Source organism: Nocardioides sp. NPDC006303, assembly GCF_040613175.1.
GTDB lineage: Bacteria > Actinomycetota > Actinomycetes > Propionibacteriales > Nocardioidaceae > Nocardioides.
Genome location: NZ_JBEXRR010000010.1, coordinates 1 through 56349, shown reverse-complemented (window position 1 = coordinate 56349; position 56349 = coordinate 1). Strand labels below are relative to the sequence as shown.

The 56349-nt window shown below is 68.9% G+C and carries 54 protein-coding genes (1 of these 54 only partly in view); 22 read left to right on the top strand and 32 right to left on the bottom strand.

The genetic code is table 11. The annotated features are described in order from the left end of the window. Together ABZY89_RS10500 and ABZY89_RS10495 are read left to right on the top strand one after the other, a co-directional pair. A protein-coding gene (locus tag ABZY89_RS10500) for an alkaline phosphatase D family protein (RefSeq protein WP_355226903.1) crosses the window boundary here: on the top strand, nt 1-810 show its 3' portion. Its footprint begins 861 nt before the window's first position; the window shows 810 of its 1671 coding nt (coding positions 862-1671); its start codon lies beyond the left edge, outside the window; its stop codon occupies nt 808-810. Between the two features lie 122 nt (nt 811-932). After that, on the top strand, nt 933-2441 hold the full coding sequence (locus ABZY89_RS10495) for an MXAN_6640 family putative metalloprotease (protein WP_355226902.1): 1509 nt from the start codon (nt 933-935) through the stop codon (nt 2439-2441). A 55-nt stretch (nt 2442-2496) separates the two neighbouring features. Here the strand turns inward: ABZY89_RS10495 and ABZY89_RS10490 are convergent, their stop codons facing one another. The 9 genes from ABZY89_RS10490 to miaA form a co-directional block, all read right to left on the bottom strand. Further along, the gene (locus ABZY89_RS10490; protein ID WP_355226900.1) at nt 2497-4491 is read right to left on the bottom strand and encodes an ATP-dependent DNA helicase; all 1995 of its coding nucleotides are present in this window, start codon (nt 4489-4491) and stop codon (nt 2497-2499) included. 10 nt (nt 4492-4501) lie between these two features. After that, complete coding sequence (locus ABZY89_RS10485; protein ID WP_355226898.1) at nt 4502-5254, bottom strand: SGNH/GDSL hydrolase family protein; 753 nt, start codon at nt 5252-5254, stop codon at nt 4502-4504. A 93-nt stretch (nt 5255-5347) separates the two neighbouring features. Beyond that, on the bottom strand, nt 5348-6832 hold the full coding sequence (hflX, locus tag ABZY89_RS10480; protein ID WP_355226897.1) for a GTPase HflX: 1485 nt from the start codon (nt 6830-6832) through the stop codon (nt 5348-5350). A 72-nt stretch (nt 6833-6904) separates the two neighbouring features. Further along, entirely contained in the window at nt 6905-8536 is a 1632-nt protein-coding gene (locus ABZY89_RS10475; protein WP_355226895.1) for a VWA domain-containing protein, read from the bottom strand. 101 nt (nt 8537-8637) lie between these two features. Then, nucleotides 8638-9414 carry an SDR family NAD(P)-dependent oxidoreductase gene (locus ABZY89_RS10470; protein ID WP_355226893.1) on the bottom strand — a complete coding sequence of 259 codons (777 nt, stop codon included), beginning with the start codon at nt 9412-9414 and terminating at the stop codon, nt 8638-8640. Nucleotides 9415-9474: 60 nt separating this feature from the next. Beyond that, nucleotides 9475-10326, bottom strand: coding sequence for a diaminopimelate epimerase (dapF, locus tag ABZY89_RS10465; RefSeq protein WP_355226892.1), 852 nt, complete (start codon nt 10324-10326; stop codon nt 9475-9477). After that, on the bottom strand, nt 10326-10955 hold the full coding sequence (locus ABZY89_RS10460; RefSeq protein WP_355226891.1) for a pyridoxamine 5'-phosphate oxidase family protein: 630 nt from the start codon (nt 10953-10955) through the stop codon (nt 10326-10328). Before ABZY89_RS10460 ends, dapF begins: the two co-directional genes overlap by 1 nt. Before the next feature lie 53 nt (nt 10956-11008). Then, entirely contained in the window at nt 11009-11938 is a 930-nt protein-coding gene (locus ABZY89_RS10455; protein ID WP_355226890.1) for a helix-turn-helix transcriptional regulator, read from the bottom strand. Further along, a complete protein-coding gene (gene miaA, locus ABZY89_RS10450; RefSeq protein ID WP_355226888.1) occupies nt 11935-12834 on the bottom strand; it encodes a tRNA (adenosine(37)-N6)-dimethylallyltransferase MiaA in 900 nt (299 codons plus the stop codon). Before miaA ends, ABZY89_RS10455 begins: the two co-directional genes overlap by 4 nt. A gap of 152 nt (nt 12835-12986) precedes the next feature. Here miaA and ABZY89_RS10445 point away from each other — a divergent pair, with 152 nt between their 5' ends. Both ABZY89_RS10445 and ABZY89_RS10440 read left to right on the top strand, forming a co-directional pair. Beyond that, nucleotides 12987-13181 carry an antitoxin gene (locus ABZY89_RS10445; protein ID WP_355226887.1) on the top strand — a complete coding sequence of 65 codons (195 nt, stop codon included), beginning with the start codon at nt 12987-12989 and terminating at the stop codon, nt 13179-13181. A gap of 257 nt (nt 13182-13438) precedes the next feature. Further along, nucleotides 13439-13978, top strand: a complete 540-nt coding sequence (locus ABZY89_RS10440; RefSeq protein WP_355226886.1) for a hypothetical protein — start codon at nt 13439-13441, stop codon at nt 13976-13978. A gap of 89 nt (nt 13979-14067) precedes the next feature. Here ABZY89_RS10440 and ABZY89_RS10435 read toward each other — a convergent pair whose 3' ends face one another. Next, nucleotides 14068-15000 (bottom strand): zinc metalloprotease, encoded by a 933-nt coding sequence (locus ABZY89_RS10435; protein WP_355226885.1) that lies wholly within the window; start codon nt 14998-15000, stop codon nt 14068-14070. A 107-nt stretch (nt 15001-15107) separates the two neighbouring features. Next, nucleotides 15108-16613 carry a tRNA (N6-isopentenyl adenosine(37)-C2)-methylthiotransferase MiaB gene (miaB, locus tag ABZY89_RS10430; RefSeq protein WP_355226883.1) on the bottom strand — a complete coding sequence of 502 codons (1506 nt, stop codon included), beginning with the start codon at nt 16611-16613 and terminating at the stop codon, nt 15108-15110. Nucleotides 16614-16818: 205 nt separating this feature from the next. Here miaB and ABZY89_RS10425 point away from each other — a divergent pair, with 205 nt between their 5' ends. From ABZY89_RS10425 to ABZY89_RS10410, 4 genes are all read left to right on the top strand, one after another. Beyond that, complete coding sequence (locus ABZY89_RS10425; RefSeq protein ID WP_355227046.1) at nt 16819-17547, top strand: amino acid ABC transporter ATP-binding protein; 729 nt, start codon at nt 16819-16821, stop codon at nt 17545-17547. Nucleotides 17548-17621: 74 nt separating this feature from the next. Continuing rightward, complete coding sequence (locus ABZY89_RS10420; RefSeq protein WP_355226881.1) at nt 17622-18440, top strand: glutamate ABC transporter substrate-binding protein; 819 nt, start codon at nt 17622-17624, stop codon at nt 18438-18440. Nucleotides 18441-18550: 110 nt separating this feature from the next. Continuing rightward, nucleotides 18551-19240 carry an amino acid ABC transporter permease gene (locus ABZY89_RS10415; RefSeq protein ID WP_355226879.1) on the top strand — a complete coding sequence of 230 codons (690 nt, stop codon included), beginning with the start codon at nt 18551-18553 and terminating at the stop codon, nt 19238-19240. Beyond that, nucleotides 19240-20148 carry an amino acid ABC transporter permease gene (locus ABZY89_RS10410; protein ID WP_355226878.1) on the top strand — a complete coding sequence of 303 codons (909 nt, stop codon included), beginning with the start codon at nt 19240-19242 and terminating at the stop codon, nt 20146-20148. Before ABZY89_RS10415 ends, ABZY89_RS10410 begins: the two co-directional genes overlap by 1 nt. Before the next feature lie 63 nt (nt 20149-20211). Here the strand turns inward: ABZY89_RS10410 and ABZY89_RS10405 are convergent, their stop codons facing one another. The 4 genes from ABZY89_RS10405 to ABZY89_RS10390 all read right to left on the bottom strand — a co-directional run bounded on the left by ABZY89_RS10405 (nt 20212) and on the right by ABZY89_RS10390 (nt 22319). Next, nucleotides 20212-20679 (bottom strand): hotdog fold domain-containing protein, encoded by a 468-nt coding sequence (locus ABZY89_RS10405; RefSeq protein ID WP_355021759.1) that lies wholly within the window; start codon nt 20677-20679, stop codon nt 20212-20214. A gap of 49 nt (nt 20680-20728) precedes the next feature. Next, nucleotides 20729-20995, bottom strand: a complete 267-nt coding sequence (locus ABZY89_RS10400) for a metal-sensitive transcriptional regulator (RefSeq protein ID WP_008362591.1) — start codon at nt 20993-20995, stop codon at nt 20729-20731. Between the two features lie 149 nt (nt 20996-21144). Then, the gene (locus tag ABZY89_RS10395) at nt 21145-21525 is read right to left on the bottom strand and encodes a VOC family protein (protein WP_355226877.1); all 381 of its coding nucleotides are present in this window, start codon (nt 21523-21525) and stop codon (nt 21145-21147) included. Beyond that, complete coding sequence (locus tag ABZY89_RS10390) at nt 21522-22319, bottom strand: methyltransferase domain-containing protein (RefSeq protein WP_355226875.1); 798 nt, start codon at nt 22317-22319, stop codon at nt 21522-21524. Before ABZY89_RS10390 ends, ABZY89_RS10395 begins: the two co-directional genes overlap by 4 nt. Nucleotides 22320-22427: 108 nt before the next feature. Between ABZY89_RS10390 and ABZY89_RS10385 the strand changes: the two genes are divergently transcribed. Then, nucleotides 22428-22916 carry a MarR family transcriptional regulator gene (locus ABZY89_RS10385; protein WP_045546820.1) on the top strand — a complete coding sequence of 163 codons (489 nt, stop codon included), beginning with the start codon at nt 22428-22430 and terminating at the stop codon, nt 22914-22916. Nucleotides 22917-23040: 124 nt separating this feature from the next. Here the strand turns inward: ABZY89_RS10385 and ABZY89_RS10380 are convergent, their stop codons facing one another. Then, on the bottom strand, nt 23041-24834 hold the full coding sequence (locus tag ABZY89_RS10380) for an ATP-binding cassette domain-containing protein (protein WP_355226874.1): 1794 nt from the start codon (nt 24832-24834) through the stop codon (nt 23041-23043). A 107-nt stretch (nt 24835-24941) separates the two neighbouring features. On the opposite strand from ABZY89_RS10380, the gene ABZY89_RS10375 reads away from it, so the two are divergent. Together ABZY89_RS10375 and ABZY89_RS10370 are read left to right on the top strand one after the other, a co-directional pair. Further along, a complete protein-coding gene (locus ABZY89_RS10375) occupies nt 24942-26207 on the top strand; it encodes a TetR/AcrR family transcriptional regulator (RefSeq protein WP_355226872.1) in 1266 nt (421 codons plus the stop codon). A gap of 219 nt (nt 26208-26426) precedes the next feature. After that, the gene (locus tag ABZY89_RS10370) at nt 26427-27239 is read left to right on the top strand and encodes an IclR family transcriptional regulator (RefSeq protein WP_160158759.1); all 813 of its coding nucleotides are present in this window, start codon (nt 26427-26429) and stop codon (nt 27237-27239) included. 104 nt (nt 27240-27343) lie between these two features. Here ABZY89_RS10370 and ABZY89_RS10365 read toward each other — a convergent pair whose 3' ends face one another. Genes ABZY89_RS10365 through ABZY89_RS10355 form a run of 3 tightly spaced genes read right to left on the bottom strand, consistent with a single transcriptional unit; the run spans nt 27344 to nt 30334 of the window. Further along, nucleotides 27344-28246, bottom strand: coding sequence for a 4-(cytidine 5'-diphospho)-2-C-methyl-D-erythritol kinase (locus ABZY89_RS10365; RefSeq protein WP_355226870.1), 903 nt, complete (start codon nt 28244-28246; stop codon nt 27344-27346). Then, nucleotides 28243-29142, bottom strand: a complete 900-nt coding sequence (gene rsmA, locus ABZY89_RS10360; protein WP_355226868.1) for a 16S rRNA (adenine(1518)-N(6)/adenine(1519)-N(6))-dimethyltransferase RsmA — start codon at nt 29140-29142, stop codon at nt 28243-28245. The genes ABZY89_RS10365 and rsmA overlap by 4 nt, the downstream gene beginning before the upstream one ends. A gap of 34 nt (nt 29143-29176) precedes the next feature. Beyond that, nucleotides 29177-30334, bottom strand: a complete 1158-nt coding sequence (locus tag ABZY89_RS10355) for a ubiquitin-like domain-containing protein (protein ID WP_355226867.1) — start codon at nt 30332-30334, stop codon at nt 29177-29179. 480 nt (nt 30335-30814) lie between these two features. Between ABZY89_RS10355 and ABZY89_RS10350 the strand changes: the two genes are divergently transcribed. Continuing rightward, entirely contained in the window at nt 30815-33148 is a 2334-nt protein-coding gene (locus tag ABZY89_RS10350; protein ID WP_355226865.1) for an immune inhibitor A domain-containing protein, read from the top strand. A gap of 67 nt (nt 33149-33215) precedes the next feature. Here the strand turns inward: ABZY89_RS10350 and ABZY89_RS10345 are convergent, their stop codons facing one another. Together ABZY89_RS10345 and rsmI are read right to left on the bottom strand one after the other, a co-directional pair. Continuing rightward, nucleotides 33216-34046: a TatD family hydrolase gene (locus tag ABZY89_RS10345; RefSeq protein ID WP_355226863.1), complete on the bottom strand. Its 831-nt coding sequence runs from the start codon at nt 34044-34046 to the stop codon at nt 33216-33218. Between the two features lie 136 nt (nt 34047-34182). Further along, nucleotides 34183-35034, bottom strand: coding sequence for a 16S rRNA (cytidine(1402)-2'-O)-methyltransferase (rsmI, locus tag ABZY89_RS10340; RefSeq protein WP_355226861.1), 852 nt, complete (start codon nt 35032-35034; stop codon nt 34183-34185). Between the two features lie 33 nt (nt 35035-35067). On the opposite strand from rsmI, the gene ABZY89_RS10335 reads away from it, so the two are divergent. Genes ABZY89_RS10335 through ABZY89_RS10325 form a run of 3 tightly spaced genes read left to right on the top strand, consistent with a single transcriptional unit; the run spans nt 35068 to nt 38422 of the window. Beyond that, on the top strand, nt 35068-36849 hold the full coding sequence (locus ABZY89_RS10335; protein ID WP_355226860.1) for a phospholipid carrier-dependent glycosyltransferase: 1782 nt from the start codon (nt 35068-35070) through the stop codon (nt 36847-36849). Continuing rightward, the gene (locus ABZY89_RS10330) at nt 36840-37970 is read left to right on the top strand and encodes an amidohydrolase family protein (protein ID WP_355226858.1); all 1131 of its coding nucleotides are present in this window, start codon (nt 36840-36842) and stop codon (nt 37968-37970) included. Before ABZY89_RS10335 ends, ABZY89_RS10330 begins: the two co-directional genes overlap by 10 nt. A 23-nt stretch (nt 37971-37993) precedes the next feature. Beyond that, entirely contained in the window at nt 37994-38422 is a 429-nt protein-coding gene (locus ABZY89_RS10325) for a DUF3054 domain-containing protein (protein WP_355226856.1), read from the top strand. A gap of 75 nt (nt 38423-38497) precedes the next feature. Here ABZY89_RS10325 and ABZY89_RS10320 read toward each other — a convergent pair whose 3' ends face one another. Genes ABZY89_RS10320 through ABZY89_RS10305 form a run of 4 tightly spaced genes read right to left on the bottom strand, consistent with a single transcriptional unit; the run spans nt 38498 to nt 40887 of the window. Then, the gene (locus ABZY89_RS10320; protein ID WP_141802663.1) at nt 38498-39250 is read right to left on the bottom strand and encodes an ABC transporter ATP-binding protein; all 753 of its coding nucleotides are present in this window, start codon (nt 39248-39250) and stop codon (nt 38498-38500) included. After that, nucleotides 39247-39858 carry a cobalt ECF transporter T component CbiQ gene (gene cbiQ / locus ABZY89_RS10315; protein ID WP_355226854.1) on the bottom strand — a complete coding sequence of 204 codons (612 nt, stop codon included), beginning with the start codon at nt 39856-39858 and terminating at the stop codon, nt 39247-39249. The genes ABZY89_RS10320 and cbiQ overlap by 4 nt, the downstream gene beginning before the upstream one ends. A 4-nt stretch (nt 39859-39862) precedes the next feature. Then, entirely contained in the window at nt 39863-40198 is a 336-nt protein-coding gene (locus tag ABZY89_RS10310) for a PDGLE domain-containing protein (protein ID WP_355226852.1), read from the bottom strand. Further along, nucleotides 40195-40887: an energy-coupling factor ABC transporter permease gene (locus tag ABZY89_RS10305; protein WP_160025460.1), complete on the bottom strand. Its 693-nt coding sequence runs from the start codon at nt 40885-40887 to the stop codon at nt 40195-40197. The genes ABZY89_RS10310 and ABZY89_RS10305 overlap by 4 nt, the downstream gene beginning before the upstream one ends. A gap of 186 nt (nt 40888-41073) precedes the next feature. Here ABZY89_RS10305 and ABZY89_RS10300 point away from each other — a divergent pair, with 186 nt between their 5' ends. The 4 genes from ABZY89_RS10300 to ABZY89_RS10285 all read left to right on the top strand — a co-directional run bounded on the left by ABZY89_RS10300 (nt 41074) and on the right by ABZY89_RS10285 (nt 45709). After that, entirely contained in the window at nt 41074-42300 is a 1227-nt protein-coding gene (locus tag ABZY89_RS10300) for an acetyl-CoA C-acetyltransferase (RefSeq protein WP_355226850.1), read from the top strand. A gap of 50 nt (nt 42301-42350) precedes the next feature. After that, on the top strand, nt 42351-43139 hold the full coding sequence (locus tag ABZY89_RS10295; protein WP_160025462.1) for a CoA transferase subunit A: 789 nt from the start codon (nt 42351-42353) through the stop codon (nt 43137-43139). A 3-nt stretch (nt 43140-43142) separates the two neighbouring features. After that, entirely contained in the window at nt 43143-43793 is a 651-nt protein-coding gene (locus ABZY89_RS10290; protein ID WP_160025463.1) for a CoA transferase subunit B, read from the top strand. A 92-nt stretch (nt 43794-43885) separates the two neighbouring features. Then, on the top strand, nt 43886-45709 hold the full coding sequence (locus tag ABZY89_RS10285; protein ID WP_355226848.1) for a CocE/NonD family hydrolase: 1824 nt from the start codon (nt 43886-43888) through the stop codon (nt 45707-45709). Nucleotides 45710-45740: 31 nt separating this feature from the next. On the opposite strand, the gene ABZY89_RS10280 is transcribed toward ABZY89_RS10285, so the two are convergent. From ABZY89_RS10280 to ABZY89_RS10265, 4 genes are all read right to left on the bottom strand, one after another. Next, entirely contained in the window at nt 45741-46961 is a 1221-nt protein-coding gene (locus ABZY89_RS10280; RefSeq protein WP_355226846.1) for an MFS transporter, read from the bottom strand. Between the two features lie 69 nt (nt 46962-47030). Further along, entirely contained in the window at nt 47031-47504 is a 474-nt protein-coding gene (locus ABZY89_RS10275) for a MarR family transcriptional regulator (protein WP_160025466.1), read from the bottom strand. Nucleotides 47505-47623: 119 nt separating this feature from the next. Next, on the bottom strand, nt 47624-48088 hold the full coding sequence (locus ABZY89_RS10270) for a glutathione peroxidase (RefSeq protein WP_355226844.1): 465 nt from the start codon (nt 48086-48088) through the stop codon (nt 47624-47626). Between the two features lie 55 nt (nt 48089-48143). Beyond that, nucleotides 48144-48446, bottom strand: a complete 303-nt coding sequence (locus ABZY89_RS10265) for a hypothetical protein (protein ID WP_355021735.1) — start codon at nt 48444-48446, stop codon at nt 48144-48146. 186 nt (nt 48447-48632) lie between these two features. Between ABZY89_RS10265 and ABZY89_RS10260 the strand changes: the two genes are divergently transcribed. Further along, entirely contained in the window at nt 48633-49457 is an 825-nt protein-coding gene (locus ABZY89_RS10260) for a metal-dependent hydrolase (RefSeq protein ID WP_355226842.1), read from the top strand. A 15-nt stretch (nt 49458-49472) separates the two neighbouring features. On the opposite strand, the gene ABZY89_RS10255 is transcribed toward ABZY89_RS10260, so the two are convergent. The 3 genes from ABZY89_RS10255 to ABZY89_RS10245 all read right to left on the bottom strand — a co-directional run bounded on the left by ABZY89_RS10255 (nt 49473) and on the right by ABZY89_RS10245 (nt 54789). Next, nucleotides 49473-51536: a protein kinase gene (locus tag ABZY89_RS10255; protein WP_355226840.1), complete on the bottom strand. Its 2064-nt coding sequence runs from the start codon at nt 51534-51536 to the stop codon at nt 49473-49475. 82 nt (nt 51537-51618) lie between these two features. Further along, nucleotides 51619-53226: a nitrate- and nitrite sensing domain-containing protein gene (locus ABZY89_RS10250; RefSeq protein ID WP_355226838.1), complete on the bottom strand. Its 1608-nt coding sequence runs from the start codon at nt 53224-53226 to the stop codon at nt 51619-51621. Nucleotides 53227-53316: 90 nt separating this feature from the next. Then, on the bottom strand, nt 53317-54789 hold the full coding sequence (locus ABZY89_RS10245) for a GAF domain-containing protein (RefSeq protein ID WP_355226837.1): 1473 nt from the start codon (nt 54787-54789) through the stop codon (nt 53317-53319). A gap of 153 nt (nt 54790-54942) precedes the next feature. Here ABZY89_RS10245 and ABZY89_RS10240 point away from each other — a divergent pair, with 153 nt between their 5' ends. Continuing rightward, complete coding sequence (locus ABZY89_RS10240; protein ID WP_355226835.1) at nt 54943-55986, top strand: amidohydrolase family protein; 1044 nt, start codon at nt 54943-54945, stop codon at nt 55984-55986. A gap of 1 nt (nt 55987) precedes the next feature. Then, nucleotides 55988-56349: iron-sulfur cluster assembly protein (locus ABZY89_RS10235; RefSeq protein ID WP_355226833.1), on the top strand; the 362-nt coding region annotated here is incomplete at its 3' end.

Below are 56349 nucleotides of genomic sequence, written 5' to 3'. Positions count from 1 at the left end.
GTCGGTGGCACAGCGACGGTGGAATCCGACGGCCATCTCCACGACCGCATCCACCGGCGGCTGCGTTTCGGCAACCTGCTCGAGCTGAGCATGCTCGATCTGCGCTCCTACCGCTCCCAGCAGGTCGCCCGCACCGACCTCGCCGGCGTCGACGACCCCGACCGCACGATCACCGGCGACGAGCAGCTGGCGTGGCTCAAGGACGGCCTGCTCACCGATGCTCAGTGGAAGATCGTCGGCAACCCGGTGATGATCGCGCCGGTCACCTTCGGCGCGCTCCCGAAGAGCCTGATCACCCCGGTCAACGACATCACTGGCCTGCTGCCCGACAACGGCATCGCCTACAACGTCGACCAGTGGGACGGCTACACCGCCGACCGCACCGAGCTCTTCGAGCACATCCGCAACAACGCGATCACCGACACCGTCTTCGTCACCGGCGACATCCACTCGGGCTGGGCGTGCGACCTGCCGTACGACTCCGCCGTCTACCCGCTCGGCAAGACCGCCGGTGTCGAGTTCGTGGCCACCTCGGTGACCTCGAACAACCTCAAGGACATCCTCGGCGCGCCGCGCCGGACTGTCAGCCTGACGGTCGAGAACATCATCAGGACCGCCAACCGCCACGTCCGCTACCTCAACTTCGACGACCACGGCTTCTCCGTCCTCGACGTGACCCGCAATCGCGCCCAGATGGACTGGTACGTCATCGGCGAGCGCAAGGACTCCAACACCGCCGCCACCTGGGCCAGGTCGTACGCCACCGCAACCGGAAGCAACAGGCTCCATCACGTCACACAGCCCGTGTAGGCCGTGTCCCCCGGACACAGCGGCACTCTGCGCTTAGACTGCCCAGGTCTGCCTTCCCGAACGTCTGGTATCTCATGCGAAACATTGCCCGCCGGATCAACCGCAAACAACGATCCCTCGTCTTGATCGCAGGCATGGTCGTCGCGACGTTCGTCGCCACCATGCCCGCAACCGGCTCGACGCCGGCGACCTCGGTGAGGACCGGCGGTGACACCAGCGCCGAGCAGCCGGTGACCGAGAAGGCGGCCCGCGAGGCGCTCGCCGCGGCCAAGAAGGTCAAGCGCAACCAGTCGGTGCGCGGCACCCGGCAGGTCGTGCCCGGGCGGCACGTCGCCGGCCGGCCCGACGCGACCATCGCGCTGACCGACCTGTGGAACGCCAAGGACGCCCTGGACGGCTCCAACAAAGCGGCTGCGCGTGAGCTGCTCGCCCGCCCACGCACCGCGACCCAGACCTGCAGCGACGCGGTCTGCGTCCACTACACGCCGGGCAACGGCGGGGACCGCGCCTCGACGACGTACGCGACCCAGGTCCGTGACGTGGTCACGAAGGTCCACAACCTCTACGTGCAGGCGGGCTACCGCAAGCCCGCGGCCGACAAGGCGGTCACCCCGGGCAAGGTCGACATCTACCTGGAGAACCTCTACGACGAGGGCTACTACGGCTACTGCGCGCCCGAGACGAAGGTCTCCAAGACCGCCGCGACGGCCTACTGCGTCATGGACAACGACTACGCCACCAGCGAGTACGGCACGGTCAACACGCCCACCGAGAACCTCCGGGTGACGGCCGCTCACGAATACTTCCACGCGGTGCAGTTCGCCTACGACGCCGGCGAGGACCGTTGGATGATGGAGTCCACCGCGACCTGGGTCGAGGACGAGGTCTACGACAGCATCAACGACAACCGGCAATACCTGGGCTACGGCCAGCTCGAGGACCAGCGCAAGCCGCTCGACAACTCCTACGCCTCCAACCTCGGCATCTACGGCAACTGGATCTTCTTCCGTTACCTGACCGAGCGTTTCACCAAGGAGCGCGGGACCCTGCCGGAGGTGGTCCTCTCGATCTGGAACCGGGCGCCGTCGACCTACTCCACCACCGCCATCCGGCAGGCGCTTGCCGCTCGTGGCACCACGCTGAAGCAGCAGTACATTCGCTTCGCCGCCGCCAACCTGGCCCCCTCGAAGACGTACAGCGAGGGCCGGGCCTACTACCCGCCGGTCTACGACGGCCGCACCGCGCTGCCCGCCAAGCGACAGACCGTCGACGGCAAGTTCACCCTCAAGCACCTGACGTACGCCTCCCAGCGCCTCGTCCCGAAGAACGTCGGCAAGGGCTGGAAGCTGCGGATCAAGGTCGACGTGGCCCGGCCCAACGCCAACGGCGCCGTGGTCAGCATCTTCCGCACCGACGGCACCCGCGGCGTCTACTACCTCAAGCCCAACAGCAAGGGCATCGCCACCAAGACCATCGAGGGCTTCTCCTCGAAGCGGATCCGCAAGGTCGAGGTCACCTTCGCCAACGCGAGCAGCAACTTCAACTGCGGCCAGGGCACCGCGTTCTCGTGCCACGGCGTCGCGACCCCCGACAAGGCCACCCACCGCTGGTGGGCGAAGACCTACCGCTGACCCAACCCACGCCGAGTCGGCTCGTCATGACGAGCCGACTCGGCGTGGTTTTCGGTTAGGCGGAGGCCATCTCCGAGAGCCGCTTGAGGGCCTTTCGTACGACGTCGGGGTCGGTCGTGGCCCACATCGGCGGCAGGCTGGCCTTGAGGAACCCGCCGTAGCGGGCGGTGGCCAGGCGGGCGTCCAGCACGGCCACGACGCCGCGGTCGGTGGTGGTGCGGATCAGCCGGCCGGCACCCTGCGCGAGCAGCAGCGCCGCATGGGTGGCGGCGACCTGCATGAACCCGTTGCCGCCGGCCTTGTCGGCCGCCTGCTGCCGGGCCGACATCAGCGGGTCGTCGGGGCGCGGGAACGGGATCCGGTCGATGATCACCAGCTGACAGGTGTCGCCGGGGACGTCGAGGCCCTGCCACAGCGACAGGGTGCCGAAGAGGACCGTGTGCGGGTCGGCGACGAACTGCGCGGCGAGCTCGGGCAGCTGCGCGTCGCCCTGGGCCAGCGTGGTCAGGTGAGGCAGCTTCTGGCGCACGACCTCGGCGGCGGCCTCGGCGGCACGCCGGGACGAGAAGAGCCCGAGCGTACGCCCGTCGGCGGCGTCGACCAGGTCGACGATCTCGTCGAGGGTCTTGGCGCCCATGCCGTCACGCCCCGGAGGAGGCAGGTGGCGGGCGACGTAGAGAATGCCCTGCTTGCCGTAGTCGAACGGGCTGCCGACATCGAGGCCGATCCACGGCAGCACGTCATCGGTACGCTGCGCCCCGGCACCCACCGCGGTGCGCTCCTCCGCTTTGAGCCCGAGGGATCCGGCCACGGGGCCGAAGTCGCCGCCGAGCTTGAGGGTCGCCGAGGCGAAGACGACGGTCTTCTCGGTGAGCAGCTTCTCGCGCATCTGCGCCCAGACCTGCAGCGGCGCGACGCAGAGGCGGGGCGGGATCCGGTCGCCGCCCTCGTTGAGCCAGATCACGTCGTGCTCGGAGGCGGCGGCCATCCGCTCGGCGGTGGTGAAGACCTCCTGCAGGCCGCCCTTGGCCTGCTGGAAGCCGGGATCGGCGCCTTCGGAGTCCTTGGGCTTCGGCAGCGCGGAGATCGCGGACCGAGCGGTGTCACGCACCAGCACCAGGGCGTCCGAGACCACCTCGGGCAGCGTGATCAGCCGCCCGGGCGAGGTCTCGTTGATCGCCGCCCGCAACGCGTCGGAGGCGTCGGCGAGGTCGTCGGCCTCGGAGCCCTCGATGTGCTTCTGGGCCCGCCGGGCGGCCCGTTCCACCTCGGCCGCGGTCAGCTCGTCGGTCGCCGCCTGGGTCACCCGAGCGACGAGCTCATGGGCCTCGTCGATCACGACGGCGTCGTACTCCGGGATCATCGGCACACCCTCGATCGCGTCGATCGCGAGCAGGGAGTGGTTGGTGACGATCAGGTGGCTCTTCTGGGCCTTCTCTTTGGCGACCTCGGCGAAGCACTCCTCGCCGAAGGGGCACTTGGCGGCGCCGAGGCAGTCGCGGTGGTTGACGGAGACCTGGCGCCACTCGCGGTCGGTGTGGCGGGGCGCGGAGTCGCGCTCGCCGCTGCCGCCCTTCTCCGCCTGCTTCTCGGCCCAGCTGCGCAGCTCGAGGACCTTCTCGGCCATCGGCCCCAGCGGGACGTCGACCAGGGTGCCCTGGTCGTCGGGGGCGCCCTCGCGCACCCGGTGGAGGCAGGCGTAGTTGGAGCGGCCTTTGAGGACGGCGTAGGACGCGTCGACGCCGGGGCGCGAACCGATCGCCTTCACCAGGCGCGGCAGGTCACGCTCGACGAGCTGGTGCTGCAGCGCCAGGGTCGCGGTGGCGATCACGACCCGACTGTCGTGGAGCAGCGACGGGACCAGATAGGCCAGCGACTTCCCGGTGCCGGTGCCGGCCTCGACCAGCAGGTGCTCCTCGTCGGCCAGGGCCTGCGCGACCGCGTCGGCCATCAGCACCTGACCCTCGCGGGTGGCCCCGCCGAGGGTCGCGACCGCATCCGCCAGGGCTTCACGTACGGGCGTCTGGGAGGCGGTCTCGGTTGCGGTCACTCGGGCAACCTTAGCCGTGGGCGGGGACAGTCTCCGATCGGCTCTCCGCGATCCGGCGGGCGACGATCTCCCCGAACTGCATGTGGCCCGCCACCGTCAGGTGGGTGTTGTCCGCGAGCATCGGCAGCTCGAGGTCGAAGACGTTGATGTACGTCACCCCGTACTCCGCCGAGACCCGCCGCATCATCTTGTTGACGACCCGGATGGCCTTGGCGCGGGAGTTCACCTTGGGCGCGCTGAGCACGATCACCTCGTGGCCCTTCAGCTCGTCCAGGGTGGCCCGGAAGCCCTTCTCGACGTCGTCGAGATCGCTCTTCGAGTCGTTGATGCCGCCTTCGAGCACGACCAGGTCGGCCCCCTGCGCCACCGCGTCGGGAACACGCTCGGGGAACGAGATCGGGCCGCACCGCTCCATCAGCTCGTGCGAGTAGCCGGTGCCGCCGAAGCCGGAGACCCGCACCTCGCCGTCGAGATAGCGCGGCCAGGACAGCCCGGGGTCGTCCAGCCCGAAGCCGGAGGCCCAGGAGTCGCCGATCACCACGACCCGCTCGCCGGCTCCGGTCACCACGGAGGCGCGGGTCACCGACTCGGCGGCCAGCCGGGTGCACAGGTCCTGGGTCACCTCGGCCTCGTGGTTCGCCTTCTGCCCTGGGAGGGCGGCGTCGTCCTGGCTGCCACAGCCCGCGAGCGTGGCTACCAGGACAGCACCAGCCAGCGCGCTCACGATCGTGGCGCGCGCCGCGTGGCGTACCTGTGTCCGCATCCCTGCCCTCTCCGAGACTGATCGTCCCAAGTGTGCGGGACGATCCTGGCATCACCAATCTCGAAACGCCGGATCAGAGTGCGCGCTCCACGCTCAGTTCGTGTACGCAGCCAGCTCGCCGGCCAGGTCCGCGTTGGCGCGGCCCTTGACGACGGTGCCTTCGGCGGTGTGCTCGAGGTGGTCGATCTCGCCGTGCTGGTGGATCCGGTTGACCAGGTCGCCCCGCTCGTAGGGAACCAGCGCGGAGAACTCGACGCCCGGCCGCGGCAGGTCGGTCTCGACGGCCTTGATGGCCGCGTCGATGCCCTCGCCGGTCTTGGCCGAGACCGCGACCGAGTGCGGCTCGGCGCGCAGCAGCCTGGCGATCACCAACGGGTCGGAGATGTCAGCCTTGTTGATCACGACCAGCTCCGGCACCTCGCTGGCACCGATCTCGGCGAAGACCTCACGCACCGCCGCCAGCTGACCCTCGGGGTCGGGGTGGGAGCCGTCGACGACGTGCACGACCAGGTCGGCGTCGGCGACCTCCTCCAGCGTCGAGCGGAAGGCCTCGACGAGCTGGTGAGGCAGGTGGCGCACGAAACCGACGGTGTCGGACATCGTGTAGACCCGTCCGTCCTCGGTGGTGGTGCGGCGGGTGGTCGGGTCCAGGGTCGCGAAGAGCGCGTCCTCGACGAGCACCCCGGCACCGGTGAGCCGGTTGAGCAGCGACGACTTGCCGGCGTTGGTGTAACCGGCGATCGCGACCGCCGGGATGTGGTGGCGTTTGCGGTCGGCACGCTTGGTGTCGCGCGTGCCCTTCATCGCCTTCAGCTCACGGTTGAGCTTGGCGATCTTGGTGTTGATCCGGCGGCGGTCGGTCTCGATCTTGGTCTCACCGGGACCACGGCCACCGATACCGGCACCGCCGGCGACGCGGCCACCGGCCTGGCGGGACAGGTTGCCACCCCAACCACGAAGCCGCTGCTTCATGTAGCTGAGCTGGGCGAGCTCCACCTGCGCCTGGCCCTCGCGGGACTTGGCATGCTGGGCGAAGATGTCGAGGATCAGCGCGGTCCGGTCGACGACCTTGACCCCGGTGCGGTCCTCGAGGTTCCTGAGCTGGCTCGGGGCGAGCTCGCCGTCGGCGATCACGGTGTCGGCGCCGGTCGCGGCGACGATCTCCTTGAGCGCCTCGACCTTGCCGCGTCCGATGTACGTCGCGGGGTCGGGCGCCTGGCGACGCTGGTAGATCGCCTCGAGCACCTCCGAGCCGGCCGTCTCGGCGAGGAGCGCGAGCTCGGCCAGGGAGTTCTCGGCGTCGGTCTGGGTGCCGCCGGCCCACACGCCCACGAGCACCACTCGCTCCAGGCGAAGCTGGCGGTATTCGACCTCTGTGATGTCCTCGAGCTCGGTGCGCAGGCTGGCGACGCGCTTGAGCGCGTGCCGCTCGGCGAGCTCCATGGCACCGACGGTCGGGTCGATGTCCTCGGGATCCTCGTCGGCATAACCCGACTCGAAGCCGTCGTCGAGCGCGTCCCAGTCCTCGGTGGCCTCGAGCTCGTCAGCGAGTGAGAAATCGTGTGCGTTGTTCGTCATATACCAACAAGGATACGGCGCCGCACCACCCGGGGGACAATGCTTATCCACAGGCCCGATCCGGGGCCGGTCTCAGCGCTGCTCGAGCACCTCTCGAAGGACCTGCCCGACGTCCTCCGGCCGCTCGGCGACGTACGCCGCCCCGCCGGTCGCATCGGCGATCGCCTGCAGCGTGCCGAGGTCGGCGTCGGCGGTGATACCGATCCCCAGGACGCGGACCGGCCGCCGTGGGTCGGAGGCAGCCTCGAGCTGGCGGACGAGCTCTGCCACGTCCATCGAGTCGGGGTCGTCGTTGGTGCCGTCGGTGAAGAGAAGCACGTCGTTGGAGGCCAGCGGGTCGTAGGAGGCGACCGCGGCCTGATAGGCCGCCAGGGCGGTGTCGTGCAGGGAGGTGCCGCCGCCGGTGCGCGCGGTGAGACCGGCGATCTCCTTGGTCAGCTGCGCGCGCTGGTTCTTCGAGGCCAGCTGACGGGTGGGCACGAGCACCTTGTGGTCGGCGCCCAGCGTGCCCTCGGTCTTCTCGGAGAAGGCCCAGAGCCCGATCGCGGCGCCACCGGGAAGGAGACCGACGGCTTCCGAGGCCGCTTCCTGGGTGACCTGCAGGCGGGTCGTGGCGCTGTCAGGAGCGGTCGGCCACGCCATCGAGCCGGAGACGTCCATGACCGCGATCGCCCGGGTCGGCCGAAGCCTGGCGCTCCACTCCGAGGCCGTCTCCGCCACCGCGGCCGAGTCGACGCGGGTGTACGCACCCACGTTGGGCGCCGGCTTGCCGGCTCCGGTGGTGCGGAACCCGGCCTGGGTCAGGGCGGTGTCGGCGGCACCGCTGTCGAGCACCCTGGCGAAGCTGGTGATCGAGGCGGCGATCGAGTTGCGGCGCGAGGCGTCCGCGGTGATCAGGACCGGGTAGTCGAGGACCACCGTGCCCTCCTTCGGGGCACTGGCCTTCAACGTCGGCGCGTACGTCGACCACTGCTGCTCGCTGGTCGCGGTCACTCCGCCCATGACCGTCTGCAGCTCGGCCAGGCGTCCCGAGTCGGTCGGCCCGACGCCCTCCTCCCCGGAGGCGAGCCGCTCTGCGTACGGCTCCAGCTTGGCCTCGCTCTGGGGCTTCCCCCGGCTCGCGACGGCCGTGCCGAGAGCGCTCATCATCCGCTGAGGGTCGCCCATCAGCAGGTCGTCCTCGGCGAAAGCCTCGGCGTAGGAGGTGCGGGTGAGCCCGTCGCCGGAGACGAGCACGACCGGCGAGGAGGCCATCGAGTCCCGCAGCGTCACCGGCTCGACGGCCGGGTCGACCCGGTCCAGCCAGACCGAGGAGTCAGGGATCCACACATCGGGGAGATCGCCGTCGAGCGCCAGCGGCGCAAGGACCTGGTCGGCCTTGGTCGCCTCCACCTCGATCTGGCCACAGCCGGCGTCCTCGAGGATGTTGCCCACGACGGTCGCCGCCTCGGGAGCCACCGCGACGGTCATGTCCGGGCCGAGACAGGTCCGGTCGTCGGTCGAGTCCGCGTTGCCGTTGGCGACCAGCGCGGTCGCGATCAGGCACACGGCCAGTACGCCGGCCGCACCGGCGATCACTCCGATCGTCTCCCGCGTCAGCCGTGGCTCGCGCGGGGGCTCGCCCGGTCCCGCCGGCCCCGAGGGCTCGTCGGGACCGATGATCGCGAGCGCCTTCGACGTACTGGTGTCCGCCTTATCGGACATGCGAACTCCTTGCTCCGACGTCCGCGGAGCGGTCTGAAACGGTCCGCGGCTGGCGCACACATTAGCGGTGCGCCAGCCGTCGGGGTACTTCTTGCGTCCAGTTACTTCGGTGGCATCCGGATGCCGCCGTCGACGCGGATCGTCTCGCCGTTCATGTAGTCGTTGGTCAGACACTCCACGACCATGCTCGCCAGCTCCGCCGGCTCACCGAGCCGGTGCGGGAACAGGACGCTCTCGCCGAGCTTGGCCTTGAACGCCTCCGACTCCGGGCCCTCGCCGTAGATCGGGGTGTCGATCAGCCCCGGGGCGACGGTGTTGACGCGGATGCCGACCGCGGCGAGGTCGCGCGCGAGCGGGAGGGCGAGGCCGACGACGCCGCCCTTGGACGAGGAGTAGGACACCTGCCCGATCTGGCCGTCGAAGGCCGCCACGCTGGCCAGGTTGACGATCGCGCCACGCTGCCCGTTGGCATCGGGCTCGTTGCGGCTGATGTAGGTCGCGGCCTGGCGGCACATGTCGAAGGTGCCGATCAGGTTGATCGCGATGACCTTCTTGTACGCATCCAGGTCGTGCGCCGAGCCGATCTGGCCGTCGCGTCCGATGGTGCGCTGCGCCCAGCCGATCCCGGCCGAGTTGACCACCGCCTTCAGCGGCGCGATCTCGACGGCCCTCTCCACGGCGTTGGTGATCTGGTCGGTGTCGGTGACATCGACGGGCACGAACAGGCCCTTGATCTCCTCCGCCAGGGCCTCGCCCTTGTCCTTCTGCATGTCCGCGACGATCACCGTCGCACCCTTGGCGGCCAGCGCCCGGGCGGTCGCCGCCCCGATCCCACTGGCCGCACCGGTCACGATCGCTGTGCTATCAGTCAACTCCATGGGCAGCACCATAGACGTGACCACCCTCACGGTGGTGAATACCCGTTAACCGTCTCGCAGTCAGAGCGCGGTGGTGCCCTCGGCGATCAGGATCGCCGGCCCGGTGAGCAGCACCCGGTCGTCGGTCGTCCAGGTGACGTGGAGCGTGCCGCCAGGGACATCGACCCGGTACGTCACATCAGCATCGCGGGCGATCGCGAGACCGTCGGCCTCGGCGGCCGCGACCATCACCGCGCACGCTCCGGTGCCGCACGAGCGGGTCTCCCCCGCGCCGCGCTCGAAGACCCTCATCGCGACGTGACGCTCGGCGACGCGTTCGAAGAACTCCACGTTGACCCCGTGCGGATAGACCGCCTCGTCGAAGATCGGGGAGTCGTAGAGGTCACCGACCGGGCCGTGGGGATCGATCGAGTCGACCTCGGCAGCGGCGTGCGGGTTGCCCATGTCGACGTTGCAGGCCGACCAGAAGTGGTGGGCGACGGTGACCTGGGTCGACCCGAGCAGCTTCGGCGAGCCCAGGTCGGCGGTCCAGACGTCTCCGGACGCCCGGAGGATCTTGTCGCCGGCGCGGGTCGCGAAGGTGACCTCGTCGCCGGCGAGGCCGGCGGAGCGCAGATACTCCGCGAAGACCCGGGTGCCGTTGCCGCACATCTCGGCCCGGGTGCCGTCGGCGTTGCGGTAGTCCATGAACCACTCGGCGTCGCTGACCGGACGGTCCTCACCGGTGTAGGCGGCGGTCCGGATCACCCGCAGGATCCCGTCGCCGCCGATGCCGGCCCGGCGGTCGCACAGCGCCCGGACCCGGTCGGCCATCTCCTCGTCCGAGAGGGAACCGTGCACCGACCCGTCGACGTCGGGCAGCAGCACGAAGTCGTTCTCCGTGCCGTGTCCCTTCAGATACGTGTAGGACATCAGTAGAGGAACTTCGAGTAGGTGTCGGTGCGGTAGTAGTCCTCCATCTCCGCAAGCGTACGCGGGTCGTTCTCGACCTGCTTGGCGATGACCGCGCGCTTGGGGAGGTGGTCGGGGTCCCACGTCTCGGGGTCCCACAGGCCCGAGCGCAGGAACGCCTTCGCGCAGTGGAAGAAGATGTCGTCGATGTCCACGACCAGGGCGAGGATCGGCCGCTTGCCCTTCACGGCCATCTCATCGAAGAACGGTGCGTCGGAGACCAGTCGGGCACGGCCGTTGATCCGCAGCGTGTCACCGCGGCCCGGGATCAGGAAGTTGAGCCCGACGTGCGGGTTGGCCAGTACGTTGCGGTAGCCGTCGACCCGCTTGTTGCCCGGCCGCTCCGCGATCGCGATCGTCTTGTCGTCGATGACGTGCACCAGCGATCCGGCCGGGTCCCCCTTGGGCGAGGCGTCGCAGTTGCCGGCGGCGTCCGAGGTCGCGAGCACGCAGAACGGCGTCGCGGCGAGCCACTGCCTGTCGATGTCGAGGAGCGCCGGGCGCCCCTTGGTCACCGCCCGCTCGTGCGGCACGCCGACCAGGTCGACGAGCTCCTCGATTGTGCTGATCTCAGTCCAGGTAGGGGTCACGGCCTCAGGGTACGAGGCGGGCGCATGGGCGGCCGAATCATTTCGCCGCTCGCTCAGACCGACGGCACCTCGCCCCGGCGGGCCCGCAGCCACTCGATCGGATCGCCCCGGTCGACCTCGACACCGGCCATCCGGAGCATCATCCGGACCAGCAGACGCCGATGGGCTGCGTACGTCAGGACGTGGGCGACCACCGACCCGATCTGGAAGCTCTCCGGCGGCTCGCAGAGGGCGTCGATGAGCCGGTCCTCCCAGGCCCCGCGCCGCTCGATGTCGCGTACGACCGCCAGCCACCGCGCCGCCACGGCCTCGTGCCGCTCGACCAGCTTTACCACCGAGTCGGCGCGGCTCCGGACCGGCATCGCGAGGCCTTCGATCGAGGCCACCCAGCACTCCTTGGCCCACACCGTCGCCTCCAGGACCTGCGCGAGCGACTCCTCCGGACCGTCCCACTCCAGCACCTCATGGCCAGCCAGCCGCACCTTGGTGAGCACCTCCGCGGGCAGGCCCTTGGCGAGGTCGAGCAAGGCTCTGGTGTCGTCGAGGTCGTGCATGACGAGCTGCTCCGTGAGCGGAGAGAGCACCCGCTCCTGGGAGTCGACCCACAGCGACTCCGGCGGATGGAAGTGGATCCCGTTCGGTGCCGGCAGCCAGTGGCTGACCGCGGCGGTGCTCGGCGGGTGCCCGAAGGCCTTCGCGTAGGCCCGCGAGAACCCCTCCACCGACTCGTACCCGGCGGCCCAGGCGGCATCGGTCACCGTGCCACCGTGCTGCAGCTGCCACGCGGCACGCTCCAGCATCACCCGCCGCCGCATCGCCACCGGCGGCTCGCCCGCGCCCCGGGAGAGCAGCCGGTTGAAGTGATAGGGCGAGGTGTAGGCGTCCCCGGCCATCTGCGCCAGCGTGCGCGGCTCACCGGCGTCGGCGCCGTCGAGCACCGCATCCAGCAGCTCCCGCAGGCGGTCACGTACCTTCTCGCTCACAGTTCCAACCCCCGCACGGCCGCGACGGCCTTGTCGAGACGGGCGGGATCATCATATGAGACCCACACGACCCGCGGATCCTTGCGGAACCAGGCGTCCTGGCGCCGGGCGAACTGCCGGGTCTTGATGGCAGTCCGCTCCATCGCCTCCTCCAATGTCGTCTCCCCCGCGAGATAGGCAGCGACCTCCTTGTAGCCGATGGCCTTGGACGCGGTCCTCGACTGCCCCAGACCCACCTCCAGGAGCCGCGCGACCTCGTCGACGAAGCCGGACTCGAACATCTCCGAGACCCGCTGCCGGATGCGTACGTCCAGGGCTTCCCGGGAGATGTCGACGCCGATCTGGATGGAGGCCGGGTCGTGGTAGACCTGCTCGGGCAGTCGTGCGCTGAACGGCTCGCCGGTCAGCTCGATGACCTCGAGAGCGCGTACGACACGGCGACCGTTGTCGATCTCGATCCGCTCGGCCGCGACCGGGTCCAGGGCTCGCAGGCGGTCGTGAAGTGCCTTCTCACCTGCGGTTTCGAGCTCTTTCTCCAGACGCTCGCGCACCTCGTTCGAGGTCCCGGGGAACTCGAACCGGTCCAGGATCGCTCGCGTGTAGAGAGCACTGCCGCCGACCAGCACGGGTGTCTTCCCGGCCTTGCGAAGCGTCGCGATCTCCTCGCGCGCCAGTGCCTGGAAGTCGGCGACGGAGGCCGGTTCGGCGATGTCGAGGAGGTCGAGCAGATGGTGCGGGATCCCGCGTCGCTCCGCGACCGGCAGCTTCGCCGTCCCGATGTCCATGCCGCGATAGACCTGCATCGCGTCGGTGTTGATGATCTCGCCACCGAGGGTCTCGGCGAGGTCGAGCGAGAGCGACGTCTTCCCCGCTGCGGTGGCTCCGACGACGGCCACGATCGGGGTGGTGGACCGGGTAAAAGATCCCGGCCCGTGTAGCTCATGTGAACTATTCGGGTCGCGTGTCCCCCTGTTGCTGTCGTACTCCATGTGGTTAGTGTGGCCGCTAGCTGGCTCATACGGGGAGCCACCGATCAAGAGGGGGAAGCATGAGCTTCTTGGACAAGGCAAAGGACCTCGCCCAGCAGGGCATCGACAAGGTTGGCGCCGACAAGGTCGGCGAGGGCCTGGACAAGGCCGGCGAGTTCGCCGACGAGAAGACCGGTGGCAAGTTCAGCGACCAGATCGACCAGGGCGTCGAGACTGCGAAGAACGAAGCAGAGAAGCTGGACGGCGGCAACTGAGCCATTCACAGGCCTCGAGGCGGGGAGCGACCCAGACCGGGTTGCTCCCCGCCTCGCGTTTACGTCCCGTTACACCCGGCTGACTTTTTACGTATCGACTTTCGAAACACTGTTACGAACCTGTTGCGACTTGTGCCGTCACATGGAACGGTCTAGACCGTCTCATTCTCGTCTCACGAATGGGACAGCCGGGGGGCGGACGTGCGATGCACGTTCGATTCCGGTCCAATCACAACTACTCGGAAGTGTGGACCAATATGTCTGAGAACTACGGCAACAGCGACGAGCAGCAGAACTACGGCCAGGAGGGCGGCTTCGGCGGCCAGGAGTCCAGCGAGGGCTCCTCCTACGGCTCGGAGTCCTCCAACGAGGGTGGCTTCGGCGGCCAGGAGGGCGGCCAGAGCGAGGGCGGCTTCGGCGGCGGCGAGCAGTCCAACGAGGGCGGCTTCGGCGGCGGCCAGGAGCAGTCCGAGGGCTCCTCCTACGGCTCCAGCGAGGGCTCGAACGAGGGCGGTTCCTCCTACGGTGAGCAGTCCGACGAGGGCAGCTCCTACGGTGGTGGCGAGCAGTCCGAGGGCTCGAGCGAGGGCGGCTTCGGCGGCCAGGAGTCCAACGAGGGCGGCTCGTCCTACGGCTCCGAGGGTGGCCAGAGCGAGGGTGGCTTCGGCGGCGGCGAGCAGTCCAACGAGGGCGGCTTCGGTGGCGGGCAGGAGCAGTCCGAGGGCTCCTCCTACGGCTCCGACGAGGGCTCGAACGAGGGCGGCTTCGGCGGCGAGCAGAGCCAGTCGCAGTACTGATCTGCTGATCACACGGATCGAGCGCCGGGCCCGCAAGGGACCCGGCGCTCGACGCATTTCACACAGAGATCTCACACGGAGATCGACGATCAGGCGCGGTACGCCACCCATCCGTCGATCATGCGCTGCACCTGACCCGGCGTGAACTCGTCCATGCACGCGTCCTCGGTGTAGTCCATGAAGTTGTGGATCGGGTCGAGGCCCGGCGCGGTGCAGGTGTCGGAGCCCTCCGGGCAGCCGAAGGCCGGCGCGGCCTCGGCCGGGGTGTCGGCGACCTGGTCACCCTTGCCGCGACAGCCACCCTGGAAGGTGTGGTAGAGGTGCAGCCAGTGGCCGACCTCGTGCGTTGCCGTGTCGCCCTCGTCGTACGGCGCCGCCGAGCCACCCGGCAGCGACTCACCGAGGATGACCACACCGTCCTGCGACCCGATGTTCTTGGTCGGGAAGGTCGCCCAGCCGAGCAGACCGTCGTCGATCTCGCCGATGTAGACGTTGAGCGCGTTGTCGCCGCCCTGGCGCAGGGCCGCCTTCATGTCCCGCTCCCCGGTCGAGCCGGAGATGATCGGATACCAGGCCGGGTTGATCGTGGTCTCCTGGCCGGCCACCTCGAAGGAGAACGGCGTGCCGGCGTACGCCGCGTTGAGCACGTCGATCTGGGCGTCGATGTTCGCCTGCGGGACGGCTCCGGTGGTGGCGTTCTCCTGGATGACATGGATGTAGGTCGGGATGGTCGTCGCGGCGAGGTTGGCGGTGCCGCCCTTCTTCCCCTGCGCGGCCAGCGCACTGGAGAGCGCCTTCTCCTTGGCGTCGGCCTGCTTCGCGGTCAGATGGTTCGTGTCGCGGACCTGCTTGGCCCCTTCGGCGACGCGGGCGGCGCCGACCTCGTGCGGGTCGAAGCAGGCATCGCCTCCTGCGGACGCCTGCATCGCGCCCGCGGGGGCTGCGGCTGCCAGGCCTGATGCCACGAGAACACCGAGTGCGCCCATCGCCGCTGCTCTGTTGACCAGCTTGGGAATCGACATGGGGGTATCCCTTCCTGAGACAAGTTGCCTCAGGCTAGAGCAGGAATACCCTCAGGGGGAACGGTGTTACGGAGAATTTGCTGTTCGGGTAACGGCAGACCGAACGATCAGCCGCACGCAGGCGCAGCCGGCAGCGGAGCGGGCACCCCGACCGACGGCATGCCGAGCCCGACCGAAGCGGCCTCGGGCTCGGGTCGGCCCTGGCGCGCCTCCCAGGCGTCACCGGAACGGGTGCGGCGTACCTCGAGCACGGGGTTGTCGGCGACCAGGTGGTGCGGGGCCGCGTAGGTGACCTCGACCTTCACCATGTCGCCGGGACGTACGCCATCGGCCCCGGCCGCATTGAAGTGGACCAGCCGGTTGTCGGGAGCGCGACCGGAGAGCCGGTGGGTCTCGGCATCCTTGCGACCCTCGCCCTCGGCGACCATCAGCTCGAGCGTACGTCCGACGTTCTTCTTGTTCTCCTCGTAGGCGATCTCGTTGACGAGGTCGACGAGCCGGCCGTAGCGGTCCTTGACGACCTCCGGAGAGATCTGGTCGGGGAGATCGGCGGCGGGGGTGCCGGGACGCTTGGAGTATTGGAACGTGAAGGCGGAGGCGAAGCGCGACTCACGGACCACGTCGAGGGTGGCCTGGAAGTCCTCCTCGGTCTCCCCCGGGAAGCCGACGATGATGTCGGTGGTGATCGCCGCGTGCGGGATCGCCGCGCGGACCCGCTCGATGATGCCGAGGAACTTGGTCGACCGGTAGGAGCGGCGCATCGCCTTGAGCACGCGGTCGGAGCCGGACTGCAGCGGCATGTGCAGCGACGGCATCACGTTGGGCGTCTCGGCCATCGCGTCGATGACGTCGTCGGTGAACTCGGCCGGGTGCGGGCTGGTGAACCGGACCCGCTCCAGCCCCTCGATCTCGCCGCAGGCGCGCAGCAGCTTGGAGAAGGCCTGCCGGTCGCCGAACTCGACGCCGTAGGCGTTGACGTTCTGGCCCAGCAGCGTCACCTCGGTGACGCCCTCGGCGACCAGCGCCTCGATCTCGGCGAGGATCTCGCCCGGTCGCCGGTCCTTCTCCTTCCCCCTCAGAGAGGGGACGATGCAGAAGGTGCAGGTGTTGTTGCAGCCCACGCTCACCGACACCCAGGCGGCATAGGCCGATTCGCGCTTGGTCGGCAGCGTGGACGGGAAGACCTCGAGGGACTCCAGGATCTCGACCTGGGCCTCCTCCTGCACCCGGGCCCGCTCGAGCAGCACCGGGAGCGAGCCGATGTTGTGCGTCCCGAACACCACGTCGACGTACGGCGCCTTCTTCGTGATCGTCGCGCGGTCCTTCTGCGCGAGGCAGCCACCGACGGCGATCTGGAGGTCGGGGTTGGCCTCCTTGATCGGGGCCAGGTGGGAGAGGTTGCCGTAGAGCTTGTTGTCGGCGTTCTCCCGCACCGCGCAGGTGTTGAAGACGACCACGTCGGCCTGCGTGCCCTCGGTCGCCTTCAGATAGCCAGCATCCTCCAGCAGCCCGGAGAGGCGCTCGGAGTCGTGGACGTTCATCTGGCACCCGTAGGTGCGGACTTCGTAGGTGCGCACCGCCGAAGCGGAGCCAGAGGCGATCGACGTAGTCATAGCGCCTTCAAGCGTACGACCGCATGGGCCGCGTCGAGGAATCCAGCGCGGATGACCGGCGCTGCGGACGTACCGAATCTTGTTGGTTATCTGGTTGTAACCGATCCCGGGGGCCAAGTCATAGATGTGCAATGCAGGATGTGGTTAGGTCTGCGGCATGACCGTGCTTGACACCGAATCCGCCAGCGCACCTTCGGGAGACGCCTTGGTGGTTCTTGACCATGTCGACAAGCACTACGGCGACCTGCACGTGCTCCGGGACATCAATCTGGAGATCAAGCGTGGCGAGGTCGTCGTGGTGATCGGGCCGTCGGGCTCGGGGAAGTCGACTCTCTGCCGCGCGATCAACCGCCTGGAGACGATCGACTCGGGCACGATCAAGCTCGACGGCAAGGAGCTGCCCGCGGAGGGCAAGGGCCTGGCCAAGCTGCGCGCCGAGGTCGGGATGGTCTTCCAGAGCTTCAACCTCTTCGCGCACAAGACGATCCTGCAGAACGTCACGCTCGGCCCGATGAAGGTGCGCAAGCTGAAGAAGGCCGAGGCTGAGGCCGAGGCCAAGAAGCTGCTCGACCGCGTCGGCGTGGGGGTCCAGGCGAGCAAGTACCCGGCACAGCTCTCCGGTGGTCAGCAGCAGCGCGTCGCCATCGCCCGGGCGCTGGCGATGAAGCCGCAGGTGATGCTCTTCGACGAGCCCACCTCCGCGCTCGACCCGGAGATGGTCAAGGAGGTGCTCGACGTCATGGTTAGCCTCGCCAAGGAGGGCATGACGATGATCGTGGTCACCCACGAGATGGGCTTCGCCCGCGTCGCCGCCGACCGCGTCGTCTTCATGGCCGATGGCCAGATCGTCGAGTCGAACACCCCGAGCGAGTTCTTCGACAACCCGCAGTCCGAGCGCGCCAAGGACTTCCTCGGCAAGATCCTCAAGCACTGAACGTACGTCTCGGGTGAGCCCTGAGCTCGCGAACCCTGCAACGCATCAACCCTTAATTCCAGAAGGTGGAAACGATGAAGTTCACGAAGATCGCCGCGACCCTGGGCGCTCTCGCGCTCACGGGCTCGCTCGCTGCCTGTGGTGGTAGCGACGACACCGGCTCCGACGCCGGCGGCGACAAGATCAAGATCGGCATCAAGTTCGACCAGCCGGGCCTCGGTTTCAAGGAGGCCGACGGCGACTACTCCGGCTTCGACGTCGACATGGCGGAGTACATCGCCGAGGGCCTGGGCTACGACGACGACCAGATCGAGTGGGTCGAGGCCGTCTCCGCCAACCGCGAGACCTTCCTCAAGGACGGCACCGTCGACATGATCCTGGCGACGTACTCGATCACCGACGAGCGCAAGGCCGAGGTCGACTTCGCCGGTCCGTACTACATCGCCGGCCAGGACCTCCTGGTCGCCGCCGACAACACCGACATCACCGGCCCCGAGTCGCTCGACGGCAAGAAGCTCTGCTCGGTGACCGGCTCGACCTCGGCCCAGAAGGTCAAGGACGAGTACTCCGAGGGCGTCCAGCTGCAGGAGTTCGACACCTACAGCAAGTGCGTCACCGCGATCGACGGCGGCCAGCTCGACGCGATGACCACCGACGACATCATCCTGGCCGGCTACGCCCAGCAGGACCCGGGCAAGTTCAAGATCGTCGGTGCGCCGTTCTCCGAGGAGAACTACGGCGTCGGTCTGCCCAAGGGCAGCGAGGACCGCGACAAGATCAACGACCTGATCGAGAAGGCCTTCGAGGACGGCGCTTGGGAAGAGGCGTTCAACGACAACCTCGGTGAGTCCGGCTACGAGCTGCCGGAGCCGCCGGCCGTCGACCGCTACTGAGCAAGCTTCACGTCATGCCGAGTCGGCGCAATCCGGTCCTCGCTTCGCAGCGGGCCGAATGCGCCGGCTCGGCATGACAGACGCTTTTCTGAACAATCCTGGAAGGACCCATGGATCTCTTCTCCGAGTACGGGTCAGCCATCCTGACCTCGTTCGGGCTGACTCTGCGGCTTGCCGTCTACAGCGGCATCTTCGCGCTCATCCTCGGCACCGTGCTCGCCGTCTTCCGGGTCTCCCCGGTGCCGGTGCTGCGGTTCGTCGGTGCGGCCGTCGTCTACACGTTCCGCAACACGCCGCTGACGCTGGTGATGTTCTTCGCGCTCTTCGGGCTCGCTTATCAGCTCGAGTTCTACCCCGCGCCTGACGACCTCTACGAGAACAACTTCCGTCTCGCCGTCCTCGCGCTGGGGATCTACACCTCGACGTTCGTGTGCGAGGTGCTCCGGGCCGGCATCAACACGGTGCCGCTCGGACAGGCCGAGGCGGCTCGCGCGATCGGCCTCACCTTCACCCAGAACCTCACTCACATCGTTGTCCCGCAGGCGCTGCGCTCGGTGATCAACCCGCTGGCCAGCGTGCTCATCGCGATGACCAAGAACACCACCGTCGCCGTCACCATCGGTGTCGTCACCGCGAACGGCGTCAACGAGGCATCGGGCCAGATGAAGACCATGATGGAGAACGAGTCCGACCAGATCCTGCTGATCTTCATCATCTTCGCGATCGGCTTCATGATCCTGACCCTGCCCATCGGCTTCGTCGCCAACTGGGCCTCCAAGCGATTCGCGGTGATCCGATAATGGCCGCCTCCGTTCTCTACGACGCCCCCGGCCCGCGTGCCAAGGCGCTCAACCGGGTCTATTCCGGTGTCGCGTTGGTGGCGCTCCTGGCCATCGCCTGGTTCGTCTGGTCGAAGTTCGACGAGACCGGCCAGTGGGAGGCCGCCAAGTGGACACCGTTCCTGGAGTCACCTGCCTGGGAGAACTTCCTCATCCCCGGCATCATCGGCACGCTGAAGGCCTTCGCGGTCGGCTCGATCCTCGCGCTCGTCTTCGGGTTCGTGTTCGCCGTCGGCCGGCTCTCCCAGAGCAAGCTCGTCAGCCTGCCTTCGGCGGTGGTCATCGAGTTCTTCCGCTCCATCCCGATGCTCCTGCTGATGATGTTCATCTACTTCATGCAGGCGCCGCTCGGATTCGACACCAGCGTCTTCTGGGCGGTCGTCCTCGGCCTGATGCTCTACAACGGCTCCGTCCTCGCCGAGATCATCCGAGCCGGCGTCGGCGCGCTCCCCAAGGGGCAGACGGAGGCCGGTGTCGCGGTCGGGCTCACGGGCGGGCAGGTGATGCGTGCGATCCTGCTGCCTCAGGCGGTGCGCTCGATGCTTCCGGCGATCATCGCCCAGCTGGTGGTGCTCCTCAAGGACACCGCGCTCGGCTACATCCTCGCCTACAGCGAGCTGCTCAATCAGATCGTCAAGCTCGACGGCAACTTCGACAACCTGCTGCCGGCAGCGATCGTGGTCGCCGCGATCTACATCACCCTCAACACGATCCTCGGACTCCTCGCCAACTACGCCGAAGTCCGTACTCGGCGCGTGGGACGCACCGCGGCACCGGTCGGTCACGCCGACGCGATCGACCCGGTCGCGGCCGAGGCCGAGCTCGTGCAGAAGGCGAACGCTTCCAACACCGGAACCGGGCCCGCCTGAGAATCCGGACAGACCGACGGCCCGCTGCCCTTCTCGGGGCAGCGGGCCGTCGCGTGCTCGCTCTTACTTCTTCTTCGGGGTCACCCAGAGGTTGATCGTGCCCTCGATGGCCACGGTGCCGTCCTCACGGATGCCCTTGACGCGCACCGCGAGGTCACCGTCGGCGGTGTCCCACTCCTCCTGGTCGGTCTCCGCGATGCAGGTGATGTCGGTGGAGGCCTTGGCGGTGTAGGAGACGGTCATCCCCTTGGGGATCCAGCGCTTGTCACGCGGGATGGTGACCTCCGCAAGGGCACCCATCGCCATCTCGAGACCGTTGCACAGCGCGATGGCGTGAACGGTGCCGATGTGGTTGTGGTTGCCCTTGCGGTTGGGGACGATGACCTCGGCGTAGTTGGGTCGCAGCTGGTTGACCAGCGGGTGGATGGACCCGAAGTAGGGCGCCTTCTTCGCGAACGCGACCGAGAATGCTCGCTTGCCGACAACCGGGACACGGTTGAAGGACTTCCAGAGGTCGTAGAGCTGGCTCATGGCAGTCAGGTTACCCGAGGGTAACCTCCTCCCCTCTCCTGGCCCGAGATCAGGAGAGGGAGAGGAAGACCTTCTCGAGCTCCTCGATCTGCTCCGGGCGATCTCCGTCGGCGTGCGCGCGGCGCAGCTCGTTGGAGAGCAGCGCGAAAGCCGCCTTGTCGAGGGCACGGGTCACTGCCTTGAGCTGGCCGACCACATCGGCGAGCTCACGGCCGTCTTCGATCATGCGGAGCACGCCACCGAGCTGGCCTTGAGCCCGGCGGACTCGATTGACCACGCTCGTCGTCTCCGCGTCCCGAGGCTGGGGGACGGTCACGTCGTCAGTCAAAGTCTTGCCTTCCATCATTTCTGGCATCATTCCTGGCTCGTTGTTGTATCCCCCGGGGGACAACGGTCCAGACCAGTTGGCGTTACGGTTCTTTTTGGTTGATTCCGGTTTTCGCCTACACCGGACGGAAGTTCGTGCTAGTTGCCCGTTGGCCACACGATCTCGACGCGGTTGCCGAACGGATCACGGACATGGAAGCGCTGGAAGCCCTCGGCGTTGTAACGCTGGCTCCAGTCGACGTCGAAGCCGAGGTCGGCCAGTCTCGCGCCCGTGGCCGTCAGGTCTGCCTCGGTCTCGACCGCGAGAGCGGGATGGGCCTTGGCCTGCGGTCGGTGCGGATCCTCGACACCGAGGTGGATCTCCGCGCCGCCCGGTGAGCGGAACCAGGCGCCACCACGCTTCGCCAGCTCGGCCGGCTTCGGGACCTCGGTCAGCCCGAGGCCATGGGCGTAGAAGGTCCGGGCCTCGTCCTCGTGACCGGCGGGCATGCCGACCTGCACGTGATGGATCCGCATCATGCCTCCAGCCTGCGGGCGACCACGAAGACGCGGCGGAACGGGAGCAGGACGAAACTGTTTCCTACCGAATCGTTTCGTGCCGGATAGGCCTGTGCCAGACGGTTCTTGAGCTCCTCGGCGAACGGCTCGAGGAGACCGGCCTTCTCCAGCGCCGCAGCCGTCGGACGGAGGCTCGTTCCGGCGATCCAGGTGAAGACCGGGTCCTCCCCGGTCAGCACGTGGAGGTACGTCGTCTCCCAGGCATCGACCTCGAAGCCCTCCCGCACCAGGACGTCGTAGTAGTCGGCCGGGTCGTGCGACCCGGGCGCCTCGAGGTGACGGGTGTGCTCGGCGTACGGCTCCTCGGCGGCGAGCTCCTCGCGGAGCCGGTGGCTGGGCTCGTCGAAGTTGCCCGGGACCTGGAAGGCGAACCAGCCGCCCTTCCCGACCGCCCCGGCGAGCGCAGGAAGCAGGTCCAGATGACCGGGGACCCACTGGAGGGTGGCGTTGGAGAGGAGTACGTCGACCGATCCCGGCACCACCGAGTCGACCCAGTCACGAAGGTCTGCCACCGCGAAGTCGACGCCGTCGATGGTCGCGCGCGCCTTGTCGATCATCGGCGAACTGGAGTCGAGGCCGACGACTCTGGCCTCCGGCCAGCGGCCGGCCGCGAGGGCGGTCAGGTTGCCGGGGCCGCAGCCGAGGTCGACCACGGTCTTCGGACGATCCGCGTCGACCCGGCGAAGGAGATCGCCGAACGGCCGACCTCGCTCGTCGGAGTAGGTCAGGTAGCGCTCGGGATCCCATGCGGTCATGGCGTACATCCTCTCGATTTCTCTTGATGTCAAGATATTCTGATCGTCTCGCCGACTTGTCTCGATGTCAAGATTCTCGATGGGACGATCTTGGGCTACGCTCTCGCCATGCGCGACGAAGTCGACGACCTGAGCGAGGCCTGGGCACACGAGCGGCCCGACCTGGACCTGGGTCCCGTCGAGATCTTCTCGCGACTCTCCCGCCTCTCGCGTCACCTCGACCTCGCTCGGCGCGACGCGTTCTCGGGCTCCGGGATCGAGTCGTGGGAGTTCGACGTACTGGCCGCGCTGCGCCGAGCGGGCGACCCCTACGAGCTCTCCCCCGGCCGGCTGCTGCGCGAGACCCTGGTGACCAGCGGGACCATGACCAACCGTGTCGACCGGCTCGCCTCGCGCGGTCTGGTCGAACGGCTGCCGGATCCGGCCGACCGGCGCGGTGTGCTCGTCCGGCTCACCCCCGACGGCAAGGCGACCGTCGACAGCGCCTTCGAGGCGCTGCTCGCGGCCGAGCGGGAGTTCCTCGACGGCCTCTCAGGCGACCAGCAGAGCCAGCTCACCGACCTACTGCGCCGCCTGCTGGTCCCCTTCTCGTCCTGACCATCGCCCCGCCGAGTCGGCTCATCCTGACCGAAATCCTCGCCGAGTCGGCTCGTCATAACGCGCCGACTCGGCGGTTGATCTCGTCAGTTTGCGCCGACTCGGCGTGCTGGCGCCGAAAGCGCTACTCCAGGACCTCGGCTGCCTCGAGCCACTCCAGCTCGAGGTCGTCCTTCTCCGCGGCGAGCTGATCCAGCTCAGCGCTGAGCTCGGCGAGCCGGGTGTAGTCGTTGACCGACTCGGCCATCGCGAGCTCGAGCTTCTGCTGCTGCTCGCCGATCCGCTCGAGCTGCTTGTCGATCCTGGCGATGACCTTCTTCGCCGCTCGCTCGTCGGCAGAGCCGGGCTTGGCCTTCGACGGGCCACCCGCTGCCGTCTCGGCCGACGCGCGTGACGCCTCGGCCTGCGGGGCTGACGCCTGGACAGGGATGGGGAGGCGGCGCTCAAGATACTCGTCGACACCACGCGGGAGCATGGAGATCTGGCCGTCGCCGAGGAGGGCCCACACGGAGTCGGTGACGCGCTCGAGGAAGTAGCGGTCGTGGGAGACGACGATCAGGGTGCCGGGCCAGGCGTCGAGGAAGTCCTCGAGAACGTTGAGCGTCTCGATGTCGAGGTCGTTGGTCGGCTCATCGAGCAGCAGTACGTTGGGCTCGGTGAGCAGCAGGCGCAGCAGCTGGAAGCGGCGGCGCTCGCCGCCGGAGAGGTCGCCGATGCGGGTGACCAGCTTGTCGCCGGTGAAGCCGAAGCGCTCGAGCATCGAGGTCGCCGAGAGCTCTTGGCCGTCGGTCGTCTTGGTGACGCGCTTGATCGACTCGACGGTGGGGAGTACTCGCGCCTCCGGGTCGAGGTCATCGAGCTGCTGGGTCAGATGCTGGAGAGCGATGGTGCGGCCGTGGCGTACCTTCCCCACCGCAGGCGGAAGGGAACCGTCCAGGAGCGACAGCACCGAGGTCTTGCCGGCGCCGTTGACGCCGACGATGCCAATCCGGTCGCCCGGGCCGATGCGCCAGGTGGCGTGCGACAGCAGCTGCCGCTCGCCGCGGAAGAGGTCGACGTCCTCGACGTCGATGACGTCCTTGCCGAGCCGCTGTGCAGCGAACTTCTGCAGCTCGAAGCGGTCGCGCGGCGGAGGTACGTCCTCGATGAGCTGGTTGGCGGCGTCGATGCGGAACTTCGGCTTTGAGGTACGCGCCGGGGCGCCGCGGCGCAGCCAGGCCAGCTCCTTGCGGACCAGGTTCTGGCGGCGTACCTCGGTGGCGGCGGCCTGACGGGACCTCTCGGCCTTGGCGAGGACGAAGGCGGCATAGCCACCCTCGTAGGCGTCGACTTGGCCGTCGTGGACCTCCCAGGTGAACTGGCACACCTCGTCGAGGAACCAGCGGTCGTGGGTCACCACGACGAGCGCGGACGAGCGCGCGGCCAGGTGCGAGGCGAGCCAGGCCACAGCCTCGACGTCGAGGTGGTTGGTGGGCTCGTCGAGCACGATCAGGTCGTGGTCCCCGAGGAGCAGCTCGGCCAGGGCACAGCGACGGCGCTCGCCACCGGAGAGACCCATGACAGAACGGTCGAGGTCGATCCCGGCCAAGAGCTGTTCGACGATCTCACGGAGCACGGGGACGCCGGCCCACTCGTGGTCGGACCGCCCGCCGAGCACCGCCTCGCGCACGGTGTGGGAGTCGATGAGCTGGTCACCCTGGTGCAGGAACCCGACCAGCAGGCCACGCTGGCGGGAGACGCGACCGGAGTCTGGCTCCTCCAGGCCGGTCATCACCTGCAGGAGCGTCGTCTTCCCGTCGCCGTTGCGGCCGACGATGCCGACCCGGTCGCCGGCGTTGATGCCGAGGGAGACGTCGTCGAGGAGGGGCCGGATGCCGTACGCCTTGGAGACGTGCTCGAGGTTGAGGAGGTTCGCCATATCGTCTCCCATTGTCCCCGAGGGCGGTGAGGCAGCCAGCATCGCGGCGGCCACCCAGCGGCACACCGGGCGGACGAAGAGCCCCTGACCTGCTTAGACTCAGTGCAATGGCCGAGAAGACGACGCTCCGCGAGCACACGCACGGCTCGCGTCAGATGATCCTCGAAGCAGCGCTCCGGCTGGCCGCCGAGCGTGGCTATGTCGGCACGACGATGGCGCTGGTCCGTCGCGCGACCGGCCTCCCGCCGTCGTCCCTCTACTGGCACTTCTCCAGCAAGGACCAGCTGCTCGCCGAGGCGCTCGAGCACGGCTACACCCGCTGGAACGACATCGCCCCGCGGTGGGAGCCGACACCGACCGGCGACGACCTGCGCGAGGGACTGCTGGCCAACCTGCGGCGTACGACGTCGGACACCCACGGCGCCAGGGCCGACTGGTGGCGGATGGGCCTGATGCTGGCGCTCGAGTCCGGACCGACGGTCGGCGACGGTCCGCGCGAGCGCTTCCTCCAGATCCGCACCCAGACGCTCGCCGAGTTCGAGCGGTGGTGGGCCGAGGCGGTCGACCTTCCGGCCCCGCACATCGAGACCCTCGCGCGGCTGACGCTCGCCGCCCACGACGGCCTCTTCATCCACGCCCAGACCGACGAGTACGCCGAGCTCGACCCGCTCCGGCAGCGGCTCGCCGACGGGCTGGCCGAGGTCGCGGACCACCTCCGTAAGCAGGACCCGGCGGCCGTCCCCGAGGCCATGGAGCTGCCGCCGGTGACGTACGCGGGCAGGAGCAGCAGCCGCGAGAAGCTCGTCGCTGCAGCGCTGGAGGTCGCCGCGGAGAGCGGCTACGAGGGCGCCTCGATCAGCCGGATCTGTGCCGCGGCGGAGCTGCCGGCCTCATCGGTCTACTGGCACTTCGCGAACAAGGACGACCTGTTCTCGGCCGCGGTGGACGACTCCTACCGCGCCTGGATCAGCACCCAGTCGTCCTGGCAGCCGCCGAGCGCGGACTGCGACTGCGCCACCGAGCTCCCCCTGCTGCTGAGGCCGCTGGTGGCCAGCCTGCGCCGGCTGCCCCCGTTCCTGCGGATCGGCCTGATGCTGGTGCTGCCGAAGCGGTCCGAGCCACTTCCCGGCCGCGACCGGTTCCTTGCCGTACGCCGCCAGTCGCGCGACGACTTCGCCGGCTGGTTCCGCGGAGCTCTCGGTGACGACGGATCCGCGCACGCCGACGAGATGGCCGCACTGCTGCTGGTGATCGCAGACGGACTTCTCTTTGCCGAGGCGCTCGACAGCGCCGACATGCCACCGGCCACGACCTCGGACCTGCTGGCGCGACTGGTGACGGCTACGCCGTTTCATACACAGATCAGTCACTGACCTACTACCGTAGGTCCACAGAAGGTTTACGGCGCTAACGGGCGGAAACGCATCGAACTGTATGCCGTGTCATCTATTTCCGCAGGTCAGGAATGAGATTTATCCAACATTTGCTCCACAACCTCCGGAACGATCGTTACAGTGACTGCTGTCACAGAGAGTTGGAGGCCCCAGATCCCCCCTTCGTGGTGCCTCCGTCTCAATTAAGGAGATCCCCCCATGAGCGTCACTGCTATCCCCACCCTGGCTAGTCAGCACGACCATGAAGGTGCCCCGAGGACGACCTCCTCGGCGACCCCGTCTGCGACGAAGGCCCTCCAGATCCTGGAGGCATTTCTCGGAGCCGGCCCCAAGCTCGGTGTCAGCGAGATCGCTCGCACCGCGGGGCTTCCCAAGTCGACCGCGTTCCGCCTCCTGCGCCACCTCGAGCAGAGCGGGTACGTCGAGCGCACCGGACGTCACTACGTCCTCGGCCGCCGCCTCTTCGAGCTCGGCAACGCAGTGCAGATCTGCCGCCCGCAGGGCATCCGGGAGACCGCGATGCCGCATCTGGCCGAGCTCTACGTGGCGACCGGCAAGACCGTCCACCTCGCCATCCTCGAGGGCACCGACATCGTCATCCTGGAGAAGATCACCGGACGCGGTGGCATCCAGCCGGACACGTACGTCGGCGGGCGAGCGCCCGCCGCCTGCTCCGCGCTCGGCAAGGCGATCCTCTCGTTCAGCGACCGCAACCACATCGCGGCCGTACTCGAGTCCGGCCTGGTCAGGCGCACCCGCCACTCGCACGGCGACCCGGCGAAGTTCCTGGCCGAGCTCCGCCGCGCCAACAGCGAGCGCATCGCCTTCGACCGCGAGGAGGCCCAGCTCGGCATCGTCTGCGCCGCGGTCCCGATCATGATCGAGGGCCGCGCGATCGCCGCCGTCTCCGTCTCCGGCAGCGCCGCCGGGTTCAACGCCGCCAGCATCACCCGCCATCTGCGTCGCGCCGCCGCGGCGATCTCGGACGAGGTCGTCTCCAGCGCCGCCTGACCCCGGCCGAGGCGTCACGTACGTCGGCCGACACGTCACGCCCGTCGGCCGAGATGGCTCAGCGCTGCCATCTCGGCCGACGCTGCTGACGCCTCGGCGGGTTGTCAGTAGGTGACGACGTGGGCACCGGCGACGGGGCCCGGGGCGGTCCAGACGCGGTCGTACGCCTTGGCCTGCATCGCTCCGGCGACCTCGCGGGCGTGGGCGGCGTCGCGGCACAGCATCAGGACCGTCGGGCCCGAGCCGGAGAGCTGTACGGCCAGGGCCCCGGCCTCGGCGCCGTCGGCGAGGGTCTGGGCGAGGTCGGGGCGTAGTGCCAGCGCCGGGGCCTGCAGGTCGTTGGTGAGCGCCTCGGCGAGGAGCTCCGCATCGCCCTTCTCCAGCGCCATGAGCAGGCTCTCGGGCACCTGCGGGTCACCGACCTCGGTCCCGGCGTGCTCGTCGAAGGCGCGGTAGACCGCAGGCGTCGAGAGTCCCTGCTCGTTGCCGACCGCGACCCACCACCAGGCACCGTTGTCGGTGACCGGCTCGACGATCTCGCCGCGGCCCCCGCCGATGGCGGTGGCGCCGATGAGCGCGAACGGTACGTCGGAGCCCAGCTGCGCCGCCAGGTTCAGCAGGTCCTCGTCGGAGGTCTCCAGCGACCACAGGCGGTCGAGGGCGACGAGCGTCGCGGCCGCGTCGGCAGAGCCACCGGCGAGGCCGCCGGCGACCGGGATGCCCTTGTGGATCGCGACCTTCGCGGCCTTGTCGACGCCGTGGTGGGCGGCGAGAGCCTTGCCCGCCCGCACGACGATGTTGTCGTCGCCGGTCGGGATCTCGCCGAGCGCGATGTGGTCCTCCGCGGTGAGCGTGACCTGCCACTCGGCGGCCTCGCTCACGGTGACGTCGTCGTAGAGCCCGATCGCCTGGTAGACGGTCGCCAGCGGGTGGAACCCGTCCTCCCGGACCGGCCCGACGCCGAGGTGGAGGTTGAACTTCGCGGCGGCGCGGACGGTGATCGTCATGAGGGAGCCTTCCTGCCGAAGCGGAGCCCGAGGCCATTCGCTTGGAGCGATTCGGTGATGCGTACGAAGTCCGCGATGGTCAGCGCCTCGCCGCGCGCCAGTGGGTCGATCCCGGCCGCGACCAGCGCCTTCTCGGCGGCGTCGGCGGAGCCGGCCAGAGGCTTGAGTACGCCACGCAGCGCCTTGCGACGGTGCGCGAAGGCGGCGTCGACGACCGCGAAGACCTCTTCGCGCGAGACCGCCGTCGACGGCGGCTCGCGGTGACGCCAGTAGACGAGCCCGGAGTCGACGTTGGGCGCCGGCCAGAAGACGTTGCGGCCGATCACGCCGGCGCGGCGTACCTCGGCGTACCAGGCGGCCTTGACCGACGGGACGCCGTAGACCTTGGAGCCGGGCTTGGCCGCCAGCCGGTCGGCGACCTCGGCCTGCACCATCACCAGCCCGTGGCGTAGCGAGGGCAGCAGCGCCATCAGGTGCAGCAGGACCGGCACCGAGACGTTGTAGGGCAGGTTGGCGACCAGGGCCGTGGGCGCAGGGCCGGGGACAGAGTCGACCCGGAGGGCGTCCGCGCGGAGCAGGCGGAACGCGTCGGACTGGTCGGGGGCGTACTCCTGGATGGTTCTCGGCAGCCGCTGAGCCAGGACCTCGTCGATCTCGATCGCGGTGACCTTAGCGCCGGTCTCGAGGATGGCGAGGGTGAGCGATCCGAGTCCGGGCCCGACCTCGACGACGACGTCGTCGGCGCCGACGCCGGACTCGCGCACGATCCGGCGCACGGTGTTGGCATCGATGACGAAGTTCTGCCCGCGCTGCTTGGTGGGGCGGAGATCGAGCTCGGATGCGAGCGACCGCACCTCCGCCGGGCCCAACAGGCGCGGCGGGGTGCGGTCGGTCATGGGTACAGACTATGGCCCGAGGGCCGAAAGAGCCTTACTGCGGCAGACCGAGCTGCTGCGAGCAGTGCGGCCAGGAGCCGTAGCCACCGTTGGCGTCACGGACCTTGGTCGCGATCGCGATCTGGGTCTCGCGGCTGTTCTCGCTCGGGAGACCGGAGCCGCCGTAGGCCTGCCAGGTCTGCAGGTTGAACTGCAGCCCGCCGTAGTAGCCGTTGCCGGTGTTGATCGCCCAGTTGCCACCGGACTCGCACTGCGCGAGCTGGTCCCAGACGGTGCTGCCGCCGGCGAAGTTGGCTGCAGGGGCCTCCTCCTTGGTGCCGACCTTGACCACGCGGGTCTCGGCCTCCTCGATGACGTTCTGCTCGAGGACCTTCCTGGAGACGGCCTCGCCGTTCTTGAGGACGATGCGGTAGGTCACCGAACGGACTCCGTCGGAGCCCTCCTCGACGACCTCGGTGTCACCCTTGTTCATCGAGGAGTCCTCGATCTCCTTGACCGGCGCCTCGATGGCCTCCCGGGCGACCTTCTGGTTCTTGGCGGAGAAGTCGGTGAAGACGATCTTCTGACCGGTCTTCAGAGCCTTGTCGGAGGCCGGGGAGACCTTGTCCCGGCGCTCGAGGTCGACCCCGAGGTCCTTGAGCGCGTCGCCGACGGTCAGTGCGGTCACGCTGACCTTCTTGGCCTTCTTACCGGCCAGCTCGACCTTGACGTTCTTGGGAGTGATGACGTCGAGGGACATCCCGTCGCGGCCGATGTAGGCACCGCGGCTGGTCGAGAGCTCCGCCCGGTCGTAGTCACGACCGAGCTCGGCGAGAGCGCCGCCGACGGTGGTCGCGGTGACCCAGTGGTCCTGGGCCTTGCCGTCGACCTCGAGGCTCAGCTGACGGGCGTAGCGGACGCTGATCGCGCTGCCGTCCTCGACCTCGGTGTCGAGCGATGGAGCAACCGCGTCACGGTCGCCGATCTCGATGCCCTCGGCCTCGAGGACCTCACCGACGGTGTCGGCGTTGACGCTGACGTCCTTGGCCTTGCCGTCGACCGAGACGATGACATCGGTCTGGGCGGTCTTGACGCCGTACGCGGCGCCGCCCGTGGCGACCACGGCGGCGGCGAGTCCGCCGACCAGAATGGCCTTACGGCGGCGAGTAGATGCGATGTTGCGAACCCATGAGGTGGTGCTGCTGACGGGCACAATGCTCCGATGTTCGTGCTCTCCGGGCACGGGCGAACGGTGTTGCGAGATCTGGTGATCTACGCGCTGAGGCCCACCCCCAACACCGTCCGGATCTGTCCCGATCCCGGCTATCTCGCCGGACAGCGGAACAAATACGGTCGGTTAAATGCAAGTCCCCTGCCCGATCCGCAGGCAATTACAAGCATGCAATCTCGGCATCAAATGAGGGCCAGGGAGTGCTGTCAATACCTGTCGTAGCGAATGACAGGTGTGCGATTCAACACGTCGAAATCGCTGGTCAAGCGGGTCGATCAGGGCGCATGTCGTAATCCCGCCACGAAATTTCGTTCCCTCTGGCCAATAGGCGACAAATCCTTTACAGGTAACTCCGTTGCTTGGTGTTGTACTCCGAAGCCATCTCTGTCGTGATGGCCCGTCGTGCCGGTCAGTTCTCGGGGAAGGCAGATGTGCGCGATGTCACCAGACTCCGGAGGAACGATGAACAGACGCCTTACCAGCGTTCTCGCCGCGGTTGCGGTCGCCGGCGTGACGCCGGTGGCCCTGACCCACTCGTCGGCTAGCGCCGTCGAGGACTCGGGGACCCCCGCCGCCGCTGCTGCGGTGAAGCAGAAGGTCGATGACAAGCCCGACGCGCTCAACACCAAGCGCCGCGAGCTCAAGACCAACGCCGCCACTGCTGTCGCCACGGGCGAGAAGCAGACGGTCACGAAGAACGGCAGCGAGGTCGTGAAGATGGGCTCGGGCAAGAACGCCCGCTGGGTGGAGCACGAGCCCACCGAGAAGTCCCAGCTGCTGAGCTTCCTGGTCGAGTTCGGCGAAGGCGGCAACCCAGCCTTCCCCGACAACACCTCGGGCCCTCTCCACAACGAGATCGCGCCGCCCGCTGAGAACGACAACTCCACCTACTGGGAGGAGGACTTCTCGCGCGAGCACTTCATGGACATGTTCTTCAACCAGGAGAAGGGCGCCGAGTCCTTCCACAACGTCTACAAGGAGATGTCGAGCGGCCGCTTCGACCTCCAGGGCGACGTCAGCGACTGGGTGACGCTCCCGCACGCGGAGTCCTACTACCAGAACGACAAGGGCGACGAGACCGCCGCCGCGATGAAGAACTACGTCCAGGACAGCGCCAACGCCTGGTACGACGCGCAGAAGGCGGCGGGCAAGACCGACGCCGAGATCACTGCGTACCTCCAGGACTACGACATCTGGGACCGCTACGACCTCGATGGCGACGGCAACTTCAACGAGGCCGACGGCTACATCGACCACTTCCAGGCGATCCACTCGGGTGTCGGCGAGGAGGCCGGCGGCGCCCCGTGGAGCATCTGGTCGCACCGCTGGGCCGCGAACGCGTCCGGCTCCGACGGCCCCGCCAACTTCCCGAAGGCCGGCGGCGTCAAGATCGGTAACACCGACATCTGGATCCGCGACTACACCACCGAGCCCGAGAACGGCGGCCTCGGCGTCTTCGCGCACGAGTTCGGCCACGACCTCGGTCTGCCGGACTTCTACGACACCGCGGGCGGCGAGAACGGCACCGGCTTCTGGACCCTGATGAGCTCGGGTTCCTGGCTCGGTCATGGCGACGGCACCATCGGCACCACCCCCAACCACATGGGCGCCCCGGAGAAGCTCTTCCTCGGCTGGCTCAACTACGACACCGTCGAGGCCGGTACGTCCAAGAAGTTGACCCTGGGCCCGAGCTTCCACGACACCGGGGCGAAGACCCCGCAGGCTCTCGTGGTCAACCTGCCCGACGGTGAGACGACCCACGACGTCGGCTCCGGCACCTCCGGCAAGTCGTTCCTCTACTCCGGCAAGGGCGACGACCGCACCGCCACCGCGGTCAGCCCGGAGATCGCGGTCCCCGCGGGCGGCACCCTCTCGGCCAAGGTGAAGTACGACCTCGAGGCGGAGTACGACTTCACCTTCCTGGAGGCCTCCACCGACGGCGGCACCACCTGGTCGACGCCGCTGGCGACGAACCTGTCGTCGGCCGAGTACAACAACGGCATCCACGGCACCTCCGACAGCACCTGTGACGGCAACTGCGCCGACCACGACCCGCAGGAGTACGTGGACCTGACCGCTGACCTGGCGGCGTACGCGGGCCAGAACGTGAAGCTCCGCTTCCGCACCGCGAACGACGGCGGCGTCGCCTACTACGGCTTCGCCATCGACGACCTCTCGGTCGGCTCGGCCTACACGACGGACTTCTCGTCCTTCGACGGCTGGACCAACAAGGAGTACATGGGCATCACCGACGGCACCTACACGTCGACGTACCCGCGCTTCTACATCGCCGAGAACCGGCAGTACAAGGGCTACGACAAGACGCTGGCCGAGGGTCCGTACAACTTCGGCTACGGGGTCACCGCGCCTGACAAGGTCGACCACTACGCCTACCAGGACGGTCTGCTGGTCTGGTACCAGAACGGCGCCTACGGCGACAACAACACCTCCGAGCACCCCGGTGGCGGCCAGGCGCTGGTCGTCGACTCCACCGTGGGCGTCCAGAAGTGGTCGGACGGCACCCTGTCGCGCAACCGGATGCAGGGTTACGACTCGACGTTCGATGTCGACCGCACCGACCGGCTCCACCTCGAGAACGAGGTCGCCGGTGCTCCGAACAACGTCCTCGACGTGCCGCGGCGCAAGAGCGTCCCGACCTTCTACGACAGCTCGGAGACGGCCTACTGGGACGCGGCCAACCCGGCGCACTCCACCAAGACGGCCGGCAGCGGCGTCAAGATCAAGGTGCTCTCCTCGGACGAGCGCAGGGGCACGATGACGCTCAGCGTCTCCTGACCTGATCACAGCAAGGAGAAGGGCCCGAGGCGTTCGCCTCGGGCCCTTCTCCTGTCCGTGCCTGTGATTACCAGGTGCCGCCGAAGGCCGTCTCGGTGTTGGTGTTGACGGCGTTGCAGAGCGCCTCGAGGTCGTCGCCGCGTACCTCGGCCATCACCCGCATCGTGGCGGGGATCATGTAGCTGGAGTTGATCGCGCCACGGTGCGGGTGAGGCGTCAGGAACGGGGCGTCGGTCTCGACCAGGATCCGGTCCTGGGGAGTGATCGCGAGAGCGTCGCGGAGGTACTGCGCGTTCTTGAACGTCACCGTGCCGGCGAAGGAGAGGTAGGCGCCCCGGTCGAGGCACTGACGGGCGAACTCGGGATCACCCGAGAAGCAGTGCATCACCCAGCGCTCGGGCGGCCCGACGCTGTCGATCACCTCGAGCACCGCGTCATGGGCGTCACGGTCGTGGATCATCAGGGTCTTGTCGAGCCGCTTGGCGATGTCGATGTGGCGCCGGAACGAGTAGGCCTGTGTCTCGCGACCCTCCTCGTCGGTGCGGAAGAAGTCCATCCCGGTCTCCCCCACCACGCGCACCTTGTCGTGCGCCCCGGCGAGCTTCTCGATCTCGTCCAGCGCCGCCTCGAGGTCGGGCTGGCGAGGAGCGTCGTTGGGGTGGAGCGCCACACCGGCGACCATGTTGTCGTACGTCTCGGCCGCCTCGACCGCCCAGCGTGCGCCCGGCAGGTCGCAGCCGATCTGCACAACCCTGGTCACGCCCACCGACGCCGCCCGCGCGAGCGCCTCCTCGACCGGCAGACTCTCGTCCCCCCTGACGATGTCGAGGTGGGTGTGGTTGTCGACAACAGGCGCAGGAAGCGGCTCGGGAAGCGGTGGAAAACTCACGTCCCGCATCCTAGTTCGCCCCGAGAAGTCGGTTTCTGACGCCGATGCGTCGGTTCTTGACGTCGAGGCGTCGGTTCCTGACGTCGAATGGTCAGTCGTGCGACTTCTCGCCGTCAAAAACTGACTCCTCGGCGTCAGATTTCGACTACTCGGCGGGTTTGTGGACTAGGTCGTAGACCTCGCGTTTCGGTACGCCGGCGAGCCTCGCTACCTCCGCGATGGCTTCCTTCTTCGTGTGGCCGTCCTCTTGGAGGTCGGCGACGGCGGCGCGGAGGCTGTCGGGGTCGCTGCCGATCTCGGCGGACGGGTCGGCGCCGGTGACGACGATGGTGACCTCGCCGCGTACTCCCTCGGCGGCCCAGTCGACGAGCTCGGCCAGTCCCCCGCGGCGTACTTCTTCGTGGGTCTTGGTCAGCTCGCGGCAGACGGCGGCGGCGCGGGTGTCGCCGAAGGCGTCGCGCATGGCTTCCAAGGCCGCCTGGGTGCGGTGCGGGGCCTCGAAGAAGACCATGGTGCGCTCCTCCTTGGCCAGCGAGGCGAGGCGGCGCGAGCGCTCGCCGGCCTTGCGGGGCAGGAAGCCCTCGAAGCAGAACCGATCGACGGGGAGACCACTCACGGCCAGGGCGGTGAGGACGGCCGAGGGGCCGGGGACCGCGGTGACGCGTACGTCCTTCTCGACCGCGGCTGCGACCAAGCGATAACCCGGGTCGGAGACCGAGGGCATCCCGGCGTCGGTCACCAGCAGGACCCGGTTGCCGTCGAGGAGCTCGGCGAGCAGCGTCGGCGTACGCGCGGTCTCGTTGCCCTCGAAGTAGGAGACGATGCGGCCCTTGATCTCGACCCCGAGATCCGTGGTCAGCCGGCGCAACCGTCGGGTGTCCTCAGCTGCGATGACATCGGCGGTGGCGAGCTCCGAGGCTAAACGGGGTGGGGCATCCTCGACCCGTCCGATCGGGGTTGCCGCAAGTACGAGCACGCCGTCCTCTGGATCTACCACACCGATATTGTCGCAGGCTTATATGGTTCCCTCGTGACGACGACGGTGACCGAGGAGCCGGAGCCCATGGAGGGCCTGGCCAGCACCCCCTCCGGTCACTTCCTTCCGACCGCCTGGGAACGCGCCCGGCGCCGCATCAACGGCTCGCCGCGGGCCGGCTGGGCGGCGACGATCGGGATCACCGCGCTCGCGTTCCTGCTGCGGTTGTGGCACCTGGGCACCCCGAAGGTCTTCGCCTTCGACGAGACCTACTACGCCAAGGACGCCTGGGCGCTGCTCGAGTACGGCTACGCGCGCAACTTCATCGAGGGCGCCGACGAGAACATCCTGGCCGGGCAGCTCGAGGGGCAGTTCGCCGACGGGCCGTCGATGATCGTCCATCCCGACGTCGGCAAGTGGCTCATCGCGATCGGCATCAAGCTCTTCGGCATGGACCCGTTCGGCTGGCGGATCGCGTCGGTCGTGGTCGGGTCGCTGCTGGTGCTGCTGACGATCCGGTTCGTACGCCGCGTCTCCGGCTCCATGATGCTCGGTCTCGTCGGCGGCATCCTGGTCACCTTCGACGGGCTCGCGTTCGTGCTCTCGCGCCTGGCCCTGCTCGATCTCTTCGTCGCCTTCTTCCTGCTGCTCGCGGTGCACCTGATGGTGATGGACCGCGACTGGTGCCGACGGCGGTTCTCCGCGCTCGCGCCCACGCAGCTCGCCGCTCCGGGCGCCTGGGGACCCGTCCGCCAGATGCTGTTCCGTCCGTGGCTGCTCTGCTCGGGGGTCGCGTGGGGTCTGGCGATCGGCTCCAAGTGGGAGGCGCTCTACCCGCTCGCCGCCTTCGGGCTCCTCTATGTGGCCTGGTCGGCCGGGATGCGGCGCTCCTTCGGCGTACGTCTGTCCTGGCTTCGTGCCTGTGTGGCCGACGGTCCGACGGCGTTCGCCCACTTGGTGGGCGTCGCGCTCGCGGTCTATGTGATGACGTGGATCCCGTGGATGACCCATGCGGACGTCTACGAGGAGTCGCTCTCGGCGACGCAGTACACGCGCTACACCGGCGAGGGCCACTGCGAGAACAAGTCGTACGTCCCCGAGAACCTCAACGACAAGCGCTGGCCGACCGCCAAGGAGCCGGACGCGTCCGGCCTCGGCGAGGTCGGTCAGTCGCTGCGGTCGCTGTGGTACTACCACCGCGACGTCTTCACCTTCCACACCCACTTCCTGGAGTGCGCCGAGCACACCTACGGGTCGCATCCGATCGGGTGGCTCGTCCTGAACCGGCCGGTCGGGGTCGCCGCCGACACCGGGATCCTGTCCGGCGCGAAGTCGCGCGGCGAGATGTGCGACGCCTCCCCCTCGACCGATCCCGACGGGGAGGGTCCTGCCGAGGCGGGGACGTGCCTGCGGCAGGTGCTGCTCCTGGGCACCCCGGTGCTGTGGTGGGGAGCGTTCGTCGCGCTGATCGTCTCGGCGTTCATGTGGGTCGCCGCTCGGGACTGGAGGTTCGGGGTCGCCGTGGTCGGGGTGCTGTCGACGTGGCTGCCCTGGCTGCAGTACGCCGGGCGGCCGATCTTCTCCTTCTACATGATCATCGCGCTGCCGTTCCTGGTGCTCGGCCTGTGCCTGTGTCTGGGCAAGCTGCTCGATCGGCCACCGCCGCTGGCCGGTGGAACCCCGGCCACCCGGCGTCGCGTCGGGGGTGCCGTCGCCGGTGGCATCTTCGTCGTGCTGGTGATCTGCAACTTCGCCTGGTTCTGGCCGATCTACACCGATGAGCTGCTCACCCGGCAGGAATGGCTGACGAGGATCTGGTTCAAGCGATGGATCTAGAGCATGTGGTGCGCGGTCGAGTGCCGCGGCCGGGCGGCTTCGACGACGTCGTCGTGACCGTGTCCGCGGGGCTCGTCTCGGAGGTGCGGGCTGCCGTCTCCGGCGACCCGTCGTCTTCGGGGATCCTGCTCCCGGGGCTGGTGGACATCCACAACCACGGCGGTGGCGGTGCCTCGTTCCACACCACGTCGCCGGACGAGATCGCCACCGCGGCCGGCGTTCATCATGCTGCCGGCACGACCACGCTGCTGGCCTCGACCGTGACCGACTCGCCCTCCCGGTTGCTGTCGGTCGTCGCGGCGCTGGCCACGGCTGCCGAGGCCGGGCTGATCGCCGGCATCCACATGGAGGGGCCTTTCCTGGAGCACTCCTGCCGCGGAGCGCACGATCCGGCGCTGCTGCTCGCGCCGGATGCCGGGCTCGCCCGTGAGTTCGTCGCGGCTGCCCGGGGGCACCTGCGGGTGATGACGCTGGCCGCTGAGCTCCCCGGGGCCGACGAGGTCGCCCCGGTGCTCACCGAAGCCGGAGTCGTGGTGGCCCTGGGGCACACCGCCGCGTCGGCTTCGCAGGCTCGAGCTTTCCTCTCCGGACCGGGGAGCCTGGTCACCCACCTCTTCAACGGGATGCCGCCCGCGCACCATCGTGACCCCGGCCCCGTGCTCGGATCCCTGGGCGCCGCCGGTGTCGGCGATGCCTGTGTGGAGCTGATCGCTGACGGCGTACACCTCGACGACGAGACGGTCCGGGCCGTGATGTCGATGGTGCCCGGCTCGGTCGTGCTCGTCACCGACGCGATGGCCGCGGCCGGGATGGCCGACGGCGACTACCAGCTCGGACCGCTGTCCGTGGAGGTACGCTCCGGGGTCGCCCGAGTGGCCGACGGGACCGGCAACGGGTCGATCGCCGGAGGCACGTCGCGGCTCATGGACCAGGTACGCCGCCATGCGGCCGCCGGGATCGACCTGGCCATGCTGATGAAGGCCGCGAGCCTGCGGCCGGCATCGGTGGTGGGCCTCGACGCGGGCCGCCTCGAGCCCGGCGCTCGCGCCGACCTCGTGCTCACCGATGAGTCGCTGCAGCCGATCCGGGTGATGCGCGGCGGGGCCTGGCTGACCTCGTAGATCGGCCTCGTATTCTGGGCACCATGTCCTCCACGAAGCCCGACGACTCCTCCCCACTCATCGCCGGGCTCGTGCCCAAGTGGGCTGTCGCGGCCTTCGCCGTCGACGTCTTCTTCGTGCTCCTCTTCGCCTTCGCCGGGCGCCAGTCGCACGACTCCGGCCCGGCGCTCGTCGTGCTCCGCATCGCCTGGCCCTTCCTGATCGGGCTCGCCGCGGCCTGGGCCGTGCTGATCTGGCGCCGCTGGCCTGCCGCGCGCGCCTGGCCTGCGGGCGTGGTCGTCTGGCTCGGGACGTACGTCATCGGGATGGTGCTGCGCGGTCTCTCCGGCGAGGGCCTGGCGCCGGCCTTCCTGGTCGTCTCGCTCCTCTTCCTCGGCCTCACCCTGGTCGGCTGGCGCGGCTACGTCAGCGCCAAGCTCCACTACCGCTCTCGCCGAGTCGGCTCGAACTGACAAGAAACAGCGCCGAGTCGGCCCGTTAAGACAAGCCGACTCGGCGGAGATCTTGGTCAGGATGAGCCGACTCGGCTAGAGGGTGGCGGCTGCGGCTACCGGGTCGAAGCCGAAGGGGAGCTCGAGGCGGTGGGCGCGCATCAGGTCGGCGTTGGAGAGTACGTCGACGGTGCGGCCCTCGGCGGCCACGATGCCGCCGTCGAGGATGACCGAGCGCTCGCAGAGCTCGAGGGCGTACGGGAGGTCGTGGGTGACCATCAGGACGGTGACGTCGAGGTCGCGGAGGATGTCGGCGAGCTCGCGACGGGAGGCGGGGTCGAGGTTGGAGGAGGGCTCGTCGAGGACCAGGATCTCGGGGTCCATCGCCAGCACGGTGGCCACGGCGACCCGGCGGCGCTGGCCGAAGGAGAGGTGGTGCGGGGGCCGGTCGGCGTACTCCTCCATGCCGACCTTCGCGAGCGCCTCGGTCACCTTCGCGTCCAGGGCCTCGCCGCGCAGGCCGAGGTTGGCGGGGCCGAAGGCGACGTCCTCGCGGACGGTGCCCATGAAGAGCTGGTCGTCGGGGTCCTGGAAGACGATGCCGACCCGGCGGCGGATCTCCTTGATGTTGGCCTTGGTCACGGGGAGCCCGCTCACCGCGACGGATCCGGCGCCGGCGAGGTGGATGCCGTTGAGGTGCAGGACCAGCGTCGTCTTGCCGGCCCCGTTGGGACCCAGCAGCGCGACCCGCTCACCGCGGTGGACGTGCAGGTCGACGCCGAAGAGCGCCTGATGGCCGTCGGGGTAGGCGAAGGCCAAGCCGCGTACGTCCAGGACTGGAGTGGTCACCGGGGCATTCTCCCTGTGTAGCCGCGCGAGACCATAGCCAGGTGCACCCGCTCACCGCGCTCGAAGGAGCGGATGAACAGCGCGCCGACCGAGCGGGCGAGCACCGGCCAGTGGAGCGGGTTGCGGGCCTCGAAGCCTCGTGAGGCGCGCGCGACCGCCATCCGGCGCATCTCGTCGGTCACCACCTCCAGGTAGCGCACCATGAACGCCATGATCTGGACCAGTTGCTGAGGCAGCCGCAGCCGCTCCAGGCCGTGGACCAGCTCCTGCGGGGTCGTCGTCGCGGCCAGCATCAGCCCGGCGATCACGCCGAGCGTGCCCTTGGCGAGCAGCCCCCACGCCGAGAGCAGGCCCGACTCGCTCAGGCTCAGTCCGAGCACCTCGACTCGCGGCCCGTGGGCGATGAACGGCATCAGCAGCGCGAAGACGACGAACGGCGTCTCGACGACCATCCGCTTCAGCACCCACCCCGGGCGCACCCGCGCCACCGCGCCGACCGTCACCAGGACTGCGAGGAAGAAGGCGTACGCAGCGAACCACTCCCGCGGCGTCGCCACCACCACGAGCATGAAGCCGATCAGGGCGAGCACCTTCAGATGGGCGGGCACCGGCTCAGGCCTCGTCGGAGGAGCCGGCGGAGCGACGGCGTACGACGAGGGCGAGGCCGCCGGCGAGGACGAGCACCACCACGGTGCCGATCACGCCGGCGAGACCGCCGGAGAGCCGCTCGTTGTCGACGCCCTTGGTGCCGTAGTCGGCCAGCGGGCCGTCGGCCGCGCCGTGCTCCGAGGCACTGTCGAGGAAGCCGGTCTTGCCGGCGACGTACTCGAGGCCGTCAGGGTTGGCGGAGGCGTAGTAGGAGACCACCCCGGCCAGGAGCAGCGCGACGACGGCGATGCCGACGGCGACCCACCTGAACGAGACGCGCTTCTTCTCAGCGGTGCTCATGCCACCGACTCCTTCGGCTTGATCACCAGGTCGCGCTCGGCGATCACGCCTCGCGCGGCGTAGACGAGGTCGGGGCGTACGGAGAGGATCGCGCCGACCGCGAGGAACGTGATCGCGCCCTCGCCGAGACCGATCACCGTGTGCCAGCCGAGCATCGCGGTGGCCAGCGTGGTCAGCGAGATGTCGGCGGTGCCACCGACCGCGTAGAGAGCGGTGAAGACGGCCGCCGCCGCGGGGACGGAGAGGAAGGCGCCGATCGCCGCCGCCGGGGCGACCAGGCCGACCCGCTTCGGCAGCACCTTGATCAGCACCCGGCTCACGAACCAGCCGACGAGCACAGTGGTGACGGCCATGAGCAGGATGTTGGTGCCGAGCGCGGTGATGCCGCCGTCGGCGAAGAGCAGGGACTGCACGATCAGCACGACCGAGACGCACAGCACCCCGGTCCACGGCCCCACCAGCACCGCCGCCAGCGCGCCGCCCATCAGGTGACCGCTAGTGCCCGCCCCCACCGGGAAGTTGAGCATCTGGGTCGCGAAGACGAACGCGGCCACGAGGCCGGCCAGCGGCGCGGTCTTGTCGTCGAGCTCGCGACGCGCGCCGCGCAGCGCGACGCCGACCGCGACGACAGCGACTGCACCGGTGGCGATCGACGTCGGCGCGTCGAGGAAGCCGTCGGGGACGTGCATGGTCACCTCATTGATCTGCGTGGGGGTGGTCGAAGTGGAACCCGAGAGGAAACTGCTAACGCGAACTTATCGCAATAGCCTCACCCGCGCACTGTCCGGTCGGACAGTTGATCAAGACTTCAGAGGTGTCAATCGACGCCAAATGAGTACTTCTCAAGTCATGACTGCGCGCGTACCGTCGACGGCATGAGCAGCTCCGCCAACGACATCGTCATCTGCGAGCCCCTCCGCACCCCGGTCGGCCGGTTCCTCGGCGCCCTGGCGCCGCTGACCGCGACCGACCTCGCCACGACGGTCCTGCGCGAGCTGGTCGAGCGCACCGGCCTCCAGGAGGGCGACGTCGACGATGTCATCCTCGGCAACGGCTACGCGAGCGGCGAGAACCCTGCGATCGGCCGCATCGCCGCCCTGGACGCCGGGCTCGGCAACGGCGTCCCTGGCCTCCAGATCGACCGTCGCTGCGGTTCGGGCCTTCAGGCGATCCTGTACGCCGCGGGCTCGGTCGCCACCGGTGCCGCGAACCTCGTCGTGGCCGGCGGTGCGGAGTCGATGTCCAACGTCGAGCACTACGCGCTCGGGCTGCGCGGCGGCGTGAAGCAGGGCGGCATCGAGCTGCTCGACCGGCTCGACCGAGCGCGCGAGACCGCGGGCGGCAAGGACCACCCGATCCCCGGCGGCATGATCGAGACCGCCGAGAACCTGCGCCGCGAGTACGGCATCGGGCGCGAGGAGCAGGACGAGCTCGCGCTGCGCTCCAACCAGCGTGCCGTCGCCGCCCACGAGGCCGGCAAGTTCGCCGACGAGCTCGTTCCGGTGACCGTCCCCGGCGGCCGTCGCAAGCCCGATGTCGTCGTCGACCGCGACGAGCACCCGCGCGCCGACATCTCCCTGGAGAAGCTCGCCTCGCTGCGCCCGATCCGGCTGAAGGTCGACGAGGAGTCGACCGTCACCGCCGGCAACGCGTCCGGCCAGAACGACGGCGCCGCCATGTGCATCGTGACCACGCGCGCCGAGGCCGAGAAGCGCGGCCTGACGCCGCTGCTGGCGCTCAAGTCGTGGGCCGTCACCGGCTGCGAACCCGAGCGGATGGGCATCGGGCCCGTCCTCTCCAGCAAGGCGGCGCTGTCGCGGGCCGGGCTGACCCTCGACGAGATCGACCTGATCGAGCTCAACGAGGCCTTCGCCGCCCAGGTCCTCGCCGTCCTGCGCGAGTGGAAGATCGACGCCACCGACGAGCGGCTCAACCCCAACGGCTCGGGCATCTCGCTCGGCCACCCGATCGGCGCCACCGGCGCCCGCATCCTCGCCACCGCCGCCCGCGAGGCGCAGCGGCGCGAGGCCCGCTACGTCCTGGAGACGATGTGCATCGGTGGCGGGCAGGGGCTTGCCGCGGTGTTCGAGTCGGTGCGCTGAGGCGTACGCCCCCTTCATTTCAGTAGAGCCTTCGAGAGAGCAGAGAAGACATGGGTCTGGACAAGGTGGTCGGATCGGCCGCGGAGGCGGTAGCCGACATTCACAGCGGAGCCAGCCTGGCCGTGGGCGGCTTCGGGCTGGTGGGAATCCCGTGGTTCCTGATCGAGGCGCTGCGCGAGCAGGGTGCGGACGACCTGATGGTGGTCTCCAACAACTGCGGCGTCGACGGTGCCGGGCTCGGGCTGCTGCTCGACGACCACCGCATCTCCCGGGTGATCGCGAGCTACATCGGCGAGAACAAGGAGTTCGGCCGCCAGTACCTGGCCGGCGAGATCACGCTCGAGCTCACCCCGCAGGGCACGCTCGCGGAGCGGATGCGCGCGGGCGGCAGCGGGATCGGCGCCTTCTACACCCCGACCGGCGTCGGCACGATGGTCTCCGACGGCGGCCTGCCCTACCGCTACAACCCCGACGGAACGATCGCCGAGGCCTCCGAGCCGAAGGAGGTCCGCGAGTTCCACGGCAAGCAGATGGTGCTCGAGGAGGGCATCATCACCGACTTCGCGCTGGTCCGCGCGACCCGCGTCGACCGGGCCGGCAACGCCCAGTTCAACGCTTCCACGCGCAACTTCAACGTGCCGGCCGCGATGGCCGGTCGGGTGACCGTCGTCGAGGCCGAGGAGGTCGTCGAGGTCGGTGAGATCGCCCCGGCCGACGTCCACCTTCCGGGGATCTTCGTGAAGCGGATCGTCGCGCTGACGCCCGAGCAAGCAGCGCGCAAGGACATCGAGAAGCGTACGACGCGCGGCGAGCGCCCGACCACGAACCAGGAGGCCTGAGTCATGGCTTGGGACCGCAACCAGATGGCCGCGCGCGCCGCGCAGGAGCTGCAGGACGGCGACTACGTCAACCTCGGGATCGGCCTGCCGACGCTGATCCCCGACTACATCCCGGAGACCTCGACGGTCGTGCTGCACGCCGAGAACGGCATCCTCGGCGTGGGCCCGTTCCCCTACGAGGACGAGGTCGACCCCGACCTGATCAACGCCGGCAAGCAGACAGTAACGGTGCTCGCGGGGGCTTCCTACTTCGACTCGGCGACCTCGTTCGCGATGATCCGCGGCGGCCACATCGACGTCGCCGTCCTGGGCGCGATGCAGGTCTCGACCAACGGCGACATCGCCAACTGGATGGTGCCCGGCCAGATGGTCAAGGGCATGGGCGGCGCGATGGACCTCGTCTCCGGCGCCGGGCGGGTGATCGTGCTGATGGAGCACGTCACCAAGAAGGGTGCGCCCAAGCTGCTCTCGGCCTGTGACCTGCCGCTGACCGGTCGCGGGATCGTGAAGCGGGTCATCACGGACCTCGGTGTTCTCGACGTGGCGGGCGCTGCGTTCGAGCTCGTCGAGCTCGCTCCCGGGGTGACGTACGACGAGGTCGTGGCGGCCACGGGCGCGCCGGTCGTCGACAAGACCGTCGCCGTGACTGCTTAGTCTCACTATTCAAAACCCGGAACCGGTTACGTAACTCGCGTTTGCACTCTGTCGTTCGAGGTGTGACATCCAACACACCCCTGGAGTGAGTCGTGAAACTCGGCAGACTGGCATTCCTCGTATCGTTCCTGGCTCTGGTCACGACCTTCCTGCCACCGGCGCACTCCGCCACGGCCACCTCTGCCGCGACCGCGGTCACTCAGGCGCCCCAGGCGCGGCCCGGGGCTTGGAAGCCTCGCCCGGCGACGTACGGCGTAGCGGTCGAGAAAGACATCCAGCTGACGATGTCCGACGGAGTGGTGCTGCGCGCCGACGTCCACCGTCCCGCGAAGGCGGACGGGACCGCGGCGCCGGGCCGGTTTCCGGTGATCCTGACCCAGAACCCCTACAACAAGAACGTCTCCGGCGGGAGCGGCGGGGACTACTTCGTGCAGCGGGGCTACGTCTTCGTCCAGACCGACGTACGCGGCACCGGCTCCTCCGCGGGCCAGTGGGACGCCTTCGGCGACCGCGAGCAGAAGGACGGCCTCGAGGTCGCCAACTGGGCGACCTCGAAGAAGCGCCCGTGGAGCAACGGCGAGCTCGGCCTGTGGGGACCGTCCTACATGGCGATCAACCAGTTCTTCACCGCCGCTCAGCACCCGCGCGGGCTGAAGGCGATGTTCCCGATCGTGCCGGCCGGCGACGTCTACCGCGACGTCGTCGCCTCCGGCGGCCAGATCGACGCCGGGTTCATCCCGCTGTGGTTCGGGCTGGTCACCGGCGCCGGCCTGGTGCCGCCGGCCGTCAACCAGACCCGTCCAGACGCCACCCTGACCACGCTGCTCCAGCACATCAGCGGTGCGCTCGGGTTCCAGGTGCCGATGCTCGTCAGCGCGGTGATGGGCAGCGATGCCGGCTACGACGGGCCGTTCTACCGGAAGCGGTCGCCGCTGAGCGTGGTCGACGAGATCGACGTACCGACGTTCGTGACGGCAGGGCAGTACGACATCTTCCAGCGCGGCGCGCCCATGCTCTTCGACCGGATGCAGAAGAACGGCGTGGACACCAAGCTGCTCATCGGACCGTGGACGCACGCCGAGGCGGCCACGGGCGCCGGCCTGGAGGGCAGCGGCATCAACAGCATGGGCGAGATGGCCCTGCGGTGGTTCGACACGCACCTCAAGGGCCTGCCCGACGCCACGCTCGACCGCGACGTCGCTCCGGTGACCTACCACGAGATCGGGTCCGGGAAGTGGCGCACGATGCAGTCGTGGCTCGGGAGCGAGGTCCGCGCCAAGGCGTACGCCCTCGGGTCGGCCCTGAAGCCCGTCGGCGGCGACACCATCGTGCCCCTGCCGGTGCAGGGGCTGTGCTCGCGCAGCACCGCGCAGTGGACCGCCGGCGCCCTCGCGATCCCCGGCTGCGAGACCGACAACCGGATCAACGACGCGCTCGGGGTCTCCTACGAGACCGCGCCGGCGACCTCGGACCTGGCCTTCTCCGGTCCGCTCAACGCCGACCTGTCCGTCTCCACGACCGGCACCGACGGCCTGATCTCGGTCTCGGTCGAGGACGTCGCGCCCGACGGGTCCGTCGACCGGATCTCCGGCGGCTGGCAGACCCTGCGCCACCGTGCCGTCACCGCGTCGAAGTCGCGGACGCTGAACGGTCAGGTCGTCCAGCCCTGGCATCCCTTCACCCGTGAGGCCGAACAGCCCGTCACGCCGGGTCAGGTCTATCGCGTGCCCGTCGAGGTCTTCCCGACCGGCGCGGTGATCCAGAAGGGCCACCGCCTCCGGGTCACCGTCCACTCCTACGACGTCCCCCACCTGCTGCCCAACGTGAAGCAACTGGTTCGCGGCATCGCCGGCGTGGTCACGGTCCACCACACGAGGACGAACCCCTCGACGCTGGTCCTCCCGGTCCGGAGGTAGCGCCGAGGGGTCAGATTCTGGCGTCGAGACGTCAGAGTCTGGCGGCTTCGTCCGGCACGCGCTCGGAGACCTTCGGGTCCCGGGCACGTGCCGCGTCCACGAGCAGGTACGCCGCGACCGCGGCTCCGGTGGCCAATGCGATCGCCGCCGAGGCGTAGGCGGCGCCGTAGCCGACGGTCGTGACCAGGCCGGCGGCGATCAGCGTGCCGAGGAATCCGCCGAGCTGCTGGGTGGTCGTGGTCAGGCCGGAGCCGATCCCGGCGTGCTCCGGCGCCAGCGCGCCCATCGCCAACGCGGTCACCTGCGGCATCGCGAGGCCGAAGCCGAGGGCCATCACGACCGCGCCGGGGAGAACGTCGAGGGGGAAGCCGCCGGCTTCGGGGATACGGACCAGGTAGAGCATGCCGGCGACGAAGGCGAGCACGCCGACGAGCAGGACGCGCTCGGACCCGAACCGTTCGGCGAGCGTGGCACTGAAGCCGAGGGTGGCGATGGCGATCACCAAGGTGACCGGAAGGAACGCCAGGCCGGTCGAGAGTGCTCCGAAGCCGAGGACGTCCTGCAGGTAGAGCGTCGTGACGAACTGGAACGTGAACCCGCCGAAGGTCAGGGTCAGCAGGATCAGGTTCGCGAGCGTGAACCTGCGCTGGGCGAACAGGCCGCGCGGGAGCAGGCCGCCCTTGGCACCGGTCGGCGGCGTACCCTCCACCGCGCGGAGCGCGACGATCAGGGCGATGATCCCGAACGGCACGTTGATCAGGAAGGCCCAGCGCCAGGAAGCGACGTCGGTGAGTACGCCACCCAGGACCGTCCCCACCGACGCACCGATCGAGCCGACGAAGGCCAGCACTGCGAAGGCGCGGAGGCGCTCGCGGGGCTCGGCGTAGAGGCCGGCGATCATGCCGAGCACCACGGCCGAGGCGATGCCGCCGCCGAGGCCTTGGACGAATCGCGCAAGGACCAGAGAGATCGGGTCCCAGGCGATGCCGCACCATGCCGAGGCGAGCGTGAAGATGCTCAGCCCGGCGAGGAAGACCGGGCGGGTGCCGAACGCGTCACCGGCGCGGCCCGCTGGGAGCAGGACGAGCGCGAAGGCGAGCAGGAAGCCGTTGACGACCCAGGACAGCGAAGCGTCGCCGAAGCCCAGGTCGTCGCGGATTGCGGGAAGGGCGACGGTCACGACCGTGCCGTCGAGGATCACCATCAGCTGAGTGGCTGCGAGGGTCGCGAGCGCGACTGTCTTGGTCGTCATAGATACGACCATAGAAGATTGTTTGTTATGAAACAATCTATTTCGGGATATTCAGTTGTGAACCCATCTCTAGCGGGACGAGGCAGGCGCGCGACGCCGCAGCGTCATCGTGTGCGACGGCGTCGCCCACGGCCCCTCGACGAGGTGCTGCAGCGCCTCGATGAACGCCTCACCCTCGCTCGGGGCCAGCCCTTCGAGCGCCTTGGCGACGGTCGCGTTGTAGGCCTTCGAGGCCTCCTCGAGCGCCTTCACGCCGGCCGGCGTGAGCGCGACGATGCGAGCACGGCGGTCGGTCGTCGAGACCCGTCGCTCGGCCAGGCCGCGGCGCTCGAGGTTGTCGAGGGTGGTGACCATCGTGGTCTTGTCCAGCATCGCCATCTCGGCCACGGCGTTCTGGGTGTACTCCCCCTCCGCGGCCTTCATCAGCACGCAGTACTCCCGCACCGAGAGCTCCAGGTCGGCCAGCGCCTCGCCGACCTGGGCTGCGAAGGCGTGCGCGGACTGGTTGAGCAGGAACAGCAGGTCGATACGCGGTCCGGTCATGAACTAGATCTTAACGAACCATCCGATACCGAACTATCTTCTGACCAACTATCTAACCCAAACGGCGCCCGACCCCGCAGACATCGGGATCGAGCGCCGTCCGGCATCGCCTCAGAGACTCAGAGATACTGCGCGAGGTCCGCCTGGATCTCCTCGGGCGTCACCTGCGGCTCGTAGCGCTTGACGACCTCGCCCTCGCGACCGATGAGGAACTTGGTGAAGTTCCACTGGATGTCGCCCGGCGCCTCGGCACGCAGGAACTCGTAGAGCGGAGCCGAGTTCTCCCCGTTGACATCGACCTTGGAGAGGACCGGGAACGTCACGTCGTAGGTCGTCTTGCAGAACTCCTGGATCTCCTCGTCGGTGCCGGGCTCCTGACCCATGAATTGGTTGCACGGGAACCCGATGACCTCGACGCCGGAGTCGCTGGTGGCGCGATAGAGCGCCTCGAGGCCCTCGTACTGCGGCGTCAGACCGCACTTGCTGGCTACGTTGACGATCAGCAGCAGCTTGCCCTTGTAGTCGCTGAGCGAGACGGTGCTGCCATCAGCGGCGGTCACTTCGAAGTCGTACGTGGTGGTCACGGGTCTCTCCTCGATCGAGTTGCGGTGCAGGGGGACAACCTTGCTCGGCCCGAGGTTATGCCCCGCGCTGGTGCGGAACCGACGAGGCCTCCTCGGCCAGGCGCCGGTCCCGCGCGACCGTCATGATCGCGGCCGACATCCATTCCAGCGCCTCGGGCATCTCGAAGGCGATCTCCTCGAGCAGCGTCGGCATGTCGTGGCGGCCCACCGAGAGGAGCATCTCGCTGAGCGAGCCGTCGGGCGCGGTGACCATGAACCGGAACTCGATCGCCTCAGGGGTCACCGTCGCGGCGCACCGACTGGTCTCGAACGTCCACGGCGCACGGCGAGCACTGCCGTGGGTGCCGGGAGTCGTCATGACCGGGCATCCTATTCAGGTTGCCGCTCCGACCGCACCCCTTTCACGCCTCGGATCAGCCCTCGAACAGTGATTCGAATCTCGTCACCAGACACACCACCCCGACGCACGCGAAGCGGCACGAGGACATGTACGTTCGTCCGCGGTCATTCAGCGGGGGAACACTGGAGAGGGACACAACTTCACATGATGGGCGGGCATCACGCGGCCTCTGGGGCTGCCGCGTGGATCGCAGTGACATCGTCGGCACCGATCGCGTTCGGGTGGTACCCGGGCGTCTCGGACATAGGCGTGATGACCGGCACTCTGGTGTGTGCCGGCGCCGCGCTGCTTCCGGACGCGGACCACCACAACGGCACGATCGCCCACTCGCTGCCACCGGTCTCCGAAGGCTTGACCAAGATCGTCGGACAGGTCTCCGGCGGCCACCGCAACGGCACTCACTCGATCCTCGGCGTACTCGCCTTCACCGGACTCGCCTGGGGCGCGGGGAAGCTCTCGCTCGAGACCGAACGTTTCGGCAGCGTCCTGATCGGCCCGGGCATCATGTGCGTCCTTCTGGTCGCCTTCGCCATGGACGCGCTGAAGCTGACCCGCAAGGGCGTCCACTGGCCATGGATCCCGGCGGTGGCGCTGGCGGCGGTGATCGCCATCTTCGCCCCCGAGGAGTGGTGGTGGATGCCCTTCTCCGTTGCCCTCGGCTGCGTCGTGCACCTGCTCGGCGACTTCGTGACCACGATGGGGATCCCGCTCTTCTGGCCGATCGCGCCGAAACCGCCGAGGTGGGTCCGGCGCAACAAGTGGCTGCCGTTCGACAACATGTGGACCCGGGGCGGGCACTTCGCCCTGCCGATCCTCGGCGACGCCGGCTCCATCCGGGAGTGGGTCGTGATGACCCCGATCAGCCTCTACGCCGTCGTCGGCTTCGGCTGGGCGCTGCTGAGCCAGATGGGCTTCGACGTCGACAGCCGCTGGGAAGCACTCGTCTCGAGCCTCAGCACCCTCGTCTGACCGACGTCTCGCCGCTCAGCTCTCGACGGACCGCCGGCGCCCGCGGAGCGGGCGGACGAGGTACATCCCGGCCAGCAGCGCGATCGCGGCGAGGAGCGCGGCGACGGCTAGCACCCCGCTCAGGACGACCTTCGTCTGGATGCCGCGGTGCTCCTCACCGACATCGTCGGAGACGATCAGCGTCATCGACACGATGGTGTCCTTGAGGAGCTGGATGAAGCGGGTCATGTCCTCGGACCAGACCTGCGCGGCCGGCCGCCCCGGGGCATGGGACTCCAGGTCCCGGACCGCGCCGGCGAGGGAGCCGTCGTTGATGACCTGGACGACCGCGTTCTGCGACACCAGGCCACGGGATCCGTCGGCAAAGGTACCGTCCGAGATCTTGTCCAGCGCCTTCTGGGTGGCCTTCGGGGCGTCGCCGTAGAACGAGCGCGAGGTGAGCTGCCAGGACGTACGCGCCTCGCTCATCGCCTCCATCGACTCCTCGTCGATCTTCCCGCTCATGAGCGCGGGCACCATCACCGTGCGCTCGATCCCCAGCGACTCGGACGCCGACCTGACGTACTTGAGGTTGGTGACCTGCTTGTAGATGTTCTCGTTGCGGATGTTGGGCATCTCGGTTGCGAAGTCGAGCAGCTCGTAGGCGGTGTCGGTGTAGGCGGCGACCGCCGCCTCCGTGCTCGCCTTGTCGCCGTCCTCGAGGTCGGCGCGGTAGGCGTCGATGCTCTTGAGGACCGTATAGGTGCGCTCGACGCGCTCCCGCAGGCTCGGGGTGTCGGCGAGGTCGACCTTGGTGATGTCGTCGTGCCACGCCTTGATCGAGTCGTCGGTCACCTGCCGATAGGCCTGCCGGACCGCGTCCGGGACCTGGTCGGAGCCCAACGCGTCCCGCTCGAAGATGAGGTCCATCCCGAGCTCGTAGCTCTCCGGGAGCGCTCCGGCGATCATCACCGCGCGACTGGAGACGGCACGCTCGTCGAGCGCATCGGCGAAGGTCAGCCCGCCGAGGACCAGGGCGATCAGCACCGGGACCAGCAGCACGCCGAGCACCCGGGTGCGGAGGAACCTCGGCTTCGGGGCGGCATGGGACCGAGGCGTACGCTGCGCCGACTCGACCACGCCGGCGACCGCCGTCACCGACGAGACCGAGGCGGCCGAGGAAACCGAGGAGCCCGAAGACGAAGACGAGGACGACGGGAGCGCCAGGGGCTTGAGCCCGGCGGGCAGCTCGCGGCTGCCGACCGGAACCGGGGGCACGACCTCGGGCCGGCGCGCGAAGGCGACGACCTCGCCCGCGGTGGGCCGCCGGGAGGGGTCCTTGTCCATCATCGACGCCACGAAATCGTCGACATGGGACGGCACGGTGACCACGTCGTTGACGTGCGGGACCGGCGCGGTCACGTGCTGGTAGATCATCGAGACCGGCTCGGAACCGGCGTACGGGGCGCGTCCGGTGAGCAGCTCGAAGTACACGCAGCCGAGCGCGTAGATGTCGCTCGGTGGGCCGACCACGTTGTCGGCGGCCTGCTCGGGCGAGATGTAGGGCAGGCTCCCCATCACGTGGCGGGTCGAGGTGAGCCGTTCGGCCTGGTGGCTGGCCAGCTGAGCGATGCCGAAGTCGAGCACCCGAATACGGCCGTCGCCGTCGTAGACGAGGTTGGACGGCTTGATGTCGCGATGGATGATCCCGGAGGAGTGGACCGCGGTGAGCGTACGCGCGACCTGGACCATCGCCTCGCTCGCCTCCTCGACGGTGAACCGTCCCTGCTTCTCCAGGCGGTCGGCCAGCGTCGGGCCGGGAAGCAGCTCCATGACGAGGTAGACGATGCTGCCGTACTCGGTCTGCTCGACCCCGACATCGTGCACCTGCACCGTGCCGGGGTGGCTGGCCGCCGTCGTCGAGAGCGCCTCACGCCGGAAGCGCTCGGTCACCTTGGGGTCGGCAGAGGTCTCCACGACCTTCACGGCGACCCAGCGTTCGAGCCTGATGTCGGCCGCCTGCCAGACCTCGCCCATCCCGCCGCGGCCAAGCAGTCGGTGCAGGCGGTACCGGCCTGCGATCGGGGGGCGCGTTCGCATGCGCATATGTTGTCGGACTCACACCCCGTGCGTCTCGTGTACGCACCGATGAAATCCGCCGATCTTTGCTATTGTCGCCGGTTTACGCATCAACTGATCGCCCTCGCGCACGGAGCAGCGCGACGCCGAGCCCGGCGAGCACCGCGAGCACGATGCCGGTGAAGACTCCCCAGGCGATCGTCTGGTTCTGGGCGTCCCTGTGCTCGCGCTCGATGTCGTCGGCGAGCCGACCGGCGGCGTCGACGACCACCTCCTTGAGGTCCTGGACGTAGCTGGCGGCATCGGCCAGCCAGAGCTGTTCCACGGACCTGCCGTCGGCGCTGTCCTCCAGCTGCCTGACGACGTCCTCGACGTCACGGGCGTTGAGCACCCGGATGACAGCACGCTGGGACGAGACCGCGTAGGACCCGAACTCGAACGACCGGCCCGAGATCCTGTCGAGCCGCTGGCGCGTCGCGGCATCGGCGCGGGTGTAGATCGACTCCGAGTGGGTCGCCCAGGAGTCCTGGGCCGCGCTGAGGTCGGCGATGCCCTGGGCGCTGATCCGCTCGTTCCGCAAGGCGTTCGCCATGATCCTCCGCTCGAATCCGAGCACCTCCGAGACGGAGCCGATCAGCTCGAGGTTCCGGGCCTGCTCGGCCAGCTCGTGGTCCCGGAACGAGGGCAGCTCGGCGGCGAGGTCGAAGAGCCCGTTGACCGCGTTCGTGTACAGCTCGACGGCCGCCAGCTTGCCGGCCCTGTTCCCCGCCCGGGCGGCCGCGCGGATGTCCGAGAGCCGCTCGAGGGCAGCCGCGGACCTCTCCGTACGCCGGCGCAGACCCGGATCGCCGGCGGTGTCCAGCTTCGCGACCTCGGCGGTCCAGGCCTCGATGGACCGGTCGGTGATCTGGAGGAAGTCCTCGGTCAGCGCCGCGTCGGTCCGGAGCGCGTCGCGCTCGATCGAGAGGTCGAAGGCGAGCTGGAAGCTGGTCGGCAAGATGTTGGCCAGCGGTGCGGCGCTGCCGACGTTCGACGTCGTGTCGCCGGCCCGGAGCATGCCCCAACCGCCGAAGACGAGCCCCGGCAGGACCAGGACCATCAGCACACCCAGCAGCGTGGGCGAGAGCCGCGGGCCCCTGATGTCGGGCGGACGTACGATCCGCTTCGGCGGCGGAGCGACGCCGCTCTCGAGCACCGTCGCCACCTCGTCGGCCCGAGGACGCTTGGCCGGGTCCGGGTCGAGCATGGCGGTCGTGATGCCATCGAGGTGTCCGGGCACGGTCACCAGCGTGCCGACCCGCTCGGGCTCGAGTCCGGCGTACGGCGGGCGGCCGGCGAGCAGCTCGAAGAACACGGCGCCGAGGGAGTAGACGTCGCTCGCCGGGCCGATCCGCCGGCGGTCGATCTGCTCGGGGGACATGTACGGCAGGCCCTCCCCGCCGCGGGGCGCGGGCGCACCGAGCAGTGCGATCCGGCCGTCGGGGGCGTACCCGATGGTGGCCGGTCTGATGTCTCCGTGCACCTGCCCGGCGGCGTGGCCCGAGGCGAGGAGGCGCGCGACCTGCGCCACGATGCTCGAGGCCTCATCAGGGGAGAACGGGTGCTGCTCGACAAGCCGGCCGGCAAGATTCTGACCGCTCAGAGCGGGTCCGCCCTGTCCGGTCAGATGGTTCAAATGCTGGCGACCGGCGCGTGGGGGACGGATACGCATGGGTCCATAGTCCTTGGTGAGCACCCCTGACGCCCCGGCCTCAACCGAGAGTTTTCCTGGACTTGGCCAAGAGTTCGACTCCCCCGCGGACTAGCCCGGCCGAAGCCTGATCCCGTACTGCTGCACCTTCCGGTAGACGGTGGCGCGCGACATCCCGAGCTCCGCGGCCGCTTCCTGCATGGTGATCCCCGGACGGGTCAGGACGCGGACGATCTCGCCCCGTTCGAAGGCATCGATGCGAGACAACGGCCGCTTGGTGTCGGAGAGTACGTCGGCCGGAAGGTGACGCAGGTCGATCAGGTCACCTGCGCTCACGGCCCGCTGGACGACATGGACGAGCTCGGCGACGTTGCCCGGCCAACCGTGGTCGTGCAGCGCGCGCTCTGCGGCCAGCGTCAGCGCGATCTCCCGGCCCCGCACCCGCAGCCCCACCCGATGCGCCAGCGGAAGTACGTCCTCGGGCCGCTCCCGCAGCGGCGGCACCTCGACCACGGTGTCGACGAGATCGGCCAGGGCCGCAGGGATGCCGTCGAAGGTCTCGGCGGTCATCGCGAACGGCACGCCGGCGACGGCCCCTGGCGCCGCCTCGACGAGAAGGGCGTGCAGCCGCTCGGCCACCCAGGCCGGAAGCATGTTCACGTCGCGTACGACCACGGCGGTGTCCTGCTTGGCGAGCTCCGGCGTCCACAGCGACAGCCAGGCCTCGGCGTCGGCCGGCTCCGGGGCGGAGGCCGCCAGGATCCGGTCGCGTGGCCTCAGGTCGCGGAACGCCTGGGCAACCAGGGTCGTACGCCCCACCCCGGGCTCCCCGACCACGGCGACCCGCCGGCCGACCCGGAGCGCGTCCCGCACGCTGCCCAGCGCCTCGCACCAGGCGGAGGAGAGGTCACGGAGGCTGCCGGCGCCCGGCTCCAGCCGGGGCGCCTCGACCCGGAACACCTCGCCGCGCGGAGCCGGTCGCGGGAAGCGGCCGTGGGCGCGGGCGAGCATGAGGGACGCGGTGTTGCTGGCGGCCGACTGGGCCAGGGCGAGCAGCAGGTCGTGGGACGACTCCGACCAGGTGGTCAGGTTGACGCTGCCCTCCAGGCGTCCGCTGATCGGGTCGATCACCGGCGCGGCGGCACAGGTGTAGCTGCACAGCGAGAGCGAGTAGTGCTCCTCGGCCCGGACCACGGTCGGTGTCCGGTCGGCCAGCGCGAGACCGAGCCCGTTGGTGCCCGCCGCGCGCTCGGCGTAGCTGAACCCCGGCGCCAGGTGGACGGCGTCGAGGTCCCGGAGGAGCTGCTGGTCGCCGCTCAGCCGGTTGAGCACCAGGCCGACGGGGTCGGTGAGCATCAGGCTGACCGGCTCGCCGACGAGCGTCCGGTGGAGGTCGTCGAGCACCTCCTGGCCGCACTGGAAGAAGAGCGACTCCTGGTCGTAGGCGCCGGAGAAGACCGGGTCGACCTCCTCGACGGAGACCCCGTACTCCTGGCTGCGCTGCCAGGAGGCGCGTACGCGTGGCGCCAGTGCCGACGCGTCGACGGCCGCGGTGCGCTGCGCGATCGGATGACGCCCTGTCATGTGATCGACGTTACATCCGCCGGCCGGTGGAGACAGCCGGGCAGCGTCTCAGATTGAGACGGTCGAGATCTCACATTGAGACGCCACACCCCTGATCTGCGAGTCGCGGCCGCCCTAGCGTCCTGTGACGAAAGCCACAGATCGGAGGAACCGATGTACACCAGGAACAACGAGTCGTACTTCATCGTCGACGCCCACGTCGCGCTCTGGGACGCCCGTCCGGAGAACCAGCGCAACATCCACGGCAAGCAGTTCATCGACTGCTTCTACGACTATCACCGCAACCTCTCCCCCGAGTCGGAGCACTGGTCCTACGAGGACTACCTCTACCAGGGCGGCGAGCGGCTGATGCACGACCTGTTCGAGGTCGGCTACGTCGACCACGCGATCTTCCAGCCGGCCCACCTGGGCGAGTTCTACACGAACGGGTTCGGGCAGACCGAGGAAGCCTCGCAGCTGGCCGCGAAGCACCCCGACAAGCTGACGTACAACCACCACTTCGACCCACGCAACGGCGAGGCCGGACTCGAACAGCTCCATGCCGACGCCGAGCGGTTCGGGCTCAAGGGCGTGAAGCTCTACACCGCCGAGTGGCACGGGGAGTCGCGCGGCTGGAAGCTGACCGACCCGTGGGCGTACCGCTACTTCGAGGCCTGCCGCGAGCTCGGGATCACCAACATCCACATCCACAAGGGCCCGACGATCCGGCCGCTGGACCGCGACGCGTTCGACGTCGCCGACGTCGACCACGTCGCCAGCGACTTCACCGACCTCAACTTCATCGTCGAGCACGTCGGCCTGCCACGGCTGGAGGACTTCTGCTGGATCGCCACCCAGGAGCCCAACGTGCACGGCGGGCTCGCGGTCGCGATGCCGTTCATCCACACCCGGCCGCGCTACTTCGCGCAGATCCTCGGCGAGCTCGTCTACTGGATCGGCGAGGACCGGATCCAGTTCTCCTCCGACTATGCGATCTGGACGCCGAAGTGGCTGATCGAGCGGTTCGTCGACTTCCAGATCCCGGAGGACATGACCGAGTACGCCCCGCTCACCGTCGCGCAGAAGAAGAAGATCCTGGGCCTCAACGCCGCGAAGATGTACGACATCGAGGTGCCCGCCGAGCTGCGGCTGCCCGAGGCGGACGAGACCGCGACAGGTCCCCGTGAGCCCGAGCGGGCCGACCTCGCGGCGGTGTGACATGTCGCTGCTGACCCCGGAGAGCACCCGCGCCGCGGAGGCGTACGCCGCGCTCCACGCCGTCGTCGACCCCGAGCTCGACGAGCCCATCACCGACCTCGGCTTCGTCAGGTCGCTGACCGTCTCCCCGACCTCGTCGGACGGCGAGACGGCCAGGGTCGAGGCCCACCTCCGGCTGCCGACGTCGTTCTGCTCGCCCAACTTCGCCTACCTGATGGCGAGCGACACCAAGGACGCGCTGACCGCGCTGCCGTGGACCGACCAGGTGGTCGTCGAGCTCGCGGCGCCCGGCCGGTGCGTACTCGGTGGCCAGCAGCACCGCGCCGCCGTACTCACCGCCGACGCCGATCCCCTGCAGGATCC

Bases quoted from the DNA above. Each gene is read 5' to 3' on its own strand.
- ABZY89_RS10410 (WP_355226878.1), top strand. From the start codon at position 19,240: ATGGCCGCCTCCGTTCTCTACGACGCCCCCGGCCCGCGTGCCAAGGCG.
- ABZY89_RS10435 (WP_355226885.1), bottom strand. From the start codon at position 15,000: ATGTCGATTCCCAAGCTGGTCAACAGAGCAGCGGCGATGGGCGCACTC.
- ABZY89_RS10405 (WP_355021759.1), bottom strand. From the start codon at position 20,679: ATGAGCCAGCTCTACGACCTCTGGAAGTCCTTCAACCGTGTCCCGGTT.
- ABZY89_RS10260 (WP_355226842.1), top strand. From the start codon at position 48,633: ATGATGGGCGGGCATCACGCGGCCTCTGGGGCTGCCGCGTGGATCGCA.
- ABZY89_RS10385 (WP_045546820.1), top strand. From the start codon at position 22,428: ATGCGCGACGAAGTCGACGACCTGAGCGAGGCCTGGGCACACGAGCGG.
- hflX (WP_355226897.1), bottom strand. From the start codon at position 6,832: ATGACGAACAACGCACACGATTTCTCACTCGCTGACGAGCTCGAGGCC.
- ABZY89_RS10475 (WP_355226895.1), bottom strand. From the start codon at position 8,536: ATGTCCGATAAGGCGGACACCAGTACGTCGAAGGCGCTCGCGATCATC.
- ABZY89_RS10365 (WP_355226870.1), bottom strand. From the start codon at position 28,246: ATGACGATCACCGTCCGCGCCGCCGCGAAGTTCAACCTCCACCTCGGC.
- ABZY89_RS10415 (WP_355226879.1), top strand. From the start codon at position 18,551: ATGGATCTCTTCTCCGAGTACGGGTCAGCCATCCTGACCTCGTTCGGG.
- ABZY89_RS10275 (WP_160025466.1), bottom strand. From the start codon at position 47,504: ATGACCGGACCGCGTATCGACCTGCTGTTCCTGCTCAACCAGTCCGCG.
- ABZY89_RS10310 (WP_355226852.1), bottom strand. From the start codon at position 40,198: ATGAGCACCGCTGAGAAGAAGCGCGTCTCGTTCAGGTGGGTCGCCGTC.
- ABZY89_RS10250 (WP_355226838.1), bottom strand. From the start codon at position 53,226: ATGCGTATCCGTCCCCCACGCGCCGGTCGCCAGCATTTGAACCATCTG.
- ABZY89_RS10295 (WP_160025462.1), top strand. From the start codon at position 42,351: ATGGGTCTGGACAAGGTGGTCGGATCGGCCGCGGAGGCGGTAGCCGAC.
- rsmA (WP_355226868.1), bottom strand. From the start codon at position 29,142: ATGACCGACCGCACCCCGCCGCGCCTGTTGGGCCCGGCGGAGGTGCGG.
- ABZY89_RS10300 (WP_355226850.1), top strand. From the start codon at position 41,074: ATGAGCAGCTCCGCCAACGACATCGTCATCTGCGAGCCCCTCCGCACC.
- ABZY89_RS10470 (WP_355226893.1), bottom strand. From the start codon at position 9,414: ATGGAGTTGACTGATAGCACAGCGATCGTGACCGGTGCGGCCAGTGGG.
- ABZY89_RS10390 (WP_355226875.1), bottom strand. From the start codon at position 22,319: ATGACCGCATGGGATCCCGAGCGCTACCTGACCTACTCCGACGAGCGA.
- ABZY89_RS10240 (WP_355226835.1), top strand. From the start codon at position 54,943: ATGTACACCAGGAACAACGAGTCGTACTTCATCGTCGACGCCCACGTC.
- ABZY89_RS10420 (WP_355226881.1), top strand. From the start codon at position 17,622: ATGAAGTTCACGAAGATCGCCGCGACCCTGGGCGCTCTCGCGCTCACG.
- dapF (WP_355226892.1), bottom strand. From the start codon at position 10,326: ATGTCCTACACGTATCTGAAGGGACACGGCACGGAGAACGACTTCGTG.
- ABZY89_RS10380 (WP_355226874.1), bottom strand. From the start codon at position 24,834: ATGGCGAACCTCCTCAACCTCGAGCACGTCTCCAAGGCGTACGGCATC.
- ABZY89_RS10305 (WP_160025460.1), bottom strand. From the start codon at position 40,887: ATGCACGTCCCCGACGGCTTCCTCGACGCGCCGACGTCGATCGCCACC.
- ABZY89_RS10375 (WP_355226872.1), top strand. From the start codon at position 24,942: ATGGCCGAGAAGACGACGCTCCGCGAGCACACGCACGGCTCGCGTCAG.
- ABZY89_RS10280 (WP_355226846.1), bottom strand. From the start codon at position 46,961: ATGACGACCAAGACAGTCGCGCTCGCGACCCTCGCAGCCACTCAGCTG.
- ABZY89_RS10255 (WP_355226840.1), bottom strand. From the start codon at position 51,536: ATGCGAACGCGCCCCCCGATCGCAGGCCGGTACCGCCTGCACCGACTG.
- ABZY89_RS10485 (WP_355226898.1), bottom strand. From the start codon at position 5,254: ATGCGGACACAGGTACGCCACGCGGCGCGCGCCACGATCGTGAGCGCG.
- ABZY89_RS10290 (WP_160025463.1), top strand. From the start codon at position 43,143: ATGGCTTGGGACCGCAACCAGATGGCCGCGCGCGCCGCGCAGGAGCTG.
- ABZY89_RS10445 (WP_355226887.1), top strand. From the start codon at position 12,987: ATGAGCTTCTTGGACAAGGCAAAGGACCTCGCCCAGCAGGGCATCGAC.
- ABZY89_RS10245 (WP_355226837.1), bottom strand. From the start codon at position 54,789: ATGACAGGGCGTCATCCGATCGCGCAGCGCACCGCGGCCGTCGACGCG.
- ABZY89_RS10370 (WP_160158759.1), top strand. From the start codon at position 26,427: ATGAGCGTCACTGCTATCCCCACCCTGGCTAGTCAGCACGACCATGAA.
- ABZY89_RS10325 (WP_355226856.1), top strand. From the start codon at position 37,994: ATGTCCTCCACGAAGCCCGACGACTCCTCCCCACTCATCGCCGGGCTC.
- ABZY89_RS10345 (WP_355226863.1), bottom strand. From the start codon at position 34,046: ATGCGGGACGTGAGTTTTCCACCGCTTCCCGAGCCGCTTCCTGCGCCT.
- ABZY89_RS10395 (WP_355226877.1), bottom strand. From the start codon at position 21,525: ATGATGCGGATCCATCACGTGCAGGTCGGCATGCCCGCCGGTCACGAG.
- ABZY89_RS10440 (WP_355226886.1), top strand. From the start codon at position 13,439: ATGTCTGAGAACTACGGCAACAGCGACGAGCAGCAGAACTACGGCCAG.
- ABZY89_RS10350 (WP_355226865.1), top strand. From the start codon at position 30,815: ATGAACAGACGCCTTACCAGCGTTCTCGCCGCGGTTGCGGTCGCCGGC.
- miaB (WP_355226883.1), bottom strand. From the start codon at position 16,613: ATGACTACGTCGATCGCCTCTGGCTCCGCTTCGGCGGTGCGCACCTAC.
- ABZY89_RS10265 (WP_355021735.1), bottom strand. From the start codon at position 48,446: ATGACGACTCCCGGCACCCACGGCAGTGCTCGCCGTGCGCCGTGGACG.
- ABZY89_RS10330 (WP_355226858.1), top strand. From the start codon at position 36,840: ATGGATCTAGAGCATGTGGTGCGCGGTCGAGTGCCGCGGCCGGGCGGC.